Origin of the sequence: Lysobacter sp. OAE881 (genome assembly GCF_040546665.1) — a bacterium.
Classification (GTDB): domain Bacteria; phylum Pseudomonadota; class Gammaproteobacteria; order Xanthomonadales; family Xanthomonadaceae; genus Lysobacter_J; species Lysobacter_J soli.
In genome coordinates this window covers 1,299,451-1,355,168 of the sequence record NZ_JBEPOG010000001.1, presented here as the reverse complement: position 1 = coordinate 1,355,168, position 55,718 = coordinate 1,299,451, and the positions used below count along the sequence as shown (strand labels likewise).

The window sequence follows — 55,718 nt, the reverse complement described above, 5'->3', positions numbered from 1 at the left end:
GTAACGCAGCCGCGCCACGCCGCCGGCTTCGCACGGTTCGAGCGCGGCCTTGAGGCCGTCGCGGTCGAACGTCGTCAGCACCTCGCCGTCGCCCTTCTCCACGTAGTCGAGGTCGCAGCTGATCGACGCCGCACCCGCCGTGAGTTCCAGCGGCGCCGCCCACGGCTTGTGCGGTTCGGGAGCGGGTTCGGGGCGCGCGATCTCACGGATCGACGTGCGCGCCTGGCGCGTGCCTTCCGGCTTGACCGGCGCGACCTTCACCGGCGCGGTGCTGATCGCGCCGCCGTCCTGCGGCGCGGCGACCTCCTCGATCACCAGGCCCTGCGTCGTCTCCGCTTCGGGACGCTGGCAGGCGGCGATGACAAGGCAGGACAACAGCAGGGCGACGGCACGGATCGGCATGCGGCAACGGACTCGGGAGCGGACGCGCCCCTGAACGGGGCGCGCGGAAAACGTGAAGCCACAGCTTACGGCGTGGGGCCTGACTCTGCGCACAGCGTGCGGCACCAGGCCCGGTTCACGTTTCTTTCGCCGCTCCCGGCGCGATCAGCGTGCGGCCACGGCCGCCTGTTCCTCCGCGATCCACGCTTGCACGCGCTCGCGCAGGAACGCCAGCGGCACCACGCCGTCGCCCAGCACGCGCTGGTGGAACTGCTTCAGGTCGAAGCGATCGCCCAGCGCCGCTTCGGCTTCGCGACGCAGCGCGACGATCTCCAGACCGCCGGAGTCGTACGCGGTGAGCTGGCCCGGCATCGCGGCGATGCGATCGACCATCTCGGCCGAGGTCTCCGGCGAGAACCGCCCGCTTTCGGCCATGAACTGCACCGCCTGCTCGCGCGTCCAGCCGAACATGTGGATGCCCGGATCCACCACCATGCCGCGCGCCGGCCACAGGCGGCGGCTGATCTGCGCGTACGGCGTGGTGTAGATGCCCGCCTCCTCGCTCAGCGCTTCGGAATAGCGTGCCCAGCCTTCGACATAGGCCGAATTGAACGCCAGCGCCGACAGCGGATGGCGCTTGCCGACACCGCGCGCGAGTGCGAGCTGCAGGTGATGGCCGGGCCAGGTTTCGTGCACGAGCGTGATTTCCGCCGCGCCGCGACGATCGGCGTCGGGATGATCGAGGTTGATGCGATACACGCCCGGCTTGCGGTCGTCCGGATCGGGTTCGTAATGCGAACTCACGCCGGTGTTTCGCTGTTCCGGCTTCAACGGTTCGACCACCGCCGGCTGCACGGGCATCGTGGCGAAGTACGCCGAACTCTTCTCGCGCGCCGACTCCAGCAGGCCGCGCGAGAACTGCAGCTGCTCGTCCGCCGATGCGAAGCGGTTGTCCTTCGCCTCGTCGACGCGCTTGACGATCGTCGCCAGATCCGTGGAGTCGAACATCGTTTTGCCCAGCGCCTGCACGGTCGCCAGGTTCGTCGCGACGGTGCGCTGGCCGAGGTCGTACACCGCCTTCGGCGTGCGATCGAGCGTGGTGTAGGAGCGCAGCATCGCCTGGTAGCACTGCGCGCCATCGGGCAGCGCGGACAACGCGATCGACTCGCGAGCCGCGCCCTGGTATTCGCTAGCCAGGAAATCGCGATAACGGCGCAGCGCCGGCTGGACCTGCTGCGCCACGACGCTTTCGAACTCCTTCGCGAACGCCGCGTCCTTCGACTTCTCGCCCGGCGCGAAGTACGGCGATTTGCGCGCTTCCAGATCGACCATGCCGTCGAGCTGCTTGATCACGCGCGCCACCACCGCCTTCGGCGCGGTGTAGCCGGCCTTGATGCCGGCGCGCAGGTTCGCGATCTCGTTGTCGACGTAAGCCGGCAGCGTGCGCCAGCGCGCGAGCGCCTGCGTGCGCTCGTCCGCGGTGGCGACGGGCTGGCGGTCGGCGAGATCGGTGAACGCCGTGTGCCAGCCGAACATGTGGTTCACGTTCCACTGCTCGGCGTGGCAGACGCGCAGCGCGCGGTTGGTTTCGAGCATCTCGCGCAGCTGCGCGTAGGCGAGCCGTGCGGCGGGATCCTTGTCGATCTTCGCGCGATCGACCTTCTGCAGGCGCGACCACAACGCATCCTCGCGTGCGTCGAGTCGCGCGTTGTCGGCGGCCGAATTGCGCGGCAGGTAATCGTGGCGCTTGAGCGGCAGGACTTCGTAGTACGCAGGCGTCGGGTCGTATTCGAGCGACAGCGCGACCATCTCGTCGGCGATCGCCATCACCTGCTTCGGTTCGCTGCCGCTGTCCGCCGCGAATGCCGGCGATGCCGTCATCGCCACGCCCAACACGATCGTACCGCTCCAACCCACTGCACTTCGCATGACCCGGCTCCTGCCTTGTGTGGTCGTGCGATGGTAGTAGCTAGCGGCGGCACGCGGATGTGCCGCCGGTTCGGTTCCCTCCCCTATCGACGGCCCATCAGGCTCTCGCGGATGAACTGGCGCACCAGTCGCGCCGATTCTTCCTTCGAGGCCGCGTCCTGCGACAGCGGCTGCGGCGCAGCCAGCGCCGAAGCGGAGAACGCGCCGCCCGTGCCCGGCACGGGTTCGATCACGAAGATCTCGCCGTCGAAATCGACGATGTAGACGTTGTTGGCGGTGTCGGTACCGAAAGCGACGATGTTGTTGATCGTCCCCGCCGTCGGCGTGAAGTCGGCATTGCGCAGCTGGAAGCGCGAGGACGGGATCGTCGTGCCCTGCAGGATCACGCTGGTCTGGATCGACCACAGGTTCGGCTGCACGAAATCGCCGAACAGGTACTCGCCGCGCAGCGATTCCAGCGGCCCGCGATACACCACGCCGCCGGTGACCGAACTGCCTTCGCGCGCACCGCTGCCGTGGCTGTATTCGGCGATGGGCGGCGTCAGGCCGGCGGTGGAACCACCGCGATACGGCTGCGTGCCTTCCATGATCGGCCAGCCGAAATTCAGCCCGGCTTCGTTGGGGCGCGCGAGGTCGATCTCTTCCACCGCGCCCTGCCCCACATCGCCGATGTAGAGATTGCCCGTGAGCGGATCGAAGCTGTTGCGGAACGGATTGCGCAGGCCGAACGCCCAGACTTCCGGCGCGTTGGGCGAGGTGAACGGATTGCCGGCGGGAATCGCGTAATCCCGGTCGGGATCGCTGGGGAACCCGTCGCTCGACGGATCGATGCGCAGGATCTTGCCCAGCAGCGTCGCGCGGTTCTGCCCGTTGTTGTCCGGATCGCCGGTGCCGCCGCCATCGCCGACGGCGACGTACAGCATTCCGTCCGGACCGAAGCCGATCCAGCCGCCGTTGTGGTTGTTGCGCGGATGCGCGATGCGCAGGATCGCGTCCCCGCTGGCCGGGTCGGCCTGGTCGCGGTTGTTCGCCAGCGTCTGGTAACGACGCAGTTCGATCGTGCCGTCGGGCACGGTGAGATACACGTAGAAGCGGCCGCTGGTCGCGAAATCCGGCGCGGTCGCGAAACCGAGCAGGCCGCGCTCGCCATCGGTGGACACCTGCCCGGTCACATCGAGGAATGGGGTCGCCGCGATCGCCCCGTTGGACGGCGACAGCAGCCGGATGCGTCCGGCGCGCTCGACCACGAACACACGACCGGTGGCATCGGGCACCGGCGCGAGGAAGATCGGGAAATTCATTCCGCTCACGACGCGACGCACCCGCAGCGGCGCGCCGGTGACGTCGGTGACGGTGACCGACAGCGGCAGCGTGGCGGTCTGCGTGCCATCGCTGGCGGTGATCGACACCAGGTACACGTTGTCGGCGTTGGCGTCGGTCGGTGCCTCGAAATCCGGCGGCGTGATGAACTGCAGCGCCCCGGCGGCGCTGAGCAGGAAGCGCGCCTGGTCGGCGCCGCCGGACAGCGTGAAGGACACCGGCTTGCCTTCGGGGTCGGTGGCGGTGGCGGTGTAGAACACGCCTGCGGTGCCTTCCGGCACCGTCGCCGCAGGCGCCGAGGTGAAGCTCGGCGGCCGGTCGACCGGCGCGCCGGGAATCTGGGTGTTGTTGTCGCCGCCCCCACCGCCGCCGCAGGCCGCCAACATCGCGGCCACCATGACGATCACTGCCAGTCGTGCCTGCTGCATGCGCTCGCTCCCGGGCCTTGAGCGGCGCGCCGGTGCGGCGCGCCTGCGGGCGGCCGCCAGCGTGTCAGAGGCCGCCGTGGCGATCCGTGAAGGCCGGCTCGCTTCACGTCGCGCGCATCGGCGCGGCGGCTCCGTCCGTCGGCGCCACCGCGGCGCCCGCTCACACGCCCCAGAGGCGGCGCGCTTCCTCGGCGATCACGTCGGGGAATTCCTCCGGGAAGAACAGCTTCGCGCCCTCGATCCGCCGCACGCCGCGCGAGTCGCCGAACGCACCGTCCAGATGGGTCGCGCCCGCTTCGGTGAAGATCGGATCGGCCGTGCCCCACACGATGCGCGTCGGCGCGCGCGAGGCCTTCAGCGCCGGGCCGATGCCGCCGAGCCAGTTGCGATCGAGCGCCACGGCGAACGCATTCGTCCGCGACGCATCGCGCACCAGCGGACCGAGGTAGACGTCGATGGCCTCGTCGCTCGGGTTCGACGCATGGGTGAACGTCTGCCCGCCCAGCCCTTGCGGCGAGCGCGCCAGCGCCTTGTCGGCCAGCCACGGCGCAAGCCACTGCTGCGCGAACTGGTCCTGCTTCGCCAGCGCGATCACCGGCTGCAATGCGGGAGGCGGGCATTCGATTTCCGAATCGCAGTTGGTCAGCAGGAGCGTGCGGACGCGATGCGGGTACGTCGCCAGGAACAGCTGCGCGGCCTGCCCGCCGCTGTCGTTCGCGACGACGTCCACGCGATCCACGCCGAGCTTGTCGAGCAGTTCGGCGAGCATGCGCACCTGCGCATCGGGCGCCAGGCTCTGGCCCTTCGCGACGCGCGTGTAGCCCAATCCGAGAAAGTCCGGCGCGATGCAGCGCCGGTACGGCGACAACCGCGCGAGCGCGCCACGCCACTGGTAACCGTTGAGCGGGAAGCCGTGCAGGAACAACGCCGCCGCGCCACGCCCGCGTTCGACGTAGGCGATCTCCCCGGCGGACGTGGACACGAAGCGGCGCGCCTTGAGGAAAGCGGCGGCATCCTCGGCGTCGGTGGTACTCGCGACCGGGGATGCGGCGAATGCACTGCGGTCGAACATCGCGCCGGTGAGCGTGGCGGTAGCCAGCGTGCCGGCGGCGATTCCAAGGAAGTACCTGCGCTTCATGATCGAACTCCATCGCCGGAACGCTCCGGCGTCCATGGAATGATTCGCGCCGCAGGTCAAGGGTTCAACGAAGCCGCAGGTCATGCCGCCATGACCTGGCAGGTCATGGTGCGGCCGCGGAACGCCCCGTATGCTCGCCGCGTGAACCGAGCCGCCACGCCACTCCGCGATGTCCGACTGGGCGCCCTGCTGCGCGAATGGCGCGCGGCCCGTCGCCTGAGCCAGATGGACCTCGCGCTGGACGCCGGCGTGTCGCCGCGCCACCTGAGCTGCGTGGAAACCGGCAAGGCGCAGCCCAGCCGCGAGATGGTCGCGCGCCTGGCCGACGCCTTGGACATGCCGCTGCGCGAGCGCAATGCGCTGCTGGTCGCCGCCGGCTTCGCGCCGCGCTATCCCGAGACCGCGCTGGCGACGCCGGAACTGTCGCAGGTGCGGCGCGCGATCGAATTCATCCTCGCGCAGCAGGAACCGTACCCCGCGTTCGTGCTCAACCGCCACTGGGACGTGCTGATGGCCAACGACGCGGCGCTGCGCGTCAACGCGTTCGTGATGAACGGCCGTGCAAGCGCGCACACGAACATGATCCGGCAGATCTTCGACCCTGCCGATCTGCGGGGCGCCGTGGACAACTGGGAGGAAGTGGCGGGCGACCTGATCCGCCACCTGCACGGCGAAGTCGCGGCCGCACCTTCCGACACCGCGGCGCGCGAACTGCTCGACGAAGTCCTCGCGTATCCCGGCGTGCCGGCGCGCTGGCAACTGCGCGATGTCGAATCGGCCCCGACGCCGCTGCTCACCACGGTGCTGCGCCGCGACGAACACCGCCTGCGCTTCTTCTCGACCATCACCACCTTCGGCACGCCGCACGACGTGACGCTGGAGGAATTGCGCATCGAATGCTGCTTCCCCGTGGACGACGCGACGGCGGCGCTGTGCCGGCAGCTGGCGAGCGAGGCGAAAGAAGCGAAAGAAGCGGCGCGATAGCTGCGCTTGGTCTCGTCATTCCCGCGAACGCGGGCCGCTTCTGGGCCGCCGAATGGCGGCACCATCCATTGACCTTCGCCCTCGGCCCGTCATTCCCGCGAAAGCGGGAATCCAGCGACTTTTGCCCTTGCTCGTCATTCCCGCGAAGGCGGGAATCCACGGACGTTCCACACTTTGTTGATGCCCCTCCGGCGAAAGGCGTCGGCCATAGGGCCGTGGATGTCCCAGGCAAGCATGAAAAGTCCCTGGATTCCCGCCTTCGCGGGAATGACGTGAGCGTGGTGCCGGCATTACGACGAAGCCCCTCCAGGCCCTCGAAACGCCTGTTCACCCGGCACGAACAGCCGTCCGTGTCCTCCCCCGCCCGCACTTCCCGTATCCGGTTTTCACATCACCGGAGTGAAGGGCAATGCGGCGTCTATTGAAGTGGCTGGGCTGGAGCGTGGTCGTGGTGGCGGTACTGGTGGCGGGCGTCCTCGGCATCGCATGGTTCTCAAGCGAACGCGCGTTGTCCCGTACCTGGACGGTGGCCGATCCCCCGCTGGCCGATGCGATGGCCAGCGCGTCCCTCGACCACGGCAAGCACCTGTTCGCCACGCGCGGCTGCGCCGACTGCCATGGCCCTGACGGCGCAGGAAAACTGCTGGTCGACGCGCCGAATGTCATCCGCATCGTGCCGAGCAATCTCACCCGCACCGTGCGCGATGCGGCGTGGACCGACGACCGCCTCGCCGCGGCGATCCGCCACGGCGTGCGTCCCGACGGCACGGGACTGGTCATCATGCCGACTGGCGACTACACCGACATGGACGATCACGACGTCGCGTCGATCGTGGCGTACCTGCGCACGTTGCCGGCGGTCGATACCAATCGGGGCCGCACGCAGGTGCGCCCGCTCGCGCGCGTGCTGTACCTGTTCGACAAGTTCCCGCTGGTGCCGGCCGAGCGCGTGGACCACACGCCGCGCGAACGCATCGCGCCGCCGGCGACGGTGAGCGTGGCGTACGGCAAGTACGTCGCTCAGGTGTGCACCGGTTGCCACGGCTCGAACTTCGCCGGCGGCTTCGTGCTCGAACCGGGTACGCCGCCGTCGGCCAACCTCACGCCGCACGCGAGTGGATTGCAGGCATGGAAGGAAAGCGACTTCCTGCACCTCATGCGCACCGGCCAGCGCCCCGACGGCCGCCAGTTGCATCGGATGATGCCGTGGAAGTCCTACAGCGCGATGCAGGACGTCGAGCTGCGCGCGGTGTGGACGTACCTGCGTTCGCTGCCGCCGGTGGACGGAAAGACGCGGTCGTAGCCGCTCAATCGATGCGGTAGACGCGCGCCTTCGGCATGCCTTCGACGACCTGCAGGAACCAGCGGCCGGCCACGCCGGGAACGACGACGATTTCCGGCGCGTCGAGCTTCTTCGGTAGCTTCAGCGCGCCCTTGAGCACCTTCCACTGCTGGCCGTTCTCCAGCTCGAGCACGGTGCCGGGTTCCCAGCCGCTGATCGGGCCCTTCAGGCGGCTCTGGATCGGCTTGTCGTTGAAACCGATCAGCGAACCTTCGTCGCGTCCGCGTTCGTCACGGTTCGCCGCAGGCGCATTGTTCGACATCGGCGGCGCGGCAGGCGCGGCCACCGCCACGCCCTGCCCGTCCTGCACTTCATGCAGCATGCGATTGAGCGTGTCGAGCTGTTCGTCCGTGAGCCCGACCGACCGCAGCTGCTCCGGCGTGAGGCGCTCCTCGATGCTGATGTAAGGCGCCTGCGCGCCCGCATGCGACGACAGCGTGGCCAGCGACAGCATCAGCGCGAGGGACAGGAGCGAACACTTCATCGGCACGGCCTCGGACTTCGACCGCGCCACGATGCTGCAATTTCGTGACAGCCCGGTGACAGCGTCGCGTTCAGCCCGTCCGGCGCAGCGAGAAGAACGGGATGTCGCGTCGCACCGTGTAGCCGCTGCGCAGGTACAGGTCCTTCGCCCGCGCGTTCTCGTTCGCCACGTGCAGGTACGGCGTGCGGCCTTGCGCGAGCACGTCGTTGCTCAGCATCGTCAGCAGGTGGCGGGCGTAGCCGCGTCCGAGGAAATCCGGATGCGTGCACACCGCGCTGATTTCCTGCCACTCGTCCATGCCCATGCGCTCGCCGATGATCGCGGCCAGGCGTCCGTCCTGGTAGATGCCGAAATAACGGCCCAGCCGCATCGTGTGCGGGCGGAAGTAGTGTGGATACACCAGCGCGGTGAGCGCGAGCACGTCCTCGCGATGGCGTTCGTCGAGCTGGATGACTTCCGGCCCGTCCGTTTCTTCCACCGGCTGCGTGCACACCATCTGCGCGAGCATCGCGAGCTTCCTGCCTTCGAAACCCGGCGGCACCTGCGGCATGCGATCGAGCAGCAGCACGGTCTCGCCGGGTTCGATCAGCGCCGCCAGTGCATCGGCTGCGTCCGCGCCTTCGGACGGAACGCCGAGGAACGGCGCGATCTGCGCCGGATACCGCGCCACGTCGCCGCGTGCGAGCGCGATGTCGCGATGCCGGCTTTGCAGCGCTTCCCAGATGGGGTTGTCGAGTACGTGTCCAGTCATCTCACACCTTCATCGTCTTCCACTTGCCGCGCGAGAACAGCCACAGCGTGAACAGGCCCACCGACGTTTCGGAGACGAACACCGCCCAGAACACGCCCAGCTGCTGCCAGCCCATCGACACCGCCAGCACGTACGCCAGCGGAATCTGGATCAGCCAGAAGAACACCACGTTGATCTTCGTCGGCGTCATCGTGTCGCCCGCGCCATTGAACGCCTGCACCGACACCATCCACCAGCCGTAGACGAAGTACGAATACGACAGGATCTGCAGCCATTCGCCGCCGACGTCAATCACCTTCGCGTCATTGGTGAACAGCGCGATCAGATCGTGATGGAAGAAGAAGAACACCACCGAGATCGCCATCGTGAAGGCCATGTTGTACCAGCCGATGTGCCACACCGCGGCCTCGGCGCGTTCGGGCTGCTGCGCGCCCAGGTTCTGTCCGACCAGCGTCGCCGCCGCGTTCGACATGCCCCACGCCGGCATCAGCGTGAACATCATGATGCGGATGGCGATCGTGGCGCCGGCCACGGCTTCGCTGCCGATGCTGGACAGGATGCGCATCAGGAAGATCCACGAGGTCATCGACACGATCATCTGCCCGATGCCGCCGAGCGAGGTGCGCACGATGTTCCACAACACCGCGCCGTGCACGGCCAGCTGCGACCACGCCACCCGGATGTGCTTGCCGCCATGGAACAGCACGTACAGCTGCAGCGCGACACCCGCGCCGCGGCCGATGTTGGTCGCGATCGCCGCGCCTTCGATGCCCAGCGCCGGCACCGGCCCGAAGCCGAAGATCAGCAGCGGACACAGGACGATGTTCAGGCCGTTCGCCAGCCACAGCACGCGCATCGCGATCGCCGCATCGCCGGCGCCGCGGAAGATCGCGTTGATCACGAACAGCAGCATGATGATCGCGTTGCCGCCGAGCATCCATTGCGTGTAGCGGTAACCGTGTTCGATGCTCCACGCGTCGGCGCCCATCAGGCGCAGCAGATCCTTCGCCCACACGATGCCGATGACCGCGAAAGGCACCGACACCAGCAGCGCGATGAAGATCGCCTGCACGGCGCTGATGGCCGCGTCCTCGCGCCGGTTCTCGCCGATGCGCCGCGCGACGACGGCCGTGACCGACATCGCCAGGCCCATCGCGATGGAATAGATGAGGAAGAGATAGGTTTCCGTCAGCCCGACAGTGGCCACCGCCGACGGCCCGAGCTTGGCGACGAACCAGATGTCGACCACGGCGAAGGTCGATTCGAGCACCAGTTCCAGCACCATCGGCACCGCGAGCAGGAACACCGCCCGGCGCAAGGGGATCTTCGTGTAATCGGCGTTGGTGCCGCGAATGGCGTCGCGGAGTTCGGACCAGAGGGAATGCGATGCGTCGGCGCCGGCCTGCGCCACGGGGGATTGCGGTTCGGTGCTCATCAGGGCGTCCGTTCGCTGTTTGCGGAAGATACTAAACGACGAACGGGGGCTTCCCGGATCGACATCCGCTCGCCTGACGCGAAGCTCGTTTCTGCACATCCGCTGGACCGTCGCGGCCAAAAGCGAAACGGCCCGGTTTCCCGGGCCGTCTGGAGCTTCGAGCGAAGAGCCGTCGATCACGCCATCGGCAGCTTCAGCCCCTGCTCCCTCGCGCACTGCTTCGCGATGTCGTAGCCCGCGTCGGCATGGCGCATGACGCCGGTGCCGGGATCGTTCCACAACACGCGCGCAATGCGTTTGTCGGCTTCCTCGCTGCCGTCGCACACGATCACCACGCCTGAATGCTGCGAGTAACCCATGCCGACGCCGCCGCCGTGATGCAACGACACCCACGTCGCGCCGCCGGCGACGTTGAGCATCGCGTTGAGCAGCGGCCAGTCGGAAACGGCATCGGAACCATCGCGCATCGCTTCGGTTTCGCGATTCGGCGAGGCGACGCTGCCGCTGTCCAGGTGGTCGCGGCCGATCACGACCGGCGCCTTCAGTTCGCCATTGCGCACCATCTCGTTGAACGCCAGGCCCAGCTTGTGGCGCAGGCCGAGGCCCACCCAGCAGATGCGCGCAGGCAGGCCCTGGAAGCTGATGCGCTCGCGCGCCATGTCGAGCCAGCGGTGCAGGTGCGCGTCGTCCGGGATGAGTTCCTTCACCTTCGCGTCGGTCTTGTAGATGTCTTCCGGATCGCCGCTCAGCGCGACCCAGCGGAACGGGCCGACGCCACGGCAGAACAGCGGACGCACGTACGCCGGCACGAAGCCCGGGAAGTCGAACGCGTTCTGGCAACCTTCGTCCTTCGCCATCTGGCGGATGTTGTTGCCGTAGTCGAACACGGGGATGCCCATGTCCTCGAAGGCGAGCATCGCCTCCACGTGCACGCGCATCGACTTCTTCGCGGCGTCGCGCACGCGCGCCGGGTCTTCGGACTGCATGCGCTGCCACTGCTCCACCGTCCAGCCGATCGGGAGATAACCGTGCACCGGATCGTGCGCGGAGGTCTGGTCGGTCACCGCATCCGGACGCACGCCACGACGCACGAGTTCGGGCAGGATTTCCGCGGCATTCCCGAGCAGCGCGATCGACTTCGCCTCGCCGGCCTGCGTGTACTTCTCGATGCGCGCGAGCGCGTCGTCGAGATCGGTCGCCTGTTCGTCGACGTAGCGCGTGCGCAGGCGCATGTCGATGCGGCTCTGCTGGCATTCGATGTTGAGCGAGCACGCGCCCGCTAGCGACGCAGCCAGCGGCTGCGCGCCGCCCATGCCGCCCAGGCCCGCGGTGAGGATCCACTTGCCGGTGAGGTTGCCGCCGTAGTGCTGGCGGCCCATCTCGACGAAGGTCTCGTACGTGCCCTGCACGATGCCCTGCGAGCCGATGTAGATCCACGAACCGGCCGTCATCTGGCCGTACATCATCAGGCCCTTTCTATCGAGCTCGTTGAAGTGCTCCCACGTCGCCCAGTGCGGCACGAGGTTGGAGTTGGCCAGCAGCACGCGAGGCGCATCGGCGTGCGTGGGGAAGATGCCGACGGGCTTGCCGGACTGCACCAGCAGCGTTTCGTTGTCGTCCAGTTCGCGCAGCGACTTCAGGATCGCGTCGAAGCTTTCCCAGTCGCGCGCCGCGCGGCCGATGCCGCCGTAGACGACCAGTTCGGTCGGGCTTTCGGCCACTTCGGCGTCGAGGTTGTTCTGGATCATCCGGTACGCGGCCTCGGTGAGCCACGACTTGCAGCTTTTCTCGGCGCCGCGCGGGGCACGGATGACGCGGGAAGGATCTTTGCGGGTCGACATCGGACAGACTCCGTCGGCTGGGCGCCGCGATTGCGACGCGCGGAACAGGCGTCGGGAATTATCGCGCTGCCCCACGCGGGCGGACGCGCCGCCGACGCCGTCGCGGCGCCGGTTTGGTGCGATTTCGCGCCCGCGGCGCGTCATTTGTATACGCTGTACACATGAGCCGCATCGAACCCCGCACGAACCGCACCGCCGACCGCATCCTGCGCGCGGCGCGGACGCTGTTCGAACGCGAGGGCGCGGCCGGCGTGAGCATGCGGCGCGTCGCAGCGGCGGTCGGCCTCACGCCGATGGCGATCTACCGCCACTTCCCCAATCGCGAGGCGTTGCTCAAGCGCATCGGCGACGACAGCTTCGACGCCATCGCCCGCCACTGGGACGCGCGCGGTCGCGGCGGCGACGTGCTCGAACGCCTGATCGCGGTGCAGCGCATCTATCTCGACTATGCGCTCGCGCATCCGCATCTGTTCGACCACGCGTTCTCGACCGCGCGTACCGATGCACGGCGATTTCCGGAGGATTTCCGCGCGCGCCGTTCGCCCACGCTCAACGTCGTGGCCGATGCGGTGGAGGATGCGATGCGCGCCGGCGTGCTGCGCGAGGACGACGTGTGGGACGTCGCGGTGACGCTGTGGGCGCACACGCACGGCCTGATCGCGCTGTATCGCGCGGACCGGTTCAATTTCGACGAAGCCGCGTTCCGGCGCTACTACGACGCCTCGCTGCAGCGGTTGTTGCGGGGGTTGCTGACCTAGCGGCGTGGCTCGATCGCCGACTTTACCTCGTTCACCGGCGGAGGCGGCGGAAGGTCGATCGTTTCAAGGCGATGCACCTGCGCTTCCTTGCCGGCGCGCCAGGCTTCATGCGTCGCGCGGCGCGCTTCGAAATCCTGGCGAAGGCGTTCGGATTCCGCGGGCGTGGTGGCCGCGGCACGGCGTGCGTCGGTACGCGCGCGGTCGGCGTCCATCAGCCGGTCCTGCTGGTCGACCTGGCTGCGCAGCGTGTCGGCGGAAACGCGACGACTCGACGCGTCGAGCTGGCGATTGAGCGTCTGCAACGAGTTGTCGCGCGAGGTGTCCACCCCGCGCGGCAACGATGGCTGCGACGCAGGCGAAATCGGCGCCACGCGTGGCGGCGGCGCCAGCGTGTTGGGCTGCTGCGCGAACGCCAGCGCCGGCTGCAAGGCCAGCGCCAGCGCGACGGGCCACATGCGCGTCACGACGTTCACCCGATCAGCGCACCGACGGGTCGAGTCGACGCAGCGCGTCGGCGAGATCGGTCTGGCCGGTGCGGTCGATCTGCTCGCGGCTGTAGCTGCGGCCCGGGCCGATGCACAGCGCCTTGCCGGTCTTCGGATCGCGCGGGCGGATGTTGGTGCCGGTGTCCTTGACGCAACCGACGTTCGAGGTGCGCTTCGCGTTTGCGGCATCGGTATTGGCCGCGACCTGCGCGTCGGCGGCCACCACCGCGTCCGCCTGCGTGGAAGCCACCTGCACCTGCGCCTGCGCATCGGTTGTCGCCGTCTGCGCGAACGCACCGAAGGACATGCCCAACACGACAACTGCGAACGCGGTAGCGAGACTGCGATTGCGATTGCGGGAATCCATGGCGTCACCTGGCGTGGGACGGCAACGTTGCCGTACCGCCACCATACGCCCCGGTGCTTTACCCGGTCGTGAGCGCAGCCGCCGCCTTCAGGCGGTCGTCAGGCTTGTGGACACGTGGCCTGGCGGCCCTCTCGGAAGGCCGTGGCTTCGGCCTCCGTGGCCGGCCGCGGGTCGACGCCGTCGTCGAACAGCACCCGCCAGGTGCCGTCCGCCCCGCGGTGCCACACCGAGTGGAAGGCGCCGATGCGGTAGCGCTGGGTCGATTTCGGGTCCAGGTCCTCGAACAGCGACGGCCCGCTCGACCAGGCCACATCCTTCGCGCTGCCCGCGCCGATCGTCGTCCGGGTCGGGTACCAGCTGAGCTTCAAGCGCTTGCCCTCGACGATGCCGGCCCAGCGCCGGGCGATCTCCTCGCGGCCGCGCGTGGGCTGCGGCTGGCTGGCGCCGAAGGCCGCGTCCGTTTCGACGTGCGAGGCGAAGGCCTTCGCGTCGTGGTCGGCCACCGATTGCGCGAAGCTGAGCTCCCGCGCCCAGACCTCGCATTCGGCCGACGTCATGCGCGCCGGCTCCGGTTTCGGCGTCGGTTTGGGCGCACTCTGCCCGGCCGCGACGGCGGACATGCCCAGCAGGACAACGGCAGAAAGACTCACGGCGATACGCATCACGGCGGCTCCGATGCCGGCGGGCGCCGCCGGGTGTGTGGCCACTATTGGCAAGGCTCCGCGATGCCGCCAGCGACTAAAGTCATGCCGCAACACACGCTCGTTATGATCGGCCGATGCCCCACCTTCGCCTCGCGGCACTCGCCGCCTGCCTCGTCCTGTCCGCCTGCAGCGCCCGCACGCCGCGCCCCGCCGAACCGGCGGCGCGGACCGTGGTGCTGGTGTCCATCGATGCGTTCCGCGCCGATTACCTGTCCAACGACGCGACGCCCAACCTCGCCCGCATCGCCCGCGAAGGCACGCATGCGGCGTGGATGAACCCGTCGTACCCGTCGCTTACGTTCCCGAACCACTACACGCTCGCGACGGGGCTTCGTCCCGACCACCACGGCGTGATCCACAACCGCATGAGCGATTCCGGAATCGGCGACTTCGCCGTCGCGGACCGCAAGGCCGTGGCCGACACGCGCTGGTGGGGCGGCGAACCGATCTGGGTCACCGCCGAAAAGCAGGGCGTGCGCAGCGCGAGTTGGGCGTGGCCCGGAAGCAGCGCCGCGATCGGCGGCGTGCGCCCCAGCCGCTGGGTCGCCTACGACGAATCCGTGCCGCCCGCGCGCCGCATCGACGACGTGCTGTCGTGGCTGGACGCGCCGCAGTCGCAACGCCCGCGCCTGGTCGCGGTGTATTTCGAACAGCTCGACAAGGCCGGCCACGACCACGGCCCGGAGTCGCCGCAGGTGCGAAGCACGCTGCGCGAACTCGACGCGGTGATCGGCCGCCTGCACGACGGGCTTGCCGCGCGCGGCATGCTGGATTCGACCGACCTGATCGTGGTGTCCGACCACGGCATGGCGACGGTTGCGCCGAACCACACCATCAGCGTGGAGCAGATGATCGCGCCGTCGATCGCGACCGTGGTTTCCGACGGCCAGTCCATCGGCGTGCAACCGTTGCCCGGCTTCGAGCGCGAAGCCGAAGCGCGCCTGCTCGGCCCCCGCGCGCAATACGACTGCTATCGGCGCGAGGATCTCCCGGCGCGGTGGCACTACGGCACCAACCCGCGCGTGCCGCCGATCGTGTGCCAGACGCACGAAGGCTGGGACGCGCTGTATCCGAAGAAACTGGCGACCAAGCCGAACGTCACTCGCGGCTCGCACGGGTTCGATCCCGCGCTGCCGTCGATGCGGGCGCTGTTCGTCGCGCGCGGCCCGTCGTTCGTGCCGGGCGCGACACTGCCGGCGTTCGACAACGTCGACGTATATCCGCTGCTGGCGCGGCTGCTCGGGATCGACGCCGCGCCGAACGACGGCGACATCGCGCCCCTGCTGCCGGCGCTGCGTGGGCCTGCTTCGACTGGGAACGCTGCCCCGGAGCATTGATCACGCGCGTTCGTGCGGCCGGAGCGGCTCTCGGAAGCGCTCCACGTTCATGTCCGAATCCGGCCAGTCCTCGCGATCGCGCGGTGCTAGCCTGCGGCCATGTCCGAGCCTGCCCACGTCCATGCCGACACCCTGCCCGCCTTCCACGTGTGCGAGCAGGCCCGTCGCACGCGCGATCCGCGCTTCGACGGCCTGTTCTTCACGGCGGTGCTCAGCACGCGCATCTATTGCCGCCCGGTGTGCCCGGCGGTGACGGCCAGGCGCGTGGTGTATTTCCGCCACGCCGCGGCGGCCGAAGCCGCGGGTTACCGGCCGTGCCTGCGCTGCCGGCCGGAGCTGTCGCCCGACGACGGCAGCTGGCGGCGCGGCGACGCGGCCATCGCGCGCGCGTTGAAGCTGATCGACGACGGCGCGCTGGCCGAGCAACCGCTGGCCGCGCTGGCCGAGCGCGTCGGCATCGGCGAACGACAGCTGCGACGCCTGTTCGTCGAACGCGTCGGCGTTGCGCCGATGGGCGTGCACGGCACGCGCCGGCTGCTGTTCGCCAAGCAGCTGCTGACCGAAACCGACCTGCCGATCACGCAGATCGCGCTCGCCTCGGGCTTCGCCAGTCTTCGCCGTTTCAACGATGCATTCCGCACGGCGTATCGCATGGCGCCACGCGATCTTCGCAAGGGCCGAAGCGAGGCACGCGAGGCCGGTGACGTCCTCACGCTGCGACTGGGCTATCGCCCGCCGTACGACTTCATGGCGATGCTCGATTTCCTGCGCGGCCGCGCCCTGCCCGGCGTCGAATTCGTCGACGATCACAGCTACACGCGCGTGATCGGCCCCATCGATCGCCCCGGCTGGTTGCGCGTCAGCGCATGGCCGGACGACAGGAACGCCGGCGCGCACGCGCTGAAGCTCGAACTGCACGGCGCCGCCTCGTCGAACCTGCTGGACATCGTGCAGCGCCTGCGCCGCATGTTCGACCTGGACGCCGATCCGCGGGCCATCGCCGATACGTTGTCGAAGGACGCGCGCTTCAAGCCGCTGCTCGCGCAACGCCCGGGCCTGCGCCTGCCGAGCGGGTGGGACGGCTTCGAGATCGCGGTGCGCGCGATCATCGGCCAGCAGGTCAGCGTCGCCGCCGCGCGCACGCTCGCGTCGCGCCTCGCGCAGAAGTACGGACAGCCGCTGCCGCAGCCGTTCGCGGACGCGCGGGTCGCGGACGCGCTCGCGCATCTGTTCCCGACGCCTGAAAAACTTGTCGATGCAGACCTGGAATCCATCGGCCTGATCCGCTCGCGCGCGCAGACCGTGCGTGGCGTCGCACAGGCGCTGCTCGATGGCCGCGTCGATTTCCGGCCGGAACGCACGCTGGACGACTTCGTGTCGCGCTGGGTCGCGTTGCCCGGCATAGGGCCGTGGACGGCGCAGTACATCGCGCTGCGCGCGCTCGGGCATCCCGATGCGTTTCCCGTCGAAGATCTCGTGCTGCAGAAAGCGCTTCCGGCCGACGGCACGCGTATGGCGCCGAAAGCGCTCGCGGCGCGCGCCGAGGCATGGCGACCGTGGCGCGGCTACGCGGTGATCCACCTGTGGCGCGATTCGGTGCCGGTGCCCGTCGCAAAGGACGCGAAGCCGACGAGCTCCAGGCGCGGAATCGCGCGCACAAGCGGCGCGGACGCCACCGCATGATCCGTTACGCCACGGTGCCGAGCCCCGTCGGGCAACTGCTGATCGCCGCGAGCGACGAAGGTTTGCACCTGATCGAATTCCAGAACCCGCGCCATCCCATGTCGCAGTGCGATGCGTGGGAGGCGCGCGAGTGCGCCGTCATCCGCATGACGGCAGCTCAGCTGGGCGAATACTTCGATGGCAAACGACGCGATTTCGATCTGCCGCTCGCACCGCGCGGCACGGAATTCCAGCTTGGCGTGTGGCACACGCTGGCATCGATTCGATACGGCGAGACGATCAGCTACGCGCAGCTGGCGCAACGCGTCGGCAAGCCGTCGGCGATGCGTGCGGTCGGGGCGGCGAATGGCCGCAATCCGCTGCCCATCGTGTTGCCGTGTCATCGCGTGATCGGCAGCGACGGCAGCCTGACCGGCTTCGGCGGCGGACTGCCGACGAAGGAATTCCTGCTGCGGATGGAAGGCGCGTTGCCTGGCGCGGTGGATCTGTTCGGCTGAGAATGACTGTGCGCTATTCGCGCATCAGCGCGACCATCGCCTCGCGATAACGCTGCGAGATCGCGGTGCGTTGCAGATGGTGGCCGTTCTCCACCACGCGCCGCCCGCCGACGTACACGTCGCGCACCAGCGGCCGGTTCCCGCTGAAGATCCAGCGATCGATCGCATCGTCTTGCGTCAGGCCGAACAGCGTCGGCGCATCCGTGTCGAGCACCACGGCATCGGCGTATTCGCCTGTCGCGAACGTGCCGATCGCGTGCCCGCTGGAGAAACGCGCGCTCTGCGCAACGTCGTGCAGCAGCGTTTCGCCGACGCTCGGCGAGTGCGGCCGCACGGCGATGTTGCGATGGCGCGTGAACAACCGCTGGCCGTATTCGAGCCAGCGCAGTTCCTCCACCGGCGACACGGAGATGTGCGAATCCGAACCAATGCCCCAACGGCCGCCGGCGTCGAGGTATTCGCGCAGCGGGAACAGGCCGTCGCCGAGGTTGGCTTCGGTCGTCGGACAGATCGCCACCGTCGCGCCGCTGCGCGCGATCCCCTGCGTTTCAGCGGGCGTCAGGTGCGTGGCGTGCACCAGCGTCCAGCGCGCGTCGACGCTCGCGTGGTCGAGCAGCCACTCCACCGGGCGCGCGTTGCGCAGCGCGAGGCTGTCCTGCACTTCGCCGACCTGCTCGGCGATGTGGATGTGCACCGGCATCGACGGCGGCAGCGCATCGAGCACGGCGCGCATTGCGTCCGGCGGCACGGCGCGCAGGCTGTGCAGCGCGCAGCCGACGTGCAGCGTCGGATCGGCGTCCTCGCAGAGCGTGTCGATCAGGCGCAGGTAGGCATCGACGTCGTGGCCGAAGCGGCGCTGGCGTTCGCCCAGCGCGCGTCCGTCGAAACCGCCGGTCATGTACAGCACCGGCAGCAGCGTGAGGCGGATGCCGGCGTCGCGCGCGGCGGCGATCAGCGCGCGCGACATCGCCGCCGGATCGTCGTACGGGCGGCCATCGGGCGCGTGATGCAGGTAATGGAACTCGCACACCGTCGTGTAGCCGGCTTCGAGCATCTCCGTGTAGAGCTGCGTCGCCACGGCCCGCAGCAGGTCGGGCGTGAAGCGCGCGGCGAAGCGGTACATCGTTTCGCGCCAGGTCCAGAAGGAGTCCGACGGGTTGGTCTGGCGTTCCGCCAGCCCGGCCATGGCGCGCTGGAACGCGTGCGAATGCAGGTTCGCCACGCCCGGCACGATCCAGCTGGCGCTGGCGGTCGGCTCGGCGGCCACCCGCGCGCGGATGCGCCCGTGGTCGTCGATGTCGAAGCCGGCGTCGGAATGCCAGCCGTCGGGAGTCCAGAGCATCTCGGCGTCGAGGGTCTTCATGCCGGCATTGTCGCCCGCATGGACGGTCGTGGCGATGGCCCCGCAGGGACGGTACAGGCCGCTAGAATCGACCCCCATGACCTCCAACGCGCATACGGCCTGGGACGGACTGATCCTCGGCGCTTCGCTCGCCACGCTCGATGCGCCCGCCGGTTACGCGGACATCCTCGACGGCGCGCTGGCGTGGAAGGACGGAACGCTGGCCTACGTCGGTCCACGCTCGGGCCTGCCCGACGCCCCCCAGCGCCTGGCGCGCGAAGTGATCGAGGCCAAGGGCTGGATCACGCCCGGCCTGGTCGACTGCCACACGCACCTGGTCTTCGCCGGCGATCGCGCGCGCGAGTTCGAGCTGCGCCTGCTCGGCGCCAGCTACGAGGACATCGCGCGTTCCGGCGGCGGCATCCTGTCGACCGTGCGCGCCACGCGCGCCGCGGACGAAGGCGAACTGCTGCGCCAGTCGCTGCCGCGTGCGCACGCGCTGATCAGCGACGGCGCGACCACGGTGGAGATCAAGTCCGGCTACGGCCTGGACTTCGATAACGAACGCAAGATGCTGCGCGTCGCGCGCCGGCTGGAACAGCTCGGCGTCGGCGTGCGCACGACCTACCTCGCCGCGCACGCGCTGCCGCCGGAATACGCCGGCCGCGCCGACGACTACATCGATGCGGCGATCGAATGGTTGCCGAAGCTGCATGCCGAAGGGCTCGTCGATGCGGTCGACGCGTTCTGCGAAGGCATCGGCTTCACGCCGGACCAGACGCGACGCATGTTCGAAGCCGCGCGTGCGCTCGGCCTGCCGGTGAAGCTGCACGCCGATCAGCTCAGCGACCTCGGCGGCGGCGCGCTCGCGGCGGCCTTCGACGGACTGTCGGCCGACCATGTCGAACACACCAGCGAGGACAGCGTGCGCGCGATGGCGCAGGCCGGCACCGTCGCGGTGCTGTTGCCGGGCGCCTTCCACGTGCTGCGCGAAACCGCGTTGCCGCCGCTGGAGGCGTTCCGCTCGCACGGCGTGCCGATGGCGGTGGCGACCGACTGCAATCCCGGCACCTCGCCGCTGCAATCGCTGCGCCATGCGATGCAGCTGGCGTGCACGCATTTCCGGCTCTCGCCCGAAGAAGCGCTGCGCGGTGCGACGGTGAACGCCGCACGCGCACTGGGCCTGCACGATCGCGGCGTGTTGCGCGTAGGGGCGCGCGCCGACTTCGTGTTGTGGAACATCCAGCATCCGGCCGAACTTTGTTACTGGCTCGGCGGCCGCCTCGCGCAGGCCGTGCATGCCGGCGGCCATCGCGTCACCTGATCCGATTCGACGAATACAACCGGGGAGAAAACATGCGCTTGCGTTACGCCGTTCTGGGCCTGTCGCTGTCGATGGGCGCCACCTCCGCATCCGCCGCGACCGACGCGGCGCGCAAACTCGCGCAGGACGCGATTGTCGTCGACACGCACATCGACGCGCCCAGCGAACTGCTTTCGCACTGGGACGACCTGGGCGTGTCCGCGCCGACGAAGGAGTTCGACTACCCGCGCGCGCGTGAAGGCGGCCTGGGCGTCGCCTTCATGTCGATCTACACCTCGCCCGAAGAGGACGCCGCCGGCACCGCGTGGCAGACGGCGAACACGCAGATCGACGCGGTCGAAGCGATGGTCGGCCGCCATCCGGACAAGTTCGCGATCCTGCGTTCGCCCGGCGACGTCGAGAAGCTGCGCAAGGGTGGCCGCGTGCTGCTGACGCCGGGCATGGAGAACGGCGCGCCGATCGGCGACGACCTGTCGAAGCTCGCGGGTTTCCACGCGCGCGGCGTGCGCTACATCACCCTCGCCCACAGCGCGAACAACCGCATCGCCGATTCTTCCTACGCGCAGAAGAAGAAGTGGGGCGGCCTGAGCCCGTTCGGCGAGCAGGTCGTTGCTGAAATGAACCGTCTGGGCATCATGGTCGACGTGTCGCATATCTCCGACGACGCCATCCGCGACGTGCTGCGCATCACCGACGTGCCGGTGATCGCCAGCCATTCGGGCATGCGCCATTTCACGCCGGGCTTCGAACGCAACATCAGCGACGAGCTGGCGCTGGCGGTGGCGAAGGAAGGCGGCGTGGTGCAGCTGGTGTTCGGCACGGGCTTCGTCAGCGCGAAGGCCGCGTCCGACATGCAGGCCTTCTTCGCCGCGGAGGCCGCGCTCGAGGAGGAGAACGCGAAGCTCGCCGGCGCCGGCAAGCCGCAGAAGTCGAAGGACGAATTCGAGAAGGCGTGGAAGGACGCGCATCCGGTGCCGGTGGTGCACATCGACGCGGTGCTGGACCAGATCGACTACGCGGTGAAGCTGCTCGGCGTGGACCACGTCGGCATCGGGTCGGACTTCGATGGCGTGAGCGGCAACCTGCCGGTGGAGCTGCGTTCGGTGGCCGACTATCCGAACCTGGTGGAAGGCCTGCAGAAGCGGGGGCATTCGGACGCGGACATCCGCAAGATCCTGGGCGGCAACCTGCTGCGCGTCTGGGGCGAAGTGGAGAAGGCGGCCAGGCGCTGATGCCCTTCTTCATTCCGCAGAAAAACAAAAGCCCCGCCAAGGCGGGGCTTTCTGCTTTCGGACCCGAGGTCCGGAGCGGGCGCCGGGGCGCTTACTCCTTGGAAGCGGCCTTCTTCACCGCGACCTTCTTGGCGGCCGGGGCCTTGGCCACGGTCTTGGTCGCCTTCTTCGCGACCGGGGCGGCGGCGGTGCCGGCGGCCTTGGTCGTGGCCTTGCTGCGGGCGTTGCCGTAGCTGGAGTTGTAACGCTTGCCCTTGGCAGTCTTGCGGTCGCCCTTGCCCATGATGTGCTCCTGAAACTGTTCAGATCCGCACCGGGGTGCGGGGTTACGTAGATCGCGTTCGCGCGAGGTCGCGAAGTCTAGCACGGGCGCCGGGCCCTCTAGCCTTCTGAGCTCAAGCCCCCTGGTAAGGGGGTGCCCGGCAGGGCGGGGATCGGAAGACCGGGTCGCCTCTGGCCCGCAAACTTGCGCAGCAAGTTTCGGGATCGATCGGATGCGCAGCATCCGGTCGACGCGCTAATGCGCGCAGGAGGCGTCGTGCACGTGCAGATGGTTCAGCCGCAGGTTCGCCAGGTGCGCCAGCCCGACCAGCGTGCCGCCGAAGGTCATCGCGACCGCATGCGGGATCACGCTCTGGTGCAGCGGCTGGTACAGCACGCCGAACCACAGGATGGCCAGGCCCGGAACCATCAGCGAAAGCGCCTGCACCGCGTGGTGGCGCCGGTAGCCCCAGGCCACGCTGAACAACCCGAGCGCGGTGGCGAAGAGCACGAAGCCCTCTTCGAAGCCCGAGCCCAGCCACGCGGCGACGCCCAGCGAGGGCAGCACGGCGATCACCAGCGGAAGCAGCGCGCAGTGGATCGCGCACAGCAGCGAGCCGGTGGCACCGATGCGATCGAGCAGGCTGCGGGGACGAATGGGGGGCATGACTTTCGGGAGGGTGGTCGATGCGACTTCGTTATAATATAACATTACGCAACTTCAGCCACCTACTTTACCCCCACCGATGTCAAAGCGCCTGCTGAATCGCCGCCTCCCGCTCGTCCTCGCCCTCGCCGCGGCCCTTCCCCTGGCCGCGCAGGCCGACGACCAGGGCCATGACCACCAGCCCAAGGACCTGAGCGGCGTCGAAGTGAAGGCGACCCCGCTGGTCGGCACCGCCGAGGACCTTGTCCGTCCGGTCGACGTCCTGGCCGGCGAGAAGCTCGATCGGGTCAAGTCGAACTCCCTCGGCGAGACCGTCGGGAAACTTCCCGGCGTGCAGTCGTCCTACTTCGGTCCCGGCGTCGGCCGACCGATCGTCCGCGGTTTCGACGGCGCGCGCGTGCAGGTGCTGAGCGACGGCCTGGGTTCGGGCGACGTCTCCACCGTCAGCGTGGACCACGCGGTCAGCATCGAGCCGTTCCTGGCCGACCAGATCGAAGTCCTCAAGGGCCCGGCCACCCTGCTCTACGGCAGCGGCGCGATCGGCGGCGCGGTGAACGTCATCGACGGCCGCATCCCCGAAGCGGTCACCGACGAACCCCTGCAGGGTCGCGCCGAACTGCGCGGCAACACGGTCAACGACGAGCGCACCGGCATGTTCCGCATGGACGGTACGTCCGCGTCGGGCAACTTCGTCTTCCACGCTGACGCGCTGCATCGCGAGACCGGCGACTACGACATCCCCGGCTATCCCGAAAGTCGTCGCCTGATGGAAGAGGAAGGCGAAACGCCGGATCCGGCCACCAAAGGGACGCTGCCCAACAGCTTCGTGCGCACCGACAGCGGCGCACTGGGCGTGAGCTGGATCGGCGATCGCGGCTTCCTCGGCGTGGGCGCGAGCCTGTTCGACACGCGCTACGGCGTGCCCGCCGGCGCGCACGAGCACGGCGACGACCACGCGCACGAAGGCGAGGAAGAAGAAGCGCACGAAGAAGAAGGCCCCGTCACCATCGGCATGACGCAGCATCGCTACGAGGTGCGCGGCGGGCTCGACGATTTCGGCGCGTTCAAGTCGCTGCGTGCGAAGGTCGCGCGCACCGAATACACGCACACCGAATACGAGGGTGAGGAAACCGGCACCGTCTTCGACAACACCAGCACCGAGGCACGCGTGGAACTCGTGCACAAGCCGCTGTTCGGCTGGGACGGCGCGGTCGGCGTGCAATGGGGCAAGCGCGATTTCGAGGCGATCGGCGAGGAGGCCTTCGTGCCGGCCTCGAAGGGTAATGACGCCGGCCTCTTCTGGCTGGGGCAGCGCGACTTCGGCCCGGTGAAGACCGAAGTCGGCGCGCGCGTCGATCGCAACAAGATCGACGTCAACGAAGCCGAAGCGATTGGTCCGGATCGCGATTTCCACACCACCAGCCTGTCGGCGGCATTCAAGTGGGATATCAACGAGGCCTACCACCTCTCCTTCGGCCTGGACCGCGCACAGCGCGCGCCTACCGCCGAAGAGCTGTATTCCAACGGCGTGCACGTGGCGACCAGCAGCGTCGAACTCGGCTCGCCGCTGATGGACGAGGAAACCGCCAATCGTGCGGAAATCGGCCTGCACTGGCACGGCGGTCCGTTCAAGGCGAGCGCGTCGATCTACCACGTGAAGTACGACGACTTCATCTACCTGGCCGACACCGGCGTGGTCGAGGACGGAAATCCCGTGCGCCTGTGGACGCAGGACGACGCGCGCTTCAACGGCGCCGAGGCGGAAGTGAACTGGAACTTCGCCGACAACGACAGCGGCCTGTGGAACCTGCGCGTGTTCGGCGACATGGTGCGCGCCGAACTTACCGGCAGCGGTACGCGCGAAGTCGCCTTCGCGGTGCCGCATGGCGATCACTCGCACGACTACACGGCAGAACTCGCCCGCGGCGGCAACCTGCCGCGCATCGCGCCGCACCGCGTCGGTGGCGAAGTGAGCTGGGAACTGGGCAACTGGCGCGCCTCGCTCGGTGCGACGCGCTACGCGAAGCAGGACGACGTCGCCACGTACGAAACCCCGACGCCGGGTTACACGCTGGTCGACGGGCACGTCGCATGGCACCAGGACACGGCACACGGCAACGCGTGGGAAGTGTTCCTCGACGGCAGCAACCTGCTGGACGAAGAAGCGCGCGTGCACACGTCCTTCCTCAAGGACGTCGCACCGTTGCCGGGCCGCGGCGTGGCCTTCGGGGTGCGCGCGTTCTTCTGACACGCTGAATCGGCTCCGGGCCACTGGAAAGCGCCGCCTCACCCGCGGCGCTTTTCTTTTCCGGAAATAGGTGTATATACACACTTATGTCCGACACCGCCCTCCCCGCCAGCCTTTGCACCTGCTTCCGGTTGCGCAAGCTTTCGCGCCTGGTCACGCAGCGCTACGACCGCGAACTCGCCGCGGCAGGCCTCAACCTCAACCAGTATTCGATCCTGCGTCGCGCCGCGCGCACGCCGCAGACGGTCGGGGCCCTGGCGCGCGAAATCGGCATGGACCGCACGACGCTCAGCCGCGATCTCAAGCCCCTCGCTGCCGCGGGCTGGATCGAACTGGCCAGCAGCGAGGACGACGCACGCGCGAAGCTCGTGCGCGTCAAACCCGCGGGCAAGCGCGTGCTCGAACGCGCGCAGCCGCTGTGGCGCAAGGCGCAGGACGAGATCGACGCGCGACTCGGCGCCGCCGGCGTGAATGCGCTGCACACCCACCTCGATCGCGCGATGGCGCGGATGGAACTGGAATGACCACCCCGCTTTCCGCCGACGCGCCCCACCCCGCGACGCGCTACTGGCCGCTGGTGCTCGCCGCCACGGCGATGCTGATGATCACCATGGGCGTACGCCAGTCGATGGGCCTGTTCGTCGCGCCGATCGGCCAGAGCACCGGCCTCACCGTCGCGCAGATCAGCTTCGCCCTGGCGATCGGGCAGTTCGTCTGGGGGGCCGTGCAGCCGGTGTTCGGCGCGATTGCCGACCAGCGGGGGCCCGGACGCGTGCTCGTCTTCGGCGGACTGCTGCTCGCGGCCGGCATGGCGCTGGCGCCTGCGCTTGCGTCCGAATGGGGCCTGCTGCTGACGCTCGGCGTGCTGAGCGCGGCAGGCGCCGGCGCCGGGAGTTTTTCGATCCTCATCGGCGCCACCGCGCAGCACATGCCGGCCGAAAAGCGCTCGATGGCCGCGGGCGTGATCAACGCGGGCGGATCGTTCGGCCAGTTCCTGTTCGCGCCGCTGGTGCAGGCGGTGATCAGCGTCGCCGGATGGGGCGTCGCGATGTTCACCCTCGCCGCCTCTGCGCTGGCGACGCTGCCGCTCGCCTGGCCGCTGCGTCGACGTGCGGCCAGCACCCCGCAGACGGCTGCGAATGCGACGCCGACACCCGGCATCGGCCTGCGTGAGCAACTGCGCATCGCCGTGCGCGATCGCAGCTACTGGATGCTGCACCTGGGCTTTTTCACCTGCGGTGTGCACATCGCGTTCCTCGTGACGCACCTGCCGGGCGAGATCGCGCTGTGCGGATTGCCCGCCAGCGTGTCGGCCGTGTCGCTGGCGCTGATCGGCCTGTTCAACGTCGCCGGCAGCCTGGGCGCCGGCTGGCTCGGGCAGCGCTTCCGCATGAAGTACCTGCTTGCGGCGATGTACGCGAGCCGCGCGGTGCTGATCGCGATCTATCTCATCTCGCCGCCCACGCCGTTGACGTTCTTCCTGTTCTCCGCAGCGCTGGGCCTGACCTGGCTCGCGACGGTGCCGCCGACGGCCGGCCTAGTCGGCAAGCTGTTCGGGCCGCGCTATCTCGGCACGCTGTTCGGCCTCACCCTGCTCTCGCACCAGCTCGGCGGCTTCTTTGGCGCGTGGGTCGGCGGCCTGGTGCTGGAGCGCTTCGGCGACTACAGCTGGATGTGGTACGCCGACATGGCGCTCGCGCTCATCGCCGCCGCCGCCAACCTCCCCATCCGCGAATCCGCGTCGGCGCCGATTCGCGCACAAACGCAGGCGCAGCCGACATGACAACGCACGTTCCGATCAACCTGGCCGCGAAACTCGCCACGTTCGACGAGCACTGGCAGCCGCGCACCGTGGCCACCTTCAACGGCCACGACATCATGGTGGTGAAGGTGAAGGGCGAATTCGTCTGGCATTCGCACGCGGACAGCGACGACCTGTTCCTCGTGCTGCACGGGCGCATCCGCATCGAACTGCGCGACGGCGCCGTCGAACTCGGCCCGGGCGAGCTGTTCGTCGTTCCGCGCGGCGAGGAGCATCGCCCGGTGGCGATCGACGAGGCGCACCTGATGCTGATCGAGCCCACCGGGACGCCGAATACCGGCGATGCGACGACCGCGGCGCAGCGTCGGGTGATCTGAGCGGTGCGCCGCCTATCACTCGCGAATACCTCAAGCAATGCGATTTTTTCTCAGTCGTTTTATCTGCTGCTGGCTGAGACTTTTTCGCAGAATGCGGCTGCGGCGCTGTGCCGCGCTTCAGGGGATTCGAAGATGAGAGCCGTCATTTCCCTTTCCATCGCCGCGACGTTACTGGCCGCGGGCCAGTCCGCGCATGCGCAATCGAGCACGGGCGTCCTGCGGTTCAAGGGCGCACTCGTCGGCTCCACCGGCAGTCCGCCGCCGGGCTCCCGGGTCGCAGCAGGAAATGAAGCACCGCGCACCTCGACGGAGCAGACGCTCGACATTCCCGCGTCCACGCACGCGGAGCTGCTGGACTACTTCGTTGCCACGCGACGCGAAGCCGGAATCGAGGCGCGCGAACTGAAACTGTTCACGCGCACGTATCTCTAGGTTCGAAGCGCCGCGGCCAGGCCGTCGCGGCGCAGAGCATCAGGCCGCGTCGGCCCTGGCGCAGGCCGCGCAGACGCCGTGCACTTCCAGCGTCTGCGCCTGCGGGGTGAATCCGAGCTCGCGCGCGCGGCGATCGAGCGTGTCGACGATGCGCTCGTCTTCCAGTTCCGTCGCGGACTGGCAGCGGTCGCAGATGAGGAACGGCACGGCGTGCTGCGCGGAGCCCGGGTGATGGCAGCCGACGAAGGCGTTGATCGACGCAAGCTTGTGGATGAAGCCGTGTTCGAGCAGGAAATCCAGCGCGCGATACACCGTCGGCGGCGCCGCGGCATCGTGCGTGGCCTTCATCTGGTCGAGCAGTTCGTACGCCTTCACCGGGCGGCCGGCGTCGGCGATCAGGCGCAGCGCGTGGGCACGGATCGGCGTCAGGCGCAGGCCGCGCGCTTCGCACGCACGCTCGACCTCGAGCACGAAGGCGTCGCCATCGTGCACGTGGTGCGTCGGGTCGGTGCAGGCGTGGTCGTGGCTCATGGCGCGGCCCGTGTCGGGATACTCAGGATTTAGGCGCCGGCCGGCACTTTTGCAAGGGCCGCGTCGATGCGCGCCAGCGCCTCGGCCTGCCCCGCCAGGTACACGGTGTGCGAGATGTCCGGCGACACCTGCGTGCCGGTGATCGCCACGCGCATCGGCTGCGCCACCTTGCCCATGCCGATGCCCAGCGCCTCGGCGGAGGCGTGCAGCGCCTGCGAGACCGCATCGGCGCTCCACTGCGGCAGCGCGGCCAGGCGCTCGCGCGCATCGGCCAGCGGCGCACGGGCGGCGGCAGTCAGGTGCTTGGCGACCGCCGCGTCGTCGTACTGCGTGAGCGGGCCAAACCAGACGGCCGCGCGCTCGGCCATTTCCTTCAGCGTCTGCACGCGATCGCGCAGCGCGATCACGATGTCGGCCGGCGCGGGGCCCTTCGCAGTGTCGAGCCCCTGCGCGTGCAGGTGCCATTCCAGGTGCTTGGCGACGTCGTTCGGATCGTCGTTCTTCAGGTATTGCTGGTTGAGCCAGCCGAGCTTCGCCGGATCCATGCGCGAGGCCTTGGCGTTCACGTCCTTCAGGTCGAACAGCTCGGTCATCTGCGCGATGGAGAAGATCTTCCTGGTCGCCATGCGACCAGCCCAGGCGCACGAGGTAGTTCAGCAGCGCGTGCGGCAGGTAACCCATCTCGCGGTACTGCATGACGTCGGCCGCGCCGGTGCGCTTGGACAGCTTGGCGCCTTCGGGGTCCAGGATCATCGGCAGGTGCGCGAAATGCGGCACGGTGGCGCCGAGCGCACGGTAGATGTTGATCTGCCGCGGCGTGTTGTTGACGTGGTCGTCGCCGCGCACGACGTCGGTGATGCCCATGTCCAGGTCGTCGACGACCACGGCGAAGTTGTAGGTCGGGTAACTGTCGGAGCGGAAGATCACCAGGTCGTCCAGCTCGCTGTTGGCGAACTCGATCGTGCCCTTGACCTTGTCGTCCCAGCTCACCACGCCGTCGACGGGGTTCTTGAAACGGATCACGCGGTTCGGATCGTCGCGGAAGCCCTCGTTGCGATCGCGATACGCGCCGTTGTAGCGCGGCTTGTCGCCGGCGGCCATGGCCTTCTCGCGCATGGCTTCGAGTTCTTCCTTCGTCTCGTAGGCGTAGTACGCGGTGCCGGCGGCGACCATCTGCTCGGCGACCGCGCGGTAACGCTCCAGGCGCTGCGTCTGGTAGATCGGGCCTTCGTCGTAGGACAGGCCCAGCCACTCCATCGCCTGCAGGATCGCGTCGATGGCCGCCTGCGTGCTGCGTTCGCGATCGGTGTCCTCGATGCGCAGGACGAACTCGCCGCCGCGACGGCGCGCCTCCAGCCAGCAGTACAGCGCCGTGCGGGCGCCGCCGATGTGCAGGTAGCCGGTGGGACTGGGGGCGAAACGGGTGCGGCAGCTCATGCGGGCGACTCGGAACGGCGGAAACGGGCGATTTTACCGGAGCGGGCGCGATGCGGCCGGATCCGGCGCGCAAGGCCCTAGAATCCCCCCATGGCAACCCTTTTCATCTCCGACCTCCATCTCGACGCCGAGCGTCCCCGGATCACCGAACTGTTCGGCCAGTTCATCCGCGCCGAGGCGCGCCACGCGGACGCGCTGTACATCCTGGGCGACCTGTTCGAAGCGTGGGTGGGCGACGACGATCCGTCCGAAACGGGCGCGTTCGTGGCGAGCGAGCTGCACGCGCTGCAGGCTTCGGGCGTGCCGGTGTACTTCATCCGCGGCAACCGCGATTTCCTGGTCGGAGAGGACTTCGCCCGTCGCGCCGGCATGCGCATCCTGCCCGATCCGTCGGTCGTGATGCTCTACGGCGAACCCACGCTGATCATGCATGGCGACACGCTGTGCACCGACGATCTGGCCTACCAGCAGTTCCGCGCGCAGACGCGCGATCCGAAGTGGCAGGCGCAGTTCCTCGCCCAGCCGCTGCCGGCGCGCATCGCGTTCGCGCAGCAGGCCCGCGCGGCGAGCCGTGCGCACCAGAGCGGTCTGAAGCAGCAGGGCACGATGGAAACGATCACCGACGTGTCGCCGCAGACGGTGGACAGCACGTTCGGCCGCTACGGCGTGGAGCGCATCGTCCACGGCCACACGCATCGCCCGGCCGTGCATGAACTCATGGTCGAAGGCCGCCCGTGCGAGCGCATCGTGCTCGGCGACTGGTACGACCACGGCTCGGTGCTGCGCGTGACGCGCAAGGGGTTCGAGTTGTGCGGGTTGTCGATGCCGTGAGGCCCCTCTCCCTGCGGGAGAGGGGTTGGGGTGAGGGGCAACGAAGCGGGAGCATCGAGCTGGCATTGCTGCACAGCACTGCGATGTTCGTGCAGCAATGGATTCCAGCTTTCGCTCTGGAATGACGCGCGTCTGAAGGTTTGACGGCCTGGGTCCCGGCTTTCGCCGGGATGACGGGTTGGTGAGTCAGCGGCTGCTTAACCCGCCAGCTTTTCCAGCGCCTCCAGCTCCTCCGGCCCGAATCCCGCCGCGCTGCGCGCCTCGTGGTTGAACGGGCCGTACAGCACGGCGCGTGCGTACTCGGCCAGCAGTTCGCGGAAACGCGGCACGGGATCGACGCCGGCACGCTCGCAATACCAGCGATACCAGCGCGAACCGGCGGCGACGTGCGCCACTTCCTCGCGCAGGATGGTCTCCAGGATCGCGACCGTCGCTTCATCGCCCATCGCGCGCAGCTTCACGATCATCCCCGGCGTGACATCGAGCCCGCGCGCTTCCAGCACGCGCGGCACCAGCGCCATGCGCTCGAGGCCGTCGTGCGCGGTCTTCTCGGCCATTTCCCACAGGCCGTTGTGCGCGTCGAAATCGCCGTAGTCATGGCCGAACTCGCGCAGGCGCGCGCGCAGCAGGTTGAAGTGCCGCGCCTCATCGTTCGCGACGCCCACCCAGTCGGCATAGAACTCGCGCGGCATCCCGCGAAACCGGTACGCGGCGTCCCACGCAAGATCGATCGCATTGAACTCGATGTGCGCGATCGCGTGGATGAACGCGGCGCGTCCCTCGTTGCTGCCGAAGCCGCGTCGCGGCAGGTCGCGTGGATGCACGAGCAGCGGACGTTCCGGACGTCCCGGCATGCGGATCGGCTCGGGTGCCGGCGCGTCGTCGGGAATCTTCAGTTCGCCGCGCGAAAACGCTTCGGCGGCGGCGAAGGTGGCCGCGATCTTCGCCTCCGGCGTGGCCGCGTCGAGGCAGGCACGCGCGGCGTCGAACAGCGAAGCGGACACGTCAGTGCGCGGTCGTGGCCGGATCGCAGCCCCAGCCGTCCGGATAGCCGCGATATTGCGCCGCCAGTTCGGTCAGTTCGGCTTCCAGCGCGGTGATCACCTTGTGCTGCGGCGCCATCACGCGCGTGGCCGTGACTTCCCAGATGCCGTCGTCGTCGTCGAAATCCGGGCCTTCGACCGCGAGCTCCGGTCGCGCCGCCGCGGCGGCGAAGAAGTCCTGCGCGTCCGACTCTTCCGCGAAAACGTGGAAGAAGTCGATGGGCCGCGCGAGCGTCAGGTCGTCGCCGTCGTCGAGCATGCGACGCAGCACGTCGCCGTTCTCGTCGTCGGGAATCATCGCCCGCTGCAGTTCGCGCACGTCACGCCCTCCGCGTCTTCTTCGCTTCGTCCGAACGCAGCTGCTGGATGCGTTCGAAGTAGCCCGGCTCGATGCCGGTGACGTATTCGCCGTTGAAGCACGACGAATCGAAGTCGTTGATGCGCTGCTTCGGGCCCGACACGGCCTCCTCCAGGTCCGACAGGTCCTGGTAGATCAGCCAGTCGGCGCCGAGGAGCTTCTCGACTTCCTCGTCCGTGCGGCCGTGCGCGACGAGCTCCTCGGCCGACGGCATGTCGATGCCGTACACGTTCGGATAGCGCACGGCGGGCGCGGCGGAGGCGAGATACACCTTGCGCGCACCGGCATCGCGCGCCATCTGCACGATCTGCTTCGACGTCGTGCCGCGCACGATGGAGTCGTCGACCAGCAGGACGACGCGGTTGCGGAATTCCAGCGGGATCGGATTGAGCTTGCGGCGCACCGACTTCGCGCGCTCCCCCTGCCCCGGCATGATGAAGGTGCGGCCGACGTAGCGGTTCTTGATGAACCCCTCGCGATACTTCACGCCGATGACGTTCGCGATTTCCAGCGCCGCATCGCGCGAGGTATCGGGAATCGGAATGACGGTGTCGATGTCGTGGTCCGGACGCAGGCGCAGGATCTTCTCGCCGAGCTTCTGGCCCATGCGCATGCGCGCCTTGTGCACCGAGACCTCGTCCATCATCGAGTCCGGGCGAGCGAAGTAGACGTATTCGAAGATGCACGGCGTGTGCTGGCGCGGCTCGGCGCACTGGCGCGTGAACAGCTCGCCGCGCGGCGTGACGACGATGCCTTCGCCCGGCCGCACATCGCGCACGCGTTCGAAGCCGAGCAGATCCAGCGCGACGGATTCGGACGCGACCGCGTATTCGTCCTGCCCACCGCTGTTGCGCTTGCCCAGCACCAGCGGGCGGATGCCGTTGGGATCGCGGAAGGCCACCAGCCCCAGGCCCAGCACCGTCGCCACCACGGCGAATCCGCCGACGCAGCGGCGGTTCACGCCCTCGATCGCGCGGAACGCGGCGTCGGGGGTCAGTGCCTTCTGCGTGTCGAGCTCATGCGCGAAGACATTGAGCAGCACTTCCGAATCGGATTCGGTGTTGACGTTGCGGCGATCCTGTTCGAACACCTCGTTGCGAAGCGCGTCGGTGTTGATCAGGTTGCCGTTGTGCGCGAGCGCGATGCCGAACGGCGAGTTCACGTAGAACGGCTGCGCTTCGTCGGAGCCTTCGCTGCCCGCGGTGGGGTAGCGGCAATGCGCGATGCCGACGCGGCCTTCCAGCAGCGACATCGCGCCTTCGTCGAAGACGTCGCTGACCAGGCCGTTGCCCTTGTGCACGCGCAGCTTGCTGCCGTTCGCCGTGGCGATGCCGGCCGCGTCCTGGCCGCGATGCTGCAGCACCGTCAGGCCGTCGTAGAGCTGCGCCGCGACGTCGTTGTGGCCGACGATACCGAGAATGCCGCACATGGTGATGAGTCCTGCTGTGAAGTTGTGTGTTGCCGCGGGCGCGAGGCCCGCCTGATCGCGATGCCGTCAGGCCTCGCTCACCGGTGCCGGCAGCGCCGGCGTGGCGTCCGGCGACGCCGGCGGAAGTTCCGGATGTTCCGTCGGCACGCGACCGTCGAGGTCGACGTGCTCGGCGGCCCACTCGGGCAACCATGCGCGCATCCACTGCGCGCCCGGCACGAACACCGGCACCACCTGCGAGCGCTGCCATTCCGGCTCGCGTGGCATCGCCGTCAATCCGGCCAGCAGCACCAGCACGCAGGCGACGAACGCACCGCGCGCGACGCCGAGCACCAGCCCGAGCATGCGATCGAGCCCGGACAGGCCGACCGACTGCACCAGCTTGCGCACCAGCCAGCCGACCAGGCCGACCACCACCAGCACGCCGATGAAGCACAGCGCGTAGCCACCGAAGAGCTCGCCGGCGCCGATCTCACCGTCGCCGGAGAGCAGCAGGCCGACGTCGCCGCCGAAGTGGAACGCCGCCCATCCGGCCAGCAGCCAGGCGACCAGCGAAGCCAGCACGCCGACGAAGCCGCGCATCAGCCCGAACAGCGCCGACACCGCGACCACCGCCAGCAGGACCCAGTCGATCGCGCCCATGCGCTAATCCAAGGCCCAGATGGGGTCAGGGATGCGGGCGGACAATGCCGCTCACGCCGAGTTTCGATGCGACCTGCGCCTTCAGCTGATCAGCCTGGTCGCGGCTGGCGACCGGGCCGACGCGAACGCGGTTCAGGACGCCCTTGTCCGTGCGGACCTGTTCGACGAAGGCGCTGAAGCCGGCGCCGCGCGCGCGATCGCGCAGCTTGTCGGCCTCGGCCGCGCTGCCAAAGGCGCCCAGCTGCACCGCGAAGCCCGTGCCGGACGCGGCCGGGGCGCTGGTGCGGGTCGCAGGCTGCGGTGCGGGGGTCGCGGGCTTCTCGACGGGCTTTTCGACCTTGGCCACCGGCTTCTCGACCGGGGCGGCAGGCTTCGCCGCGGCCGGCTTGGCCGGTTCCGGCGGGACCGGCGCGGCGGTCGTCTGAGGAGGGCGCGATTCGGCCAGCGGCACCGGGGCCGAGACGGACGAGCCCGGCGTCGGGGCCGGCTGCGAGGCACTGGCGACGGGCTCGGCCGATTCGGCGTCGAGCACGACGACCTTCGCGCCGACGTCGCTGCGCACGCGTGCGGACTGGAGGCGTGCGGCCTCGGCCTCGGCCTGTGTGGCGAACGGGCCGATGCGCACGCGGTGCAGCGTGCGGCCGTTGCCCGGCACAGGTTCCTGGTAGGCGATCAGCTGCGCGCCCTGCAGCGCCTTCACGACGCGCTCGGCGTCGGCGGTGCTCGCGTAGCTGCCGAAGCTGACGGCGAAGTTGCCGCCGCCGGTCGCGGCCGGCATCGGGCTCTGTACGGGTGCCGTGGGCGTGGTCGCGGTGGTGTCGACGGTCGGAAGCGTGTCGGCGTCGCCGCCGGACGCGGGGCCGGCGTTCATGCCGACCGCGCCGCCGCTGGGCGCCTGGCCGGGGCTCACGAGGGGGAGTTCGCGGGTTTCGAAGTCGCCTTCCGGCGCCTTGGGGAGTTCGAGCGGGACATTGGACGCCCCGCTTTCGGGGGCCGGCCCCTTGATCAGCATCGGCAGGAAGATCACCGCCAGTGCGATCAACACGACCGCACCGATGACGCGCTGTTTCAGGGCAGGTTCCATCGGTTCTCGTTTACCGCAGGCGGATCGCCGCGCGAATTATACCCTCGCGATCCGTCATGGCCGGTTCGATGCCGGTCACGTTCAGTCGCGGGCGAGCGACTCCAGCGCGCTCGCCGCGGTGTGGAACGAGCCGAACACCAGCACGCGGTCGCCCGCCTTCGCTTCCGCACGGGCGGCCTGCAGCGCCTGTGCGACGTCCGCGTGCCGCGTGCCGTCCGCCGCCGCGGTGCCGGACAGACGCGCCGCGAGCGCATCCACGTCCCCGCCGCGCGGGCCGGCCTCGAGCAGCCCGGCCAGATGCCAGCGATCGACCACCGCCGCCATCGCCTCGACCACGCCGACGGCGTCCTTGTCGGACAGCGCGGCGTAGACGGCGATCACGCGCCCACGCGCGGGGAAGGTGCGAATCCAGTCGGCGAGCGCACGCGCCGCCTGCGGGTTGTGGCCGACGTCGACGACGATCTCCACGCCATCGCGTTCGAACCGCTGCAACCGGCCGCCGACACGCGCGTTTGCGATGCCTTCCGAGTACGCTTGCCGCGGCAGCGGTCTGGGCAGTTCCTTCAGCGCCCGCAGCGCAGCGATGGCGACCGCCGCGTTGCGCAGCTGCACCGGCGCGGCCAGCTGCGGCGCGGGCAGTTCCAGGCGCTTGCCGATCTCGCGCCATTGCCAGCGCGCGGGCAACGCGTTGCCGTCGGCGTCCAGCGACGACGGGAGAGCCTTGAAGAAGAAATCGTTCGAGATGCGCCATGTCGGCGCGCCGATGCGGTAGGCGTGACCGAGCACGCTCGAGGGCGGATCGTCGTCGCCCAGCACCAGCGGCTTCCACGCGCGCGCGATGCCGACCTTTTCCGCGCCGATCTGCTCGCGGTCGTCGCCGAGGTAATCCTGGTGGTCCAGGTCCACCGTGGTGATGATCGCGACGTCGGCGTCGATGAGGTTGGTTGCGTCGAGGCGCCCGCCCAGGCCGACTTCCAGGATCGCCAGGTCGAGCCCCGCGCGCTCGAACAACCACAGCGCGGCGAGCGTGCCGTACTCGAAGTACGTCAGCTGCGTGTCGCCGCGCGCAGCTTCGATCGCCTCGAAAGCCTCGATCAGCGCGTCGTCGGACACGTCGACGCCGTCGATGCGGACGCGCTCGTTGTAGGCCAGCAGGTGCGGCGACGTGTACGCGCCGACCTTCCAGCCGGCCGCGCGCGCGATCGACTCGATGAAGGCGACCGTCGACCCCTTGCCGTTCGTGCCGCCTACCGTGATCACCGCCCTGCCGGGCTTGCCCAGCCCCAGCGACTGCGCGACCACGCGGATGCGGTCGAGCCCCATATCGATGGAGCGGGGGTGGATGCGTTCGATGTACTGGAGCCAGTCGGCAAGCGTGCGGGTCATCCGCGCATTATCGCCGGTGGCGCCCGTGACGGGGCCCGCGGCCTCAAAGCGCCCGGTGCACCGCTTCGCCGAAGAACGCCGTGTGGTGGCTGCAATCGTTCAGGCGCACCACGTCGAGGTGGTCGACATCCGGGCCCTCAAGCAGGTTGATCGTCGTCGGCGCCTGTCGGAACGTCCACAGCTTCGCGAACGGAATGCCGAGGACGTGGCACAGCAGCACGCGGTTCACTGCGTCGTGCGCGACGACCAGCAGCGTGTCGCTCGGGCCAAGGCCCTCGGCGGCACGCGCGAAGGCGGGCCACGCACGGTCGAACACGTGCTGGAGCGATTCGCCTTCGGGCATCAGCACTTCGTGCGGCGTGTCGCGCCATGCCTGCAGGCGCTCGGGATCGCGTTCGCGGATCTCGGTGGCGAGCAGGCCTTCCCACGTGCCGTGCGCGATTTCCATCAGGCCAGGATCGAGCGTGAGCGGGAGATCGCGATCGCCGAGCGCGAATTCCGCCGTCTGCCGCGCACGGCCCAGCGGCGAGGCCACGGCACGCGTGATCTGCACGTCGCGCAAGCGCTCGCCCAGCGCGCGCGCCTGCCCGATGCCGACGTCGGACAGCGGAATGTCTTCCTGTCCCTGGTAGCGGCCTTCGGCGTTCCAGGGCGTTTCGCCGTGACGTGCGAGCAGAATGCGCATGAGTTCGGATCCGTGAGGGCGGCCGACGGAGGCGTCGCGCCGAATGCGGCAGCCTAGCAAAAGCGCCGAGGCGCACAACGGTTGCACTGGCAACCGCCGCGCGCCTGCGGGACGATGCGCGTTCTACTCATGGAGCGACGGCAATGGCACAGGTCAAGGGCGAGTTCGACGTGAAGCGCAACCCGGAAGGCGGGTTCGATCTGGGCGGGGGCGCGGTGGCCGGCCACTTCCGCTTCGACAAGCAGTTTCATGGCGCGCTGGATGCGACCGGCATCGTGCACATGCTCGCGGTCGGCACGCAGGTCGATGGCTCGGCGGCCTACGTGGCGGTGGAGCGCATCGATGGTTCGCTGGACGGCCTTCGCGGCGCGTTCCTCACCCAGCACAACGGCACGCTCGATCGCGGCGTACCGACCCTGTCGCTGACGGTGGTGCCGGACTCGGCCACAGGCGAGTTGGAAGGCCTGCGCGGACGGATGCAGATCGACATCGTCGAAGGCAAGCACTACTACACGTTCGATTACGAGATTGCCGAAGGGTGATTCCGCTTTCGTCAGACCGGCCTTCCCACTACACCGTCATCCCGGCCAAGGCCGGGGCCCAGGCTCACGTAACCGGAGCAGAGCCAGATGGATTCCAGCTTTCGCTGGAATGACGTCTTTCCTCCTGAAGACAAGACAGCCTGGGTCCCGGCGTTCGCCGGGATGACGGCTTCTCATCGACATTCCACTGGCTTGCGCCGTGTGCGAAGCCTACTTCCCCGCCTTCTCCGGCACGCCCATCTCGGCCAGCAGCTGCGGCGCCGGAAAGACCTCCTGCATGATCCAGCGCATGTAACGCTGATCGACCGCGATCATGCGCGTCATCGTCGGATCGAAGACCCAGTTGCTGCTCACCGACTCCCAGTTGCCGTCGAACGCGAGGCCGACGAGCTTGCCCTGCGCATCGAGCACGGGCGAGCCGGAATTGCCACCGGTGATGTCTAGGTCCGAGAGGAAATTCACCGGAACCGTCTTGAGCTTGCGATCGGCCAGGCCGCCGTAGTTCTTCGCGGCGATCGCATCGAGCAGCACCTGCGGCGCATCGAACGGCTCCTTGCCTGTGGCCTTCGCCGCGACTTCCTCCAGGCGCGTGAACGGCACCTGCTTCGTGCCATCGGTCTTCGTGTAGCCAGTCACGTTGCCGAAGGTGATGCGCAGCGACGAATTGGCATCCGGATACACCGACTGACCCTTGCTCTTCTTGTAGTCGGCGACGGCCTGCAGATACACCGGTCGCGCGACGAGCGCATCGCCGGCGCGCGCCTTGCCTTCCTGCTCCAGCTGCAGGACGGTCGGCATGATCGCGACGGCGAACTGCACCGCCGGATCCTTGCTCTTCTCGAACGACGCCTTGTCGGCGTCCATCAGCGTGATGCGCTGCTGCGTGCTGCCGAGCTTGGTCTTGGCGAGCTTGTCGAGCGCGGCCTGGATGGCCTTCTCGTCGCTGCCGCCCAGCCACTTGTCCAACGCGGGCACGCGCTGCGAATCGGGCAGCTTGAGGTATTCGCGCAGCCAGTACGCCTGCAGTTCGCGATCCATCGCCGCGACGTAGCGGCGTTCCATCTGGCGCATCGCGCCCTCGATGGTCGGGCGGTCGCGTTCCTGGTAACCCTGTTCGCGATCGGCGTCGGGCTTGGCGCGCTCCAGCGCGAACCGGTACAGCTGCGTCGCCGCACCGAGCGTGCCGGTGCTGCGTAGCTGGCCGAAGACGAGGTCGCGTTCGCGATGCGTGCGCGCGGCCTCATCCAGCGCGACGAGTTTTCCGTGGGCGGCGATGGCCGCTTCGCCCTGCGCGCCCTGCTTGCGCAGCCAGTCGAGTACCGCCGTTTCCTCGGCCTGCTTCTTCTCCGCAGCGCCAATGCGCTTGAAGCCTTCCAGCTGGCCGTCGTAGTTCTTCATCACGTTCTGCCAGCCGCGGATCGTGCTGGCGTAACGCACGGCGATGTCGGGATTCTTGCCGCCTTCGCGCTGCACGAGCGCGACCAGCCGCTTGTAATGCTCGCCGATCGTGGGATACGTCCAGGTCGCCGTCTCGTCGAATTCCTCGGCCAGCGCATAACGCGCGGTACGGCCGGGGTAGCCGGCGACCATGACGAAATCGCGTTCGCCCAGCGGCTTGTCGGCGATTTTCAGGTGATGCTTCGGCTGGTACGGCACGTTGTCGGGCGAGAACGCCGCGGGCTTGCCGTCCTTGCCGACGTACGCCCGATAGAACGCGAAGTCGCCGGTGTGGCGCGGCCACATCCAGTTGTCCACTTCGCCACCGTAGTTGCCGATGCTGCCCGGCGGCGCGTAAACCAGGCGCACATCCTTGATTTCGAGATTGCGGAACAGCCGGTAGCTGTTGCCGCCGGAGAAGCTGTAAAGCCGGCAGCGGAAACCCGGCTCGCGTTCGCACGAGGCGACCAGCTGCTTCTCGATCTTCTCCAGCGCCTGTGTGCGGCCCAGCGCGTCGGGCGCGAGATCGATCGCCGCGCGCACCTGTTTGGTCACGTCCTGGATCGTGTCCAGCGCATAGATGCGCGCGTTCGGACCGGCGGAGACTTCCTGCGCTGGCGTGGCGGCGTTGAAGCCGTCGCGCATCAGGTTCTTCTCGGGCGTGGAATTGAGCTGGATCGCGCCGTACGCACAGTGGTGGTTCGTGACGACCAGGCCTTGCGGCGACACGAAGCTCGCCGTGCAGCCACCGAGCGAGACCACGGCGGCCATCGGATCGCCGGTCAGGTTGGCCAGCTGCGAGGGATTGAGCTTCAGCCCGGCCTTCTTCAGCGGGCCGGCGATCTCCGGCAACTGCTGCGGCACCCACATGCCTTCGACGGCCTGCGCGACATTCGCCGCGAGCATCGCGCCCAACCCGCTTCCGATCGCAACCGCCAGCCCCGCAAGACGCATGCGCCACTCCTTCGATGATCGAAGGCCGAGTCTAGCCCGCGCATGCGAAACCGCACCATGCTGCGGTGCGGCGCGACTTGGCGGCCCGTGCATGAAGCCCATTCATGCCTGATCGAGCCGCCCGCATCGGCAAACTCCGTGCGTCACTCCGCCGGCAGGTTCATTTCCTTCAACAGGTGCGGCGCCGGATACACCTTGGCCATCAGCCAGCGCATGTAGCGCATGTCGACGTGGATCGCGCGCTTGAAGCGCGGATCGAACATCCAGCTGGCGCTCACCGCTTCCCAGTTGCTGTCGAAGTTCAGGGCGATGAGCTTGCCCTGCGCATCGAGCACCGGCGAGCCGGAATTGCCGCCGGTCGTGTCGAGGTTGGTGAGGATGTCGACCGTCTGCGTGTCGAGGCTCGGTTCGGCGGTGGTGCCGAAATCGCCCTTCGCGATCGCGTCAAGCAGCGGCTTCGGTGCATCGAACGGCTCCTCGCCGGTGTGCTTCTCGACGATGCCCTGCACGGTGGTGAGCGGGCGGTAATGCACGCCGTCGCGCGGATCCATCGCGCTGATGCGGCCGTAGCTCACGCGCAGCGTCGAGTTCGCGTCGGGATACACGGCGCGCCCTTGCGACTGGCGATACGCGATGAGCGCACGCATGTACGCCGGGCGCAGGCGCAGCAGTTCGCCGGCGCTGGCCTTGGCTTCGTCGTCGAGGCGCAACAACGCCGGCATGAGCGACGCAGCGGCCTGCAGCAGCGTGTCGTTCGATGCGGCGAGCGCGGCGCGATCGGCCTGCATCGCGGCAAGGCGATTGGCTTCCGTACCCAGCTGCGTGCCGGCGTACATCGCGTCGAGCTTCTGCTTCAGCTGCGCCGGCGTGGTGCCGAACACGGCGTCGAATTCCGGCAACTGCTGCGCGGCAGGCAACGCCTGGTATTGCGTCAGGAGTTCGGCGAGCAGCGCCTTCTCGACCTGCGGCGCGTAGCGACGCTGCGCCTGCTTCAACTGGCCGGTGATCAGCACTTCATCGCGCTGCTGGTACCCGGTTTCGCGCTGCGCATCGGGCTTGGTGCGCTCGTTCGCCAGGCGCTGCACGGTGATCGCGGCGCGCAGCAGCTGCGTCTGCGACTGGATCACGCCGATCAGCTGGTCGCGTTCGCGCGTGCCGACACCCGCGTCGAGCACCGCCTGCGCGGCGGCGATGTCGGCGCGCGTCGCGGCGGCATCGGGCTGCTTGTCGAGCCACGCGAACATCGACGTTTCATCCTCGCGGCGCACGCGCGTGGCGTCGCTGCGACGCAGGCCGTCGAGTTCGCCCTGCGCGCGCTTGAGGTTGTTCTTCAGGCTCCGCACTTGCGAGGCGTAGGCGACGCGCGCGGCTTCGTCCTTCTCCGCAGTGCCTTCGATCACGTCGATCATCTTCTGGAACAGCGCCACGCGCGAAGGCAGCTGCCAGTCGATCTGGTTCGCGAACTCCGACGCCATGCGATGGCGGAACGTCACGCCGGGATAACCGGCGAGCATCGCGAAATCGCCTTCCTTCACGTTGCGCGTGGACACCTGCAGATGCGCCGGCGGCACGTACGGCACGTTGTCGGGCGAATAGTCGGCCGGCTTTCCGTCCTTGCCGACATAGGCGCGCAGCAGCGTGAAATCGCCGGCGTGGCGCGGCCAGACGAAGTTGTCGACCTCGCCGCCGTAATTGCCGATGGCGTTGGGCGGCGCGTAGACGAGGCGCACGTCGCGCAGCTCGAGCTGGCGCACGAGGTAGAAGTCGGTGCCGTAGTACATGTTGGCGACGCTGCAGCGCGTGCCGGGCTCGCGTTCGCATTCGGCGACGACGGACTTGGTCGCCGCGTCGACGGCGTCGAAGTACGCACGGCCCTGCTTGCCCGCCGCGCCGGCGAGGATGCGATCGGTGATGCGGTCGAAACCGGTCGTCACCAGCACGCGATAGTCGGGATTGGCCGGAAGCTCCGCGGCGCGATCGGCGGCGATGTAGCCGTCCTGGATCAGGTCGCGGCCCGGCTTGGAGTTGTACTGGATCACGCCGAACGCGACGTGGTGGTTGGTCAGCACCAGGCCGTCCTTCGAGACGAACGCGCCGCTCGCCCCGCCCACCTTCACCACCGCGTTCATCGGCGGTTTCGCCAGTTCCGCCAGGTCGCGGGCGTTGCCGCGGAAGCCGGCGGCCTTGAGCTGGCCGGCGATGTCGGGCAGCTGCGAGGGCATCCACATGCCTTCGTCGGCCTGGGCGGCGCTGTTCAGGCCCAGGGCCAGCGGGATCGAAACGGACAGGCTCAACAGACGGCGGCGCATGGTGGGATCGGGTTCTTCGCGGCTCGGGGAGGCGGCGACGATAGGCGAAGCCGCCGGCCTGCGGCAAACCCGCGGGCCCGGTCAAGGTCCGGTCGCCGCGTATAATTCGCCCCTCTTTACCGCCAGTCCGCGGACGAATCCCACATGACGCAAACGATGAAAGCGCTGGTGAAGCGCGAAGCCGGCAAGGGCATCTGGATGGAAGAAGTGCCCGTCCCCACGCCCGGCCCGAACGAGGTGCTGATCAAGCTGGAGAAGACCGCGATCTGCGGCACCGACCTGCACATCTACCTGTGGGACGAGTGGAGCCAGCGCACGATCAAGCCGGGCCTGGTGATCGGCCATGAGTTCGTCGGCCGCGTGGTCGAAGTCGGCGCCGGCGTGACGGGCTACACCATCGGCCAGCGCGTCTCGGCCGAAGGCCACATCGTCTGCGGCCACTGCCGCAACTGCCGCGCGGGTCGCCAGCATCTGTGCCCCAACACGACGGGCATCGGCGTGAACCGCAACGGCGCGTTCGCCGAATACATCGTGATGCCGGCCAGCAACCTGTGGCCGATTCCGGACCAGATTCCGTCCGAGCTCGCCGCGTTCTTCGATCCCTACGGCAACGCCGCGCATTGCGCGCTGGAATTCGACGTCGTCGGCGAGGACGTGCTCATCACCGGCGCCGGCCCCATCGGCATCATCGCCGCGGGCATCTGCAAGCACATCGGTGCGCGCAACGTAGTGGTCACCGACGTCAACGACTTCCGCCTGAAGCTCGCCGCCGACATGGGCGCCACGCGTGTGGTGAATGTCGCCAATACGTCGCTGAAGGACGTGATGGCCGACCTGCACATGGAAGGCTTCGACGTGGGCCTTGAAATGAGCGGCAATCCGCGCGCGTTCAACGACATGCTCGACTGCATGTACCACGGCGGCAAGATCGCGATGCTCGGCATCATGCCCAAGGGCGCGGGCGCCGACTGGGACAAGATCATCTTCAAGGGCCTCACCATCCACGGCATCTACGGCCGGAAGATGTACGAGACCTGGTACAAGATGACGCAGCTGGTGCTCAGCGGTTTCCCGCTCGGCAAGGTGCTCACCCACCAGCTTCCCGTCGAGGATTTCCAGAAGGGCTTCGACCTGATGGAAGCGGGCAAGGCCGGCAAGGTCGTGCTGAGCTGGAACTGACCGGAGCGCACATGAGCCTGACCGAACGCTACGAGCGCACGCTCGAGGAAATCCGCGACGCCGGCCTGTTCAAGTCCGAGCGCATCATCACCTCGCCGCAGTCGGCTGAGATCACGCTCGCCGACGGCCGCACGGTGCTGAACTTCTGCGCCAACAACTATCTGGGCCTCGCCGATCATCCGGACGTCATCGCCGCCGCGAAGGACGCGCTGGACACGCACGGCTTCGGCATGGCGTCGGTGCGCTTCATCTGCGGCACGCAGGACCTGCACAAGCAGCTGGAGAAGACGATCGCCGACTTCTTCGGCACGGAGGACACCATCCTCTACGCCGCCTGTTTCGACGCCAATGGCGGCCTGTTCGAGCCGCTGCTGGACGAGAAGGACGCGATCATCTCCGACGCGCTCAACCACGCTTCGATCATCGACGGCGTGCGCCTGTGCAAGGCCAAGCGCTACCGCTACGCCAACTGCGACATGGCCGATCTGGAAAAGCAGCTCCAGCAGGCCAAGGCCGACGGCGCGCGCACGATCATGATCACGACCGATGGCGTGTTCTCGATGGACGGCTTCATCGCGCCGCTCGACGAAATCACGCGTCTGGCGAAGCAGTACGGCGCGCTGGTGCACATCGACGAATGCCACGCGACCGGTTTCCTCGGCGCGAACGGCCGCGGCTCCGCCGAAGTGAAGGGCGTGATGGAGAAGATCGACATCTTCACCGGCACGCTCGGCAAGGCGATGGGCGGCGCACTCGGCGGTTTCACGACGGCAAAGCGCGAAGTGATCGAACTGCTGCGCCAGCGTTCGCGTCCGTACCTGTTCTCCAACTCGCTGCCGCCGCACGTCGTGGCCGCGGGCATCAAGGCCTTCGCGATGCTCTCGTCCGCGGGCGAGCTGCGCGAGCGGCTGGCGGAGAACACTGCGTATTTCCGTGAGCAGATGACGAAGGCCGGTTTCGACATCAAGCCGGGCGTGCATCCGATCGCGCCGGTGATGCTGTACGACGCGCCTCTGGCGCAGAAATTCGCCGCGCGGCTGCTCGAAGAAGGCATCTACGCGATCGGTTTCTTCTTCCCGGTCGTGCCGCAGGGACAGGCGCGCATCCGCACGCAGATGTCGGCGGCGCACACGCGCGAGCATCTGGATCGTGCGATCGCGGCGTTCGTGAAGATCGGTCGCGAGCTGGGCGTGCTCAAGGGTTGAGTTCGCGGAATTGCTGGCAACAAAAAAGGCCGGTCGATGACCGGCCTTTTCTTTGCGCGTAACGGTGAAACCGGGCGGCTTACTTCGCCTTGGCTTCCGCAGCGACTTCCTTGCCCGCCGGAGCGGCACCGGCCGCCGGCGCAGCGCCGCCGCCGTTGCCCTTCGCGACGCGGAAACCGCGCGACTTCATCCAGGCGTCGAATTCGTCGGCCGTCATCTTCTTGCCGTTCTGGTGCATGTTGAAGCGGTACGGCGTGTTGTCGAACTGGGTCTTCGGCTTGTAGGTGTTCGGATCGAGGTTGGCGGTCTCTTCCTTCGCCGGCTCCGCAGCCTTGGGTTCCTCGGCCTTCGCGGCCGGCTTCTTCTTGCCCGCGAACGCGACGTTCTGCGCCGCATCGAAACGCACCAGCGAATGCTCCGACACCGGCGAGCGCGCGCCTTCCACCTTCACCTGCGTACCACTGTTCGCCGACGCCGCGGCGGACACGAGAAGCAACGACACCGCCATCATCATCTTGTTCATTTCTGGTTATCCCCCACGACGAAGTTCGCGGAAGTGTAGGCTCCGACATGGGGGTGAGCGCAAGCAGAATCGTCCGGAAAACAGTGATTTCCCCCACATTCCTGCATTGATCCCGTACGGCGCTTCACGAATCGTGCACGTGCACATTGCTGAATAGCGCCTGCGCTTCGGCGAGCTCAAGCAATCGCCACTGCCCTTTCGACAATTCGCCGAGCACGAGCTCACCGATCGCCACGCGCACGAGCCGCAGCACCGCGATGTCGATAGCGGCGAGCAAGCGGCGGATCTGACGGTTGCGGCCTTCGTCGAGCACGATCTCCAGCCACGCGTTTCGCTCCCCACTGCGCAGCATTCGCACCGATGCGGCACGAAGACGTTCGCCTTCGACGTCCACGCCGTCGACCAGCGTTGTCAGCACGCGCTCGTCGGGCACGGTGTCGATCTGCACGTGGTAGGTCTTCAGCGGCCCCGTGTCCGGATCGGTGATGCCGGCGGCCCACGCGGGATCGTTGCTGAACAACAGCAGGCCTTCGCTCGCCTTGTCCAGTCGCCCCACCGGGGCGAGCCACGGCAATCCCGCGCCATCGAAGCATCGGTAAACGGTGTCGCGACCGCGCTCGTCCTGCGTGCTGGTGACCAGTCCGCGCGGCTTGTTGAGCATCAGATACAGACGCGGTGCGGCGTCGATCGCGCGTCCATCGACGAGGATGCGCTGCGCGCCGTCGCTGCGGATCGGGAATTCGGGATCGCGAACGATGCGGCCGTCCACTTCGACGCGGCCGTCCTGGATCCAGCGCGCGGCCTCGGTGCGCGAGCACAGGCCCTGTTTCGACAACACGCGCGCAAGGCCGTGTCGCGGCGCGTTCGGAGCGTTCGCTGGTCTGTTGCGAGGTCCGCCTTTCGCCGGCGCGCGAGGCGCGCGCGGCTTCACTTCTTTTCGGGTTCGGTCTTCGGCACCTCGGCGGCGGGCGGCGGCGTCGCGACCGTCTTGCCCTTCACCACGCGCACGCCCTTGGCCTTCATCCATGCATCGAATTCCTCGGCGGTCATGCGCTTGCCGTTCTGGTTCATGTTGAAGCGCCACGGCGTGTTGTCGAACTGCGTCTTGGGCTTGTACGCGGCCGGATCGTCGGGATTCGGGATCGCCCCACCCTTCGCAGGCAGCGCATTGGCTACCTGGCAACCCTCGGCACGCAGCCGGAACAGCACCTGGTCGACCGCGAGCGATTCGTCGAACGCCTGCGACAGCACACCGGTGGGCGCACCGAGCTGATGACTCGGGACGACGAGTTCGGGCGCGATCGGCGCGACGACCGTCGGCCGGATCGGCAGCGCCTTAGGCGCGGCCATCGAACCGCATTGCGCGCTCTGCGCCTGGGCAACGCCGGCAAGCAGCAGGCAGGACAGACCGATCAGTGCGCGCATGGCGGTTCCTCGATTCGCGGGGCGTGCGCAGTGTACGCCGGGGCACGTTCGAGCGGCCGTGAATGCGCGGTCCGACGGACGCGCTGCGTGCGCCGGAGACGACGAAGCCCGGCGCGAGGCCGGGCTTCGAAGGTTCAGGCGAGATGGATCGTATGCCGATCAGTTCTGCCCGATCAGTTCTGCACGTTCAGTTCGGTACGGCGGTTGGTTTCGCTCTTGCACGCCGGGAACTTCTGGCCGCGGTCTTCCAGCGGACGGCTCTCGCCGTAGCCGATCGGACCGGCCAGACGCGAAGCGGCGACGCCGTTCTTGATCAGGTAGTCGTACACGGTGCGCGCGCGGCGCTCCGACAGCTTCTGGTTGTAGCCGTCGTTGCCGCACTGGTCGGTGTGGCCGGCGACTTCGACGCGGAGCTCCGGATGGCGCTTCAGGATCTCGGCGGCTTCGGCGAGGATCGAGACCGCGTCCGAACGCAGCGTCGCCTTGTCGAAGTCGAAGTTCACGCCACGCAGGTCGATCGACACCGCAACGGCGCAGCCATCCGGACCGATGGTCTGGCCGGCCTGCGAGGTCGGGCACTTGTCTTCGCAGTTGTTGACGCCGTCGCCGTCGTCGTCGAGGTCCGCGCAGTTCGGCGCAACCGCCAGCGGCGCCGGAATTGCGGCGACGGCCGGTGCACCCAGCGGAATCACGACGCCGACCGATGCGAGCACGTCACCGAACCAGTCTTCGCGCGGTGCGTGGACGCTGCCGTCGTCGAAGTCGGCGCGATAGGCCAGCTCGGTGCGGATGGCGGCGCGCTTGCCGGCCAGGGCGCTCTGGATGCCCACGCCGATTTTGGCGGCGAGGTTGCCTTCTTCGCGCTGGGCCGGCGAGTTCACGCTCGGGGACGCATCGAACTCTTCTTCGGAACGCTGGTAGCCCAGGCCCATCAACACATACGGCGCCCAGTCGCGGCCTTCGGCGTTGAAGTAGCGACGCGCATCGATCGACGCGCCGTACTGCGACCAGTTGAGGTTCTGGTTGTTGTCGTTGTTCGGGTTCTGGTAGTTCAGTTCACCGTCCAGCGACCAGTTGTCGTTGAGGAACTTGCCGACGCCCAGCGTGCCGAACGGCGCATTGCGCGTGCCGCGATCGTTGTCCTGGATGTTCATGCCGGCCGAGCCGGTGAGGTACCAGCGATCGTCGGAAACGTGGGCGTTCGCCACCTGGGCGAACGTCAGGCCGGCCACGACGGCCGTGCCGAGTAGATGCATCTTCAAGGGTCACTCCTTGCGCAGAATGAAAAGCAGCGGATCTTCTGAAAGCGCGAGGGCGCATTCACAAAGCGCAGGAATGATAAGAAGTCGTTAGCCGAACGTATCCGCGAAAGGTTCTCGCTCGATATTCGCAAACGGCACCGACACGTCACGCAAAAAACGAAGCCCGGCGCGAGGCCGGGCTTCGTGGTACCGCGGAGATCCGCGTAACCGTGCGTGGTCCTTAGTTCTGGACGTTCAGCTCGGTACGGCGGTTGATCTCGCTCTTGCAGCCCGGGAACGCCTGGCCCTTGTCTTCCAGCGGACGGCTCTCGCCGTAGCCGATCGGACCCTGCAGACGCGAGGCATCCACGCCGTTGCTGGTCAGGTAGTCGTACACGGCCGTCGCACGGCGCTCGGACAGCTTCTGGTTGTACGCATCCTTGCCGCACTGGTCGGTGTGACCGGCGACTTCGACGCGCAGTTCCGGATAACGCTTCAGGATCTCGGTCGCTTCCGACAGGATCGAGATCGCATCAGGACGCAGCGTCGCCTTGTCGAAGTCGAAGTTCACGCCCTTCAGGTCGATCGAGACCGGCACCGGGCAGCCGTCCGGACCGATGGTCTGGCCAGCCTGCGAGTCCGGGCACTTGTCGTCGCAGTTGTTGACGCCATCGCCGTCGTCGTCCAGATCAGCGCAGCTCGGCGCGGCCGGGGCCGGCGGAGCGGCGACGACCGGAGCGCCCAGCGGGATCACGACGCCGACCGAAGCCAACACGTCGCCGAACCAGTCTTCGCTCGGAGCGGCGATGGAGCCGTCGTCGAAGTCGGCGCGGTAGGCGAGTTCGGTGCGGATGGCGGCGCGCTTGCCGGCCAGGGCGCTCTGGATGCCCACGCCGACCTTCGCGGCCAGGTTGCCTTCCTCACGCTGGCCCGGCGAGTTCACGTTCGGGAACGCGTCGAACTCTTCTTCCGAGCGCTGGTAACCCAGGCCCATCAGCAGGTACGGCGCCCAGTTGCGGCCCTCGGCGGTGAAGTGGCGACGCAGGTCGAGCGAAACGCCGTACTGGCTCCAGTTGAGGTCCTGGTTCGCGTCGTTGTTCGGGTTCTGGTAGTTCAGCTCGCCATCGAGCGACCAGTTCTGGTTGAGGAACTTGCCGACGCCCAGCGCACCGAACGGCGCGTTGCGGGTGCCGCGATCGTTGTCCTGGATGTTCATGCCGGCCGAGCCGGTCAGGTACCAACGGTCATCGAATTCCTGTGCACCGGCAACCTGGGCGAACGCCAGGCCTGCCAGCAGTGCGGTGCTCAACAAACGGATCTTCATCTGTCACTCCTTGGATCAGTAAGGAAACGGTTTGGGGGGGAACACGTCATTTACTGCAGGCGGCACACACCCTCGCAGGACCTGAACGGGGACCAGAGAGGGTCAGGCCGCGGGTCACTGACTCGGAAATGATACACCTGTCAAAATGATTGTTAATACTAGTTAACGTTATTTGCTAAGAATGACCGGTAAATAAACGAAGCCCGGCGACTGCCGGGCTTCGTCTTGGTACCGCGGGAGCCTTCCCGCGTACCGGCCGGTCCTTAGTTCTGGACGTTCAGCTCGGTACGGCGGTTGATCTCGCTCTTGCAGCCCGGGAACGCCTGGCCCTTGTCTTCCAGCGGACGGCTCTCGCCGTAGCCGATCGGACCCTGCAAGCGCGAGGCATCCACGCCGTTGCTGGTCAGGTAGTCGTACACGGCCGTCGCGCGACGCTCGGACAGCTTCTGGTTGTAGTCGTCCTTGCCGCACTGGTCGGTGTGGCCGGCGACTTCAACGCGCAGCTCCGGATAACGCTTCAGGATCTCGGTCGCTTCCGACAGGATCGAGATCGCGTCCGGACGCAGGTTCGACTTGTCGAAGTCGAAGTTCACGCCCTTCAGGTCGATCGACACCGGCACCGGGCAGCCGTCCGGACCGATGGTCTGGCCAGCCTGCGAATCCGGGCACTTGTCGTCGCAGTTGTTGACGCCGTCGCCATCGTCGTCGAGGTCCGCGCAGCTCGGCGCGGCCGGGGCCGGCGGAGCGGCGACGACCGGAGCACCCAGCGGGATCACGACGCCGACCGAGGCGAGCAGGTCGCCGTACCAGCTTTCATCGCGCAGCGCGCCCGGGCCTGCGTCCGGGGTGCCGTCGTCGAAGTCGGCGCGGTACGCCAGCTCGGTGCGGATGGCGGCGCGCTTGCCGGCCAGGGCGCTCTGGATGCCCACGCCGACCTTCGCGGCGACGTTGCCTTCCTTGCGCTCGCCCGGCGAGTTCGGATCCGGGAAGCGGTCGAACTCCTCTTCCGACTCCTGGTAGCCCAGGCCCATCAGGATGTACGGCGCCCAGTTGCGGCCTTCGGCATTGAAATAACGACGCGCATCGAACGAGATGCCGTACTGCGACCAGTTGAGATCCTGGTTGTCGTCGAAATTCGGGTTCTGATAGTTCAGTTCACCGTCGAGCGACCAGTTGTCGTTGAGGAACTTGCCGACGCCGAGCGCACCGAACGGCGCGTTGCGGGTGCCGCGATCGTTGTCCTGGATATTCATGCCGGCCGAGCCGGTGAGGTACCAGCGATCATCGGCGACCTGGGCGTTGGCGACCTGGGCCAGGCTCAGACCACCCATCAGGGCGGCGCAGAGGAGTTTCTTATTCATGTATCCAGCTCCTTGATCTGAGAAATCGGGAACAGCGTCTGCGTGGTCCCCCTGCATTCCATGGAGGACGGCCGCCCTAACGACGCCATCGACGCGGAGGTTAAGTTTGCCTATGTGAAAGCGGTGTTAACGGTGAACTAACAAACGCACAAGTTCCCGCACGCATTTTTTGCGCTACGCGATGGTTCACTTCTTGAACAACGACATGAACTGCGTGATCGGCATCGCGTCGAATCCGCCCGGCGAGGAAGCCAGCGTCATCAACGTTCGCGCTTGTATTTCAGGGAGTTTCGACGCGATCGCGCTTTCGAACTTCTTCATCAGGACAGCCATCCCCTCGTCGCGTCGACGGCGATGGCCGATCGGATAGTCGATCGAAACCTTCGGTGTCGATGCGCCGTCCTTGAAATGCACCTGGACGCTATTGCCGATATACCGTTTGTCGGGATCGAAGTACTCCTGGGTAAACCGGGGGTTTTCCATCACCACGGTGCGCCCGCGCAGCAGGTCGATGCGCGGATCGGCGGCCACGGCGTCGGTGTAGTCCTGCGCGGTCAAACGGCCAAACAGCAGCGGCACGGCCACCATGTACTGGATGCAGTGGTCGCGGTCGGCGTAGTTCGCCAGCGGCCCGGTCTTGTCGATGATGCGAAGCGCGGCCTGCTGGGTTTCGATGACGATCCGCTCGACCGATTCGCCCCCGTCGCGCCCGATCCTCGGGGCGACCAGCGGATGCAGCTGCATCGCGCATTCCACCGCGGTCTGCGCATGGAATTCGGCGGGATAGCTGATCTTGAACAGCACGTTCTCCATGACGTAGCTGCCGAAGTCGCGTTCGAACTCGAAGGGCTTTCCGCCGAAGGCGACGTCGTAGAACCCCCACGTGGGCGCGGTGAGCGCACTCGGATAACCGACGACGCCCTTCATCGCATTGAGCGCATGGATTACCGCGCGCCGACACGCGTCGCCGGCGGCCCAGCTCTTGCGCGGCCCGGTGTTGGGCGCATGCCGGTACGTGCGCAGCGCGCCGTTGTCGATCCAGCTCTGCGAGATCGCGGTGACGATCTGGTCGCGACTGCCGCCCAACATCGCCGTCGCCACGGCGGTGGACGCCAGCCGCACGAGGATCACATGGTCGAGCCCGACGCGGTTGAACGCATTCTTCAGCGCGTAGCAGCCCTGGATCTCGTGCGCCTTGATCGCCCAGCCGAGCACGTCGCGCACCGTCATCGGCGCCCTGCCCTGCGCGATCGCCTGCTGGCCGAGGTAATCGGCGACGGCGAGGATCGCGCCGAGGTTGTCGGACGGATGGCCCCATTCGGCGGCGAGCCAGGTGTCGTTGAAATCCAGCCAGCGGATCTGCGTGCCGATGTTGTAGGCGGCCTGCGCGGGATCGAGTTCGAACGCGGTGTACGGCACGCGCGCGCCGTCGCGAAGTTCCGCGCCGGGCACGAGCGGCCCGAGATGGTTGACGCATTGCTCGTGATCCATCGCCAGCGCGGCGCACGCGAGCGAATCGAGCAGCATGAAGCGCGCGGTCTCGTAGGCCTCGCGCGAACCCACGTCGGATCGCACCACGTAATCGGCCACTTGCGTCATCGCCTCGTCAGGCGGCGGACGGACGGCGGAACGGACTTGGGCGAGGCTCATGCGCGGCTCCATGCGACGACCACGACGAAGGCGCCCATCGTCGTCCACTCCGCGCGCGCCCGCCGTGAACAGTCCGTGCGCGAAACGGACCGGGCCGCCGCGCGTGCTTGGAAATCGGCTGGATCGGGCTCAAGTTGTGGGTATGGACGCTTCCATTCGCCTGCCCAGCCTGTTCCTCTCCCACGGTTCGCCGATGCTCGCCGTGCAGGATTCGCCCGCCGGCCGCTTCCTCGACGGCCTCGGCACGTCGTTGCCATGGCCAAAGGCGATCGTCGTGGCCTCGGCGCATTTCACGACGGCCCAGCCGATGGTCGGCGCTGCAGTCCGGCCGGACACCGTGCACGACTTCGGCGGTTTCCCGCCCGAGCTGTACGAACTGCGCTATCCGGCACCCGGCGCGCCCGATCTTGCGGCATCGATCGCCCAGCGCCTGGCCGATGCCGGACTTCCCGCGCGTGTTCGCGAGAACCACGGACTCGACCATGGCGTGTGGGTGCCGCTGCGACGCATGTACCCGCAGGCCGATATTCCGGTGGTGCCGCTGTCGGTGATGCCGCATGGCGATGCCGCGCAACACGTCGCGCTTGGACGCGCGCTCGCACCGCTGCGCGACGAAGGCGTGCTCGTGATCGGTTCCGGTGGTTTCGTGCACAACCTGGGCGAACTGGACTGGCGCCACGCCGATGCGCCGCTCACGCCGTGGGCGGACGAGTTCGCGCAGTGGATGCGCGCGAAGCTCGAAGCGCGCGATGTCGATGCATTGATCGACTGGCAGTCGCAGGCGCCGCACGCACGACGCGCGCATCCGACGGTGGAGCACCTGATGCCGCTGTTCGTCGCGCTCGGCGCGGGTGGCGAGGATGCGGGCGTGCGGACGCTGCATCGTTCGCATGAGTTCGGATCGCTCGCGCTGGATGCGTTTGCGTTTGAGTGAGCGTGGCTGCTCAGGCGGCCCTCTTGCGTGGCTTGGCGAACGCCTGCATCGCGGCCATCCATCGCGCAACGTTGCAGAATGCTGAGACCCCGGCCCGGCCATCCATGGCAGGTGGGCTAGCAGGCGCGCGAGGCAATGCCTCGCAAGCGCCTACTCACCCCAAGGCGGATCCACGAACTTCCCCGCCAGGAAATCCACGAATGCCCTCACACGCGGCGGCACGAGTCGCCGCTGCGGCATGACCGCGTAGATGCCGCTGTCCACGATTGGATAGTCCGCCAGCACCTGCACCAGACGGCCTTCGCGCAGATCGCGCACGACGTGCCAGCTCGAGTGGATCGCGATGCCCATGCCCGCGACGACGGCATCGCGCACGATCTCGCCGTAGTTGGTTTCCATGCGTCCGCGCACGCGCACGACGATCTCGCCGCCCGCGCCATCGCCGAAACGCCACACGTCCTGCCGCCCCTGGCTGCCGACGAGCAGCACGCATTCGTGATCGGCCAGCTCCTGCGGCGTGCGCGGCGTGCCGTGCCTGCGCAGGTACTCGGGCGACGCGCACAGCACGCGATGGTTCACCGCGAGCTTGCGCGCGACGAGCGTGGAATCGTCGAGCGCGCCGATGCGGATCGCCAGGTCGAACCCGGAACTCACCAGGTCGACCATCTGGTCGGTGAGGTGGATGCTGAGCTTCACGCGCCGATGCAGCGCGAGGAACTCGGGCAGCAGCGGCGACAGGTACTGCCGACCGAAGGACGCCGACGCGGTGACGCGCAAGGTGCCGCTGACGTCCACGCCGGCCTGGCGCAGGCCGCCGGTGAGCGCCTCCAGGTCCTCGACCAGCGGGCGGCCCTGCTCGGCCAGCGCCGCGCCTTCGGGCGTGGCATGAAGGCGCCGCGTGGTCCGGTGCAGCAGGCGCACGCCGAGGTCGCGCTCCAGCCGCTTCAGGCGCTGGCTGGCCACGGCGACCGACAGGTCCAGGCTGCGGGCGGCGGCGCTGATCGAGCCCAGATCGAGCACGCGCAGGAACAGGGCGATGTCGCCGATGCGGTCCACGGCGGGCTCCTTCGTCGATTATCAACGATCGGTTGAAACTGATTAGTCATCCTGCCGGTTCTCGCAGAAGATGCAAGCGCCTAGCCTGCCGTCCTTTCCTCCCGGACCTGCCGCCTTGGCCGCTACTCCCCTTCCCGCTTCCTCCGCCGCCCCGGCTGGCCGCCTGCCGCTGGCGCTGTACGCGCTGACGGCCGGCTCGTTCGGCATCGGCTGCGCCGAGTTCGTGATCATGGGCCTGCTGCTGCAGGTCGCCGCGGACCTCCATGTGTCGATCGCCGCCGCCGGCATGCTCGTGTCGGGCTACGCGCTGGGCGTGTTCGCCGGCGCGCCGATCCTGACGCTGCTGACGCGCCGCATGCCGCGCAAGGCCGTGCTGCTCGCGCTGATGGGCATCTACACCGTCGGCAACCTCGCCTGCGCGCTCGCGCCGGACTACACGACGCTGATGATCGCCCGCGTGGTCACCTCGCTCACGCACGGCACGTTCTTCGGCGTCGGTGCGGTCGTCGCGACGGGTCTGGTGCCGGCCGAACGCAAGGCGTCCGCCATTTCGATCATGTTCTCCGGCCTGACGCTCGCGACGCTGCTCGGCATGCCCGCCGGCGCGTGGCTCGGGTTGCATTTCGGCTGGCGCTCGACGTTCTGGGCGATGAGCCTCGTCGGCCTCGTCTCGCTCGCCGTGATCGCGCTGCTGGTGCCGCGTAGCCGGGACACGAGCGAACCCGCACCGCTGCGCGAGGAACTGGCGACGATCGCGCGTCCGCAGGTGTTGCTCGGCCTGCTTATGACGATGCTCGGCTTCGCCGGCGTGTTCGTCGTGATCACCTACGTGCAGCCGTTGCTGACGAAGCTCACCGGTTTTTCCGATGCGGCCGTGTCGCCGATCCTGCTGGTGTTCGGCGGTGGCATGGTCGCGGGCAACCTGCTCGGCGGGCGCCTCGCTGATCGCCGGGCGACGCCCGCGCTGCTCGGCACGCTGTTCGCGCTCGCCGCGGTGCTGGCGCTGATGAGCTTCGTGCTCCACAGCCCGGTGCTGATGGTCGCCTTCGTCGGCCTGCTCGGCGTCGCCGCGTTCGCCACCGTGTCGCCGTTGCAATTGCGCGTGCTCGGTTTCGCCGAAGGCGCGGGCCAGAACCTGGCGTCGAGCTTCAACATCGCCGCGTTCAACCTCGGCAATGCGATCGGCGCGTGGCTCGGCGGCACCGTGATCGAACATGGCCCGGGCCTTGCCACGATCACGTGGGTCGCCTCGCTGGTGACCGTGGCCGGACTGCTCGTCGCACTGTGGAGCGTGCGGATCGAGCGGCGCGCCGCGCGCGTCGACGACCTTCCCCGCGACTGCGCGGCGGAAGCGGCGTGACGCCCACCGCTCGCATGGACTGAAACAACGAGTGCACGCCGCGTAAGCGCCTCGCCTGTCAGGCTCGACGATCACGCGGCTGGCCCTCGCCCTTTCCACCCTCTCCCATGCGGAAGAGGGACATGAAAAAACAAGAGGATCCATCGATGGAAACCCGTTACCTCGGCAATTCCGGCCTTCGCGTTCCCGCACTGAGCTTCGGCACCGGCACGTTCGGCGGCAAGGGGCAGCTGTTCGGTTCGTGGGGCAATACTGATGTCGCCGAGGCCTCGCGGCTGATCGA

The 55,718-nt window shown here is 68.1% G+C and carries 52 protein-coding genes and 1 pseudogene (2 of these 53 only partly in view); 20 read left to right on the top strand and 33 right to left on the bottom strand.

All coding sequences use genetic code 11. From position 1 onward, the window contains the following. The 4 genes from ABIE51_RS06340 to ABIE51_RS06325 form a co-directional block, all read right to left on the bottom strand. Positions 1–402, bottom strand: the beginning of a protein-coding gene (locus ABIE51_RS06340; protein WP_192630094.1) for a COG3904 family protein. It extends 768 nt beyond the left edge of the window; 402 of the gene's 1,170 nt are visible here — the first part of the coding sequence; it begins with the start codon at positions 400–402; its stop codon lies beyond the left edge, outside the window. Between the two features lie 144 nt (positions 403–546). Next, positions 547–2,310, bottom strand: a complete 1,764-nt coding sequence (locus tag ABIE51_RS06335) for a DUF885 domain-containing protein (RefSeq protein WP_192630093.1) — start codon at positions 2,308–2,310, stop codon at positions 547–549. Positions 2,311–2,393: 83 nt separating this feature from the next. Next, complete coding sequence (locus tag ABIE51_RS06330) at positions 2,394–4,058, bottom strand: PQQ-dependent sugar dehydrogenase (RefSeq protein WP_192630092.1); 1,665 nt, start codon at positions 4,056–4,058, stop codon at positions 2,394–2,396. A gap of 160 nt (positions 4,059–4,218) precedes the next feature. Beyond that, positions 4,219–5,196 carry an alpha/beta fold hydrolase gene (locus ABIE51_RS06325; RefSeq protein ID WP_192630091.1) on the bottom strand — a complete coding sequence of 326 codons (978 nt, stop codon included), beginning with the start codon at positions 5,194–5,196 and terminating at the stop codon, positions 4,219–4,221. A gap of 141 nt (positions 5,197–5,337) precedes the next feature. On the opposite strand from ABIE51_RS06325, the gene ABIE51_RS06320 reads away from it, so the two are divergent. Then, positions 5,338–6,180: a helix-turn-helix domain-containing protein gene (locus tag ABIE51_RS06320; RefSeq protein ID WP_354503668.1), complete on the top strand. Its 843-nt coding sequence runs from the start codon at positions 5,338–5,340 to the stop codon at positions 6,178–6,180. A gap of 409 nt (positions 6,181–6,589) precedes the next feature. Further along, positions 6,590–7,483: a c-type cytochrome gene (locus ABIE51_RS06315; RefSeq protein ID WP_192630090.1), complete on the top strand. Its 894-nt coding sequence runs from the start codon at positions 6,590–6,592 to the stop codon at positions 7,481–7,483. A 4-nt stretch (positions 7,484–7,487) separates the two neighbouring features. Here the strand turns inward: ABIE51_RS06315 and ABIE51_RS06310 are convergent, their stop codons facing one another. From ABIE51_RS06310 to hutU, 4 genes are all read right to left on the bottom strand, one after another. Beyond that, the gene (locus tag ABIE51_RS06310; RefSeq protein ID WP_354503666.1) at positions 7,488–8,006 is read right to left on the bottom strand and encodes a hypothetical protein; all 519 of its coding nucleotides are present in this window, start codon (positions 8,004–8,006) and stop codon (positions 7,488–7,490) included. A gap of 70 nt (positions 8,007–8,076) precedes the next feature. Beyond that, the gene (locus tag ABIE51_RS06305; protein ID WP_192630089.1) at positions 8,077–8,757 is read right to left on the bottom strand and encodes a GNAT family N-acetyltransferase; all 681 of its coding nucleotides are present in this window, start codon (positions 8,755–8,757) and stop codon (positions 8,077–8,079) included. A 1-nt stretch (position 8,758) separates the two neighbouring features. Continuing rightward, positions 8,759–10,192, bottom strand: a complete 1,434-nt coding sequence (locus ABIE51_RS06300) for an MATE family efflux transporter (RefSeq protein WP_192630088.1) — start codon at positions 10,190–10,192, stop codon at positions 8,759–8,761. A gap of 176 nt (positions 10,193–10,368) precedes the next feature. After that, positions 10,369–12,033, bottom strand: a complete 1,665-nt coding sequence (gene hutU / locus ABIE51_RS06295; RefSeq protein WP_192630087.1) for a urocanate hydratase — start codon at positions 12,031–12,033, stop codon at positions 10,369–10,371. Positions 12,034–12,194: 161 nt separating this feature from the next. Between hutU and ABIE51_RS06290 the strand changes: the two genes are divergently transcribed. Further along, positions 12,195–12,791 (top strand): TetR/AcrR family transcriptional regulator, encoded by a 597-nt coding sequence (locus tag ABIE51_RS06290; protein ID WP_192630086.1) that lies wholly within the window; start codon positions 12,195–12,197, stop codon positions 12,789–12,791. Here ABIE51_RS06290 and ABIE51_RS06285 read toward each other — a convergent pair. From ABIE51_RS06285 to ABIE51_RS06275, 3 genes are all read right to left on the bottom strand, one after another. Beyond that, complete coding sequence (locus tag ABIE51_RS06285; RefSeq protein ID WP_192630085.1) at positions 12,788–13,255, bottom strand: hypothetical protein; 468 nt, start codon at positions 13,253–13,255, stop codon at positions 12,788–12,790. The two genes, ABIE51_RS06290 and ABIE51_RS06285, sit on opposite strands and share 4 nt — an antisense overlap. Positions 13,256–13,268: 13 nt before the next feature. Then, positions 13,269–13,643 carry a hypothetical protein gene (locus ABIE51_RS06280; RefSeq protein WP_192630084.1) on the bottom strand — a complete coding sequence of 125 codons (375 nt, stop codon included), beginning with the start codon at positions 13,641–13,643 and terminating at the stop codon, positions 13,269–13,271. Between the two features lie 98 nt (positions 13,644–13,741). Continuing rightward, a complete protein-coding gene (locus ABIE51_RS06275; RefSeq protein ID WP_354503662.1) occupies positions 13,742–14,305 on the bottom strand; it encodes a YybH family protein in 564 nt (187 codons plus the stop codon). A 116-nt stretch (positions 14,306–14,421) separates the two neighbouring features. Here ABIE51_RS06275 and ABIE51_RS06270 point away from each other — a divergent pair, with 116 nt between their 5' ends. The 3 genes from ABIE51_RS06270 to ABIE51_RS06260 all read left to right on the top strand — a co-directional run bounded on the left by ABIE51_RS06270 (position 14,422) and on the right by ABIE51_RS06260 (position 17,864). Further along, positions 14,422–15,684 (top strand): alkaline phosphatase family protein, encoded by a 1,263-nt coding sequence (locus ABIE51_RS06270; protein WP_192630083.1) that lies wholly within the window; start codon positions 14,422–14,424, stop codon positions 15,682–15,684. Between the two features lie 99 nt (positions 15,685–15,783). Further along, positions 15,784–17,367, top strand: a complete 1,584-nt coding sequence (locus ABIE51_RS06265; RefSeq protein ID WP_192630082.1) for a DNA-3-methyladenine glycosylase 2 family protein — start codon at positions 15,784–15,786, stop codon at positions 17,365–17,367. After that, positions 17,364–17,864, top strand: coding sequence for a methylated-DNA--[protein]-cysteine S-methyltransferase (locus ABIE51_RS06260; protein ID WP_192630081.1), 501 nt, complete (start codon positions 17,364–17,366; stop codon positions 17,862–17,864). The genes ABIE51_RS06265 and ABIE51_RS06260 overlap by 4 nt, the downstream gene beginning before the upstream one ends. Positions 17,865–17,877: 13 nt before the next feature. Here ABIE51_RS06260 and ABIE51_RS06255 read toward each other — a convergent pair whose 3' ends face one another. Continuing rightward, complete coding sequence (locus tag ABIE51_RS06255; protein WP_192630080.1) at positions 17,878–19,227, bottom strand: formimidoylglutamate deiminase; 1,350 nt, start codon at positions 19,225–19,227, stop codon at positions 17,878–17,880. 76 nt (positions 19,228–19,303) lie between these two features. Here ABIE51_RS06255 and hutI point away from each other — a divergent pair, with 76 nt between their 5' ends. Together hutI and ABIE51_RS06245 are read left to right on the top strand one after the other, a co-directional pair. Beyond that, a complete protein-coding gene (gene hutI, locus ABIE51_RS06250; protein ID WP_192630079.1) occupies positions 19,304–20,530 on the top strand; it encodes an imidazolonepropionase in 1,227 nt (408 codons plus the stop codon). Positions 20,531–20,562: 32 nt separating this feature from the next. Continuing rightward, the gene (locus tag ABIE51_RS06245; protein WP_192630078.1) at positions 20,563–21,762 is read left to right on the top strand and encodes a dipeptidase; all 1,200 of its coding nucleotides are present in this window, start codon (positions 20,563–20,565) and stop codon (positions 21,760–21,762) included. Positions 21,763–21,853: 91 nt separating this feature from the next. Here the strand turns inward: ABIE51_RS06245 and ABIE51_RS06240 are convergent, their stop codons facing one another. After that, a complete protein-coding gene (locus ABIE51_RS06240) occupies positions 21,854–22,045 on the bottom strand; it encodes a 30S ribosomal protein THX (protein ID WP_115840953.1) in 192 nt (63 codons plus the stop codon). A 234-nt stretch (positions 22,046–22,279) separates the two neighbouring features. Beyond that, entirely contained in the window at positions 22,280–22,690 is a 411-nt protein-coding gene (locus tag ABIE51_RS06235; RefSeq protein ID WP_192630077.1) for a MerC domain-containing protein, read from the bottom strand. Positions 22,691–22,769: 79 nt separating this feature from the next. On the opposite strand from ABIE51_RS06235, the gene ABIE51_RS06230 reads away from it, so the two are divergent. The 5 genes from ABIE51_RS06230 (at position 22,770) to ABIE51_RS06210 (ending at position 27,509) form a co-directional block, all read left to right on the top strand. Further along, positions 22,770–24,938 carry a TonB-dependent receptor gene (locus ABIE51_RS06230; protein ID WP_192630076.1) on the top strand — a complete coding sequence of 723 codons (2,169 nt, stop codon included), beginning with the start codon at positions 22,770–22,772 and terminating at the stop codon, positions 24,936–24,938. An 86-nt stretch (positions 24,939–25,024) separates the two neighbouring features. Beyond that, positions 25,025–25,462: a MarR family winged helix-turn-helix transcriptional regulator gene (locus ABIE51_RS06225; RefSeq protein WP_192630075.1), complete on the top strand. Its 438-nt coding sequence runs from the start codon at positions 25,025–25,027 to the stop codon at positions 25,460–25,462. Then, a complete protein-coding gene (locus ABIE51_RS06220; RefSeq protein WP_192630074.1) occupies positions 25,459–26,721 on the top strand; it encodes an MFS transporter in 1,263 nt (420 codons plus the stop codon). The genes ABIE51_RS06225 and ABIE51_RS06220 overlap by 4 nt, the downstream gene beginning before the upstream one ends. After that, entirely contained in the window at positions 26,718–27,077 is a 360-nt protein-coding gene (locus ABIE51_RS06215) for a cupin domain-containing protein (protein WP_192630073.1), read from the top strand. Before ABIE51_RS06220 ends, ABIE51_RS06215 begins: the two co-directional genes overlap by 4 nt. A 3-nt stretch (positions 27,078–27,080) precedes the next feature. Continuing rightward, positions 27,081–27,509 carry a hypothetical protein gene (locus ABIE51_RS06210; protein WP_192630072.1) on the top strand — a complete coding sequence of 143 codons (429 nt, stop codon included), beginning with the start codon at positions 27,081–27,083 and terminating at the stop codon, positions 27,507–27,509. A 39-nt stretch (positions 27,510–27,548) separates the two neighbouring features. Here ABIE51_RS06210 and ABIE51_RS06205 read toward each other — a convergent pair whose 3' ends face one another. Both ABIE51_RS06205 and gltX read right to left on the bottom strand, forming a co-directional pair. After that, entirely contained in the window at positions 27,549–28,040 is a 492-nt protein-coding gene (locus tag ABIE51_RS06205) for a transcriptional repressor (RefSeq protein ID WP_115840960.1), read from the bottom strand. A gap of 29 nt (positions 28,041–28,069) precedes the next feature. After that, positions 28,070–29,477: pseudogene (gene gltX, locus ABIE51_RS06200) on the bottom strand (glutamate--tRNA ligase). A 90-nt stretch (positions 29,478–29,567) separates the two neighbouring features. Here gltX and lpxH point away from each other — a divergent pair. Further along, positions 29,568–30,308 carry a UDP-2,3-diacylglucosamine diphosphatase gene (gene lpxH / locus ABIE51_RS06195; RefSeq protein WP_192630070.1) on the top strand — a complete coding sequence of 247 codons (741 nt, stop codon included), beginning with the start codon at positions 29,568–29,570 and terminating at the stop codon, positions 30,306–30,308. Positions 30,309–30,505: 197 nt separating this feature from the next. Here the strand turns inward: lpxH and ABIE51_RS06190 are convergent, their stop codons facing one another. From ABIE51_RS06190 to ABIE51_RS06160, 7 genes are all read right to left on the bottom strand, one after another. Then, positions 30,506–31,336, bottom strand: coding sequence for a ferritin-like domain-containing protein (locus ABIE51_RS06190; RefSeq protein ID WP_502913327.1), 831 nt, complete (start codon positions 31,334–31,336; stop codon positions 30,506–30,508). After that, positions 31,314–31,670: a ribonuclease E inhibitor RraB gene (locus tag ABIE51_RS06185; protein WP_192630068.1), complete on the bottom strand. Its 357-nt coding sequence runs from the start codon at positions 31,668–31,670 to the stop codon at positions 31,314–31,316. The genes ABIE51_RS06190 and ABIE51_RS06185 overlap by 23 nt, the downstream gene beginning before the upstream one ends. A gap of 1 nt (position 31,671) precedes the next feature. Continuing rightward, positions 31,672–33,138 (bottom strand): amidophosphoribosyltransferase, encoded by a 1,467-nt coding sequence (gene purF, locus ABIE51_RS06180; RefSeq protein WP_115840965.1) that lies wholly within the window; start codon positions 33,136–33,138, stop codon positions 31,672–31,674. 66 nt (positions 33,139–33,204) lie between these two features. After that, positions 33,205–33,780 (bottom strand): CvpA family protein, encoded by a 576-nt coding sequence (locus tag ABIE51_RS06175; RefSeq protein ID WP_192630067.1) that lies wholly within the window; start codon positions 33,778–33,780, stop codon positions 33,205–33,207. A gap of 25 nt (positions 33,781–33,805) precedes the next feature. Further along, positions 33,806–34,864 (bottom strand): SPOR domain-containing protein, encoded by a 1,059-nt coding sequence (locus ABIE51_RS06170; RefSeq protein WP_192630066.1) that lies wholly within the window; start codon positions 34,862–34,864, stop codon positions 33,806–33,808. Positions 34,865–34,945: 81 nt separating this feature from the next. After that, entirely contained in the window at positions 34,946–36,250 is a 1,305-nt protein-coding gene (folC, locus tag ABIE51_RS06165) for a bifunctional tetrahydrofolate synthase/dihydrofolate synthase (protein ID WP_192630065.1), read from the bottom strand. Between the two features lie 43 nt (positions 36,251–36,293). Continuing rightward, positions 36,294–36,935: a histidine phosphatase family protein gene (locus ABIE51_RS06160; protein ID WP_115840970.1), complete on the bottom strand. Its 642-nt coding sequence runs from the start codon at positions 36,933–36,935 to the stop codon at positions 36,294–36,296. Between the two features lie 143 nt (positions 36,936–37,078). Here ABIE51_RS06160 and ABIE51_RS06155 point away from each other — a divergent pair, with 143 nt between their 5' ends. After that, on the top strand, positions 37,079–37,477 hold the full coding sequence (locus tag ABIE51_RS06155) for a DUF3224 domain-containing protein (protein ID WP_192630064.1): 399 nt from the start codon (positions 37,079–37,081) through the stop codon (positions 37,475–37,477). A gap of 210 nt (positions 37,478–37,687) precedes the next feature. Here ABIE51_RS06155 and ABIE51_RS06150 read toward each other — a convergent pair whose 3' ends face one another. After that, a complete protein-coding gene (locus ABIE51_RS06150; protein ID WP_192631614.1) occupies positions 37,688–39,784 on the bottom strand; it encodes a S46 family peptidase in 2,097 nt (698 codons plus the stop codon). 227 nt (positions 39,785–40,011) lie between these two features. Then, positions 40,012–42,177, bottom strand: coding sequence for a S46 family peptidase (locus ABIE51_RS06145; RefSeq protein ID WP_502913258.1), 2,166 nt, complete (start codon positions 42,175–42,177; stop codon positions 40,012–40,014). Between the two features lie 144 nt (positions 42,178–42,321). Between ABIE51_RS06145 and tdh the strand changes: the two genes are divergently transcribed. Next, on the top strand, positions 42,322–43,356 hold the full coding sequence (gene tdh, locus ABIE51_RS06140; RefSeq protein ID WP_181902679.1) for an L-threonine 3-dehydrogenase: 1,035 nt from the start codon (positions 42,322–42,324) through the stop codon (positions 43,354–43,356). A gap of 11 nt (positions 43,357–43,367) precedes the next feature. After that, complete coding sequence (kbl, locus tag ABIE51_RS06135; protein WP_192630063.1) at positions 43,368–44,561, top strand: glycine C-acetyltransferase; 1,194 nt, start codon at positions 43,368–43,370, stop codon at positions 44,559–44,561. A 79-nt stretch (positions 44,562–44,640) separates the two neighbouring features. Here kbl and ABIE51_RS06130 read toward each other — a convergent pair whose 3' ends face one another. The 7 genes from ABIE51_RS06130 to ABIE51_RS06100 form a co-directional block, all read right to left on the bottom strand. Further along, entirely contained in the window at positions 44,641–45,084 is a 444-nt protein-coding gene (locus ABIE51_RS06130; protein ID WP_232338533.1) for a hypothetical protein, read from the bottom strand. 124 nt (positions 45,085–45,208) lie between these two features. Next, on the bottom strand, positions 45,209–45,922 hold the full coding sequence (locus ABIE51_RS06125; protein WP_502913257.1) for a pseudouridine synthase: 714 nt from the start codon (positions 45,920–45,922) through the stop codon (positions 45,209–45,211). A gap of 89 nt (positions 45,923–46,011) precedes the next feature. Beyond that, on the bottom strand, positions 46,012–46,509 hold the full coding sequence (locus tag ABIE51_RS06120) for a hypothetical protein (protein WP_192630061.1): 498 nt from the start codon (positions 46,507–46,509) through the stop codon (positions 46,012–46,014). A gap of 173 nt (positions 46,510–46,682) precedes the next feature. Then, positions 46,683–47,765, bottom strand: coding sequence for an OmpA family protein (locus tag ABIE51_RS06115; protein ID WP_502913326.1), 1,083 nt, complete (start codon positions 47,763–47,765; stop codon positions 46,683–46,685). Positions 47,766–47,991: 226 nt separating this feature from the next. Beyond that, on the bottom strand, positions 47,992–49,074 hold the full coding sequence (locus tag ABIE51_RS06110) for an OmpA family protein (RefSeq protein WP_192630059.1): 1,083 nt from the start codon (positions 49,072–49,074) through the stop codon (positions 47,992–47,994). Between the two features lie 263 nt (positions 49,075–49,337). Beyond that, positions 49,338–50,435: an OmpA family protein gene (locus ABIE51_RS06105; protein WP_192630058.1), complete on the bottom strand. Its 1,098-nt coding sequence runs from the start codon at positions 50,433–50,435 to the stop codon at positions 49,338–49,340. Between the two features lie 186 nt (positions 50,436–50,621). Further along, positions 50,622–52,085 (bottom strand): bifunctional 2-methylcitrate dehydratase/aconitate hydratase, encoded by a 1,464-nt coding sequence (locus tag ABIE51_RS06100; RefSeq protein WP_192630057.1) that lies wholly within the window; start codon positions 52,083–52,085, stop codon positions 50,622–50,624. A 142-nt stretch (positions 52,086–52,227) separates the two neighbouring features. Between ABIE51_RS06100 and ABIE51_RS06095 the strand changes: the two genes are divergently transcribed. Then, a complete protein-coding gene (locus ABIE51_RS06095; RefSeq protein ID WP_354503647.1) occupies positions 52,228–53,019 on the top strand; it encodes a DODA-type extradiol aromatic ring-opening family dioxygenase in 792 nt (263 codons plus the stop codon). A 150-nt stretch (positions 53,020–53,169) separates the two neighbouring features. Here ABIE51_RS06095 and ABIE51_RS06090 read toward each other — a convergent pair whose 3' ends face one another. Continuing rightward, positions 53,170–54,075 (bottom strand): LysR family transcriptional regulator, encoded by a 906-nt coding sequence (locus tag ABIE51_RS06090; RefSeq protein ID WP_192630056.1) that lies wholly within the window; start codon positions 54,073–54,075, stop codon positions 53,170–53,172. A 115-nt stretch (positions 54,076–54,190) separates the two neighbouring features. Between ABIE51_RS06090 and ABIE51_RS06085 the strand changes: the two genes are divergently transcribed. Both ABIE51_RS06085 and ABIE51_RS06080 read left to right on the top strand, forming a co-directional pair. Next, positions 54,191–55,435, top strand: coding sequence for an MFS transporter (locus tag ABIE51_RS06085; RefSeq protein WP_354503645.1), 1,245 nt, complete (start codon positions 54,191–54,193; stop codon positions 55,433–55,435). 146 nt (positions 55,436–55,581) lie between these two features. After that, a protein-coding gene (locus ABIE51_RS06080) for an aldo/keto reductase (protein ID WP_192631611.1) crosses the window boundary here: on the top strand, positions 55,582–55,718 show its 5' portion. Its footprint extends 889 nt past the window's final position; 137 of the gene's 1,026 nt are visible here — the first part of the coding sequence; it begins with the start codon at positions 55,582–55,584; the stop codon falls past the right edge of the window.

What these genes read in the sequence shown, in the direction of transcription:
- ABIE51_RS06335 (WP_192630093.1), bottom strand. Translation starts at nt 2,310, where the DNA reads ATGCGAAGTGCAGTGGGTTGGAGCGGTACGATCGTGTTGGGCGTGGCG.
- ABIE51_RS06330 (WP_192630092.1), bottom strand. Translation starts at nt 4,058, where the DNA reads ATGCAGCAGGCACGACTGGCAGTGATCGTCATGGTGGCCGCGATGTTG.
- ABIE51_RS06325 (WP_192630091.1), bottom strand. Translation starts at nt 5,196, where the DNA reads ATGAAGCGCAGGTACTTCCTTGGAATCGCCGCCGGCACGCTGGCTACC.
- ABIE51_RS06315 (WP_192630090.1), top strand. Translation starts at nt 6,590, where the DNA reads ATGCGGCGTCTATTGAAGTGGCTGGGCTGGAGCGTGGTCGTGGTGGCG.
- ABIE51_RS06310 (WP_354503666.1), bottom strand. Translation starts at nt 8,006, where the DNA reads ATGAAGTGTTCGCTCCTGTCCCTCGCGCTGATGCTGTCGCTGGCCACG.
- ABIE51_RS06305 (WP_192630089.1), bottom strand. Translation starts at nt 8,757, where the DNA reads ATGACTGGACACGTACTCGACAACCCCATCTGGGAAGCGCTGCAAAGC.
- ABIE51_RS06300 (WP_192630088.1), bottom strand. Translation starts at nt 10,192, where the DNA reads ATGAGCACCGAACCGCAATCCCCCGTGGCGCAGGCCGGCGCCGACGCA.
- hutU (WP_192630087.1), bottom strand. Translation starts at nt 12,033, where the DNA reads ATGTCGACCCGCAAAGATCCTTCCCGCGTCATCCGTGCCCCGCGCGGC.
- ABIE51_RS06290 (WP_192630086.1), top strand. Translation starts at nt 12,195, where the DNA reads ATGAGCCGCATCGAACCCCGCACGAACCGCACCGCCGACCGCATCCTG.
- ABIE51_RS06280 (WP_192630084.1), bottom strand. Translation starts at nt 13,643, where the DNA reads ATGGATTCCCGCAATCGCAATCGCAGTCTCGCTACCGCGTTCGCAGTT.
- ABIE51_RS06275 (WP_354503662.1), bottom strand. Translation starts at nt 14,305, where the DNA reads ATGCGTATCGCCGTGAGTCTTTCTGCCGTTGTCCTGCTGGGCATGTCC.
- ABIE51_RS06270 (WP_192630083.1), top strand. Translation starts at nt 14,422, where the DNA reads ATGCCCCACCTTCGCCTCGCGGCACTCGCCGCCTGCCTCGTCCTGTCC.
- ABIE51_RS06265 (WP_192630082.1), top strand. Translation starts at nt 15,784, where the DNA reads ATGTCCGAGCCTGCCCACGTCCATGCCGACACCCTGCCCGCCTTCCAC.
- ABIE51_RS06260 (WP_192630081.1), top strand. Translation starts at nt 17,364, where the DNA reads ATGATCCGTTACGCCACGGTGCCGAGCCCCGTCGGGCAACTGCTGATC.
- ABIE51_RS06255 (WP_192630080.1), bottom strand. Translation starts at nt 19,227, where the DNA reads ATGAAGACCCTCGACGCCGAGATGCTCTGGACTCCCGACGGCTGGCAT.
- hutI (WP_192630079.1), top strand. Translation starts at nt 19,304, where the DNA reads ATGACCTCCAACGCGCATACGGCCTGGGACGGACTGATCCTCGGCGCT.
- ABIE51_RS06245 (WP_192630078.1), top strand. Translation starts at nt 20,563, where the DNA reads ATGCGCTTGCGTTACGCCGTTCTGGGCCTGTCGCTGTCGATGGGCGCC.
- ABIE51_RS06240 (WP_115840953.1), bottom strand. Translation starts at nt 22,045, where the DNA reads ATGGGCAAGGGCGACCGCAAGACTGCCAAGGGCAAGCGTTACAACTCC.
- ABIE51_RS06235 (WP_192630077.1), bottom strand. Translation starts at nt 22,690, where the DNA reads ATGCCCCCCATTCGTCCCCGCAGCCTGCTCGATCGCATCGGTGCCACC.
- ABIE51_RS06230 (WP_192630076.1), top strand. Translation starts at nt 22,770, where the DNA reads ATGTCAAAGCGCCTGCTGAATCGCCGCCTCCCGCTCGTCCTCGCCCTC.
- ABIE51_RS06225 (WP_192630075.1), top strand. Translation starts at nt 25,025, where the DNA reads ATGTCCGACACCGCCCTCCCCGCCAGCCTTTGCACCTGCTTCCGGTTG.
- ABIE51_RS06220 (WP_192630074.1), top strand. Translation starts at nt 25,459, where the DNA reads ATGACCACCCCGCTTTCCGCCGACGCGCCCCACCCCGCGACGCGCTAC.
- ABIE51_RS06215 (WP_192630073.1), top strand. Translation starts at nt 26,718, where the DNA reads ATGACAACGCACGTTCCGATCAACCTGGCCGCGAAACTCGCCACGTTC.
- ABIE51_RS06205 (WP_115840960.1), bottom strand. Translation starts at nt 28,040, where the DNA reads ATGAGCCACGACCACGCCTGCACCGACCCGACGCACCACGTGCACGAT.
- lpxH (WP_192630070.1), top strand. Translation starts at nt 29,568, where the DNA reads ATGGCAACCCTTTTCATCTCCGACCTCCATCTCGACGCCGAGCGTCCC.
- purF (WP_115840965.1), bottom strand. Translation starts at nt 33,138, where the DNA reads ATGTGCGGCATTCTCGGTATCGTCGGCCACAACGACGTCGCGGCGCAG.
- ABIE51_RS06175 (WP_192630067.1), bottom strand. Translation starts at nt 33,780, where the DNA reads ATGGGCGCGATCGACTGGGTCCTGCTGGCGGTGGTCGCGGTGTCGGCG.
- ABIE51_RS06170 (WP_192630066.1), bottom strand. Translation starts at nt 34,864, where the DNA reads ATGGAACCTGCCCTGAAACAGCGCGTCATCGGTGCGGTCGTGTTGATC.
- folC (WP_192630065.1), bottom strand. Translation starts at nt 36,250, where the DNA reads ATGACCCGCACGCTTGCCGACTGGCTCCAGTACATCGAACGCATCCAC.
- ABIE51_RS06160 (WP_115840970.1), bottom strand. Translation starts at nt 36,935, where the DNA reads ATGCGCATTCTGCTCGCACGTCACGGCGAAACGCCCTGGAACGCCGAA.
- ABIE51_RS06155 (WP_192630064.1), top strand. Translation starts at nt 37,079, where the DNA reads ATGGCACAGGTCAAGGGCGAGTTCGACGTGAAGCGCAACCCGGAAGGC.
- ABIE51_RS06150 (WP_192631614.1), bottom strand. Translation starts at nt 39,784, where the DNA reads ATGTGGGTGCCGCAGCAGTTGCCGGAGATCGCCGGCCCGCTGAAGAAG.
- ABIE51_RS06145 (WP_502913258.1), bottom strand. Translation starts at nt 42,177, where the DNA reads ATGCGCCGCCGTCTGTTGAGCCTGTCCGTTTCGATCCCGCTGGCCCTG.
- tdh (WP_181902679.1), top strand. Translation starts at nt 42,322, where the DNA reads ATGACGCAAACGATGAAAGCGCTGGTGAAGCGCGAAGCCGGCAAGGGC.
- kbl (WP_192630063.1), top strand. Translation starts at nt 43,368, where the DNA reads ATGAGCCTGACCGAACGCTACGAGCGCACGCTCGAGGAAATCCGCGAC.
- ABIE51_RS06130 (WP_232338533.1), bottom strand. Translation starts at nt 45,084, where the DNA reads ATGAACAAGATGATGATGGCGGTGTCGTTGCTTCTCGTGTCCGCCGCG.
- ABIE51_RS06120 (WP_192630061.1), bottom strand. Translation starts at nt 46,509, where the DNA reads ATGCGCGCACTGATCGGTCTGTCCTGCCTGCTGCTTGCCGGCGTTGCC.
- ABIE51_RS06115 (WP_502913326.1), bottom strand. Translation starts at nt 47,765, where the DNA reads ATGCATCTACTCGGCACGGCCGTCGTGGCCGGCCTGACGTTCGCCCAG.
- ABIE51_RS06110 (WP_192630059.1), bottom strand. Translation starts at nt 49,074, where the DNA reads ATGAAGATCCGTTTGTTGAGCACCGCACTGCTGGCAGGCCTGGCGTTC.
- ABIE51_RS06105 (WP_192630058.1), bottom strand. Translation starts at nt 50,435, where the DNA reads ATGAATAAGAAACTCCTCTGCGCCGCCCTGATGGGTGGTCTGAGCCTG.
- ABIE51_RS06100 (WP_192630057.1), bottom strand. Translation starts at nt 52,085, where the DNA reads ATGAGCCTCGCCCAAGTCCGTTCCGCCGTCCGTCCGCCGCCTGACGAG.
- ABIE51_RS06095 (WP_354503647.1), top strand. Translation starts at nt 52,228, where the DNA reads ATGGACGCTTCCATTCGCCTGCCCAGCCTGTTCCTCTCCCACGGTTCG.